50 protein-coding genes and 1 pseudogene (1 of these 51 running past the window's edge) are annotated in these 57671 nt (G+C 41.7%); 19 read left to right on the top strand and 32 right to left on the bottom strand.

What is annotated here, in order from left to right; all coding sequences use genetic code 11:
* A protein-coding gene (locus tag ACROAE_RS14975) for a DUF1852 domain-containing protein (protein WP_432403138.1) crosses the window boundary here: on the top strand, positions 1 to 211 show its final stretch. The gene continues 764 nt to the left of window position 1, outside the view; only the last 211 of its 975 coding nucleotides appear in the window; its start codon lies off the left edge, out of view; the stop codon is at positions 209 to 211.
* 56 nt (positions 212 to 267) lie between these two features.
* The gene (locus tag ACROAE_RS14970; protein ID WP_432403136.1) at positions 268 to 1320 is read left to right on the top strand and encodes a methionine synthase; all 1053 of its coding nucleotides are present in this window, start codon (positions 268 to 270) and stop codon (positions 1318 to 1320) included.
* Between the two features lie 181 nt (positions 1321 to 1501).
* Here the strand turns inward: ACROAE_RS14970 and ACROAE_RS14965 are convergent, their stop codons facing one another.
* Genes ACROAE_RS14965 through ACROAE_RS14955 form a run of 3 tightly spaced genes read right to left on the bottom strand, consistent with a single transcriptional unit; the run spans position 1502 to position 4326 of the window.
* Entirely contained in the window at positions 1502 to 2308 is an 807-nt protein-coding gene (locus ACROAE_RS14965; protein ID WP_432403134.1) for an alpha/beta fold hydrolase, read from the bottom strand.
* A 16-nt stretch (positions 2309 to 2324) separates the two neighbouring features.
* On the bottom strand, positions 2325 to 2876 hold the full coding sequence (locus ACROAE_RS14960) for a response regulator transcription factor (RefSeq protein ID WP_432403132.1): 552 nt from the start codon (positions 2874 to 2876) through the stop codon (positions 2325 to 2327).
* Between the two features lie 31 nt (positions 2877 to 2907).
* The gene (locus tag ACROAE_RS14955; RefSeq protein ID WP_432403130.1) at positions 2908 to 4326 is read right to left on the bottom strand and encodes a sensor histidine kinase; all 1419 of its coding nucleotides are present in this window, start codon (positions 4324 to 4326) and stop codon (positions 2908 to 2910) included.
* Positions 4327 to 4726: 400 nt separating this feature from the next.
* Between ACROAE_RS14955 and ACROAE_RS14950 the strand changes: the two genes are divergently transcribed.
* Positions 4727 to 6133: an alanine/glycine:cation symporter family protein gene (locus tag ACROAE_RS14950; protein ID WP_432403128.1), complete on the top strand. Its 1407-nt coding sequence runs from the start codon at positions 4727 to 4729 to the stop codon at positions 6131 to 6133.
* A 186-nt stretch (positions 6134 to 6319) separates the two neighbouring features.
* Positions 6320 to 6907 carry a TetR/AcrR family transcriptional regulator gene (locus ACROAE_RS14945; protein WP_432403126.1) on the top strand — a complete coding sequence of 196 codons (588 nt, stop codon included), beginning with the start codon at positions 6320 to 6322 and terminating at the stop codon, positions 6905 to 6907.
* Between the two features lie 44 nt (positions 6908 to 6951).
* Here the strand turns inward: ACROAE_RS14945 and ACROAE_RS14940 are convergent, their stop codons facing one another.
* The 7 genes from ACROAE_RS14940 to ACROAE_RS14910 form a co-directional block, all read right to left on the bottom strand.
* A complete protein-coding gene (locus tag ACROAE_RS14940) occupies positions 6952 to 7725 on the bottom strand; it encodes a fumarylacetoacetate hydrolase family protein (protein ID WP_432403123.1) in 774 nt (257 codons plus the stop codon).
* A gap of 386 nt (positions 7726 to 8111) precedes the next feature.
* Positions 8112 to 8582 (bottom strand): Dps family protein, encoded by a 471-nt coding sequence (locus ACROAE_RS14935; RefSeq protein WP_160052375.1) that lies wholly within the window; start codon positions 8580 to 8582, stop codon positions 8112 to 8114.
* Positions 8583 to 8811: 229 nt separating this feature from the next.
* Entirely contained in the window at positions 8812 to 9261 is a 450-nt protein-coding gene (locus ACROAE_RS14930) for a DUF2127 domain-containing protein (protein ID WP_432403120.1), read from the bottom strand.
* A 131-nt stretch (positions 9262 to 9392) separates the two neighbouring features.
* Positions 9393 to 10448, bottom strand: a complete 1056-nt coding sequence (locus tag ACROAE_RS14925; RefSeq protein WP_432403118.1) for a fatty acid desaturase family protein — start codon at positions 10446 to 10448, stop codon at positions 9393 to 9395.
* Positions 10449 to 10452: 4 nt separating this feature from the next.
* A complete protein-coding gene (locus ACROAE_RS14920) occupies positions 10453 to 11478 on the bottom strand; it encodes a flavin reductase family protein (protein ID WP_432403116.1) in 1026 nt (341 codons plus the stop codon).
* Positions 11479 to 12201: 723 nt separating this feature from the next.
* On the bottom strand, positions 12202 to 12603 hold the full coding sequence (locus tag ACROAE_RS14915) for a hypothetical protein (RefSeq protein ID WP_432403235.1): 402 nt from the start codon (positions 12601 to 12603) through the stop codon (positions 12202 to 12204).
* 216 nt (positions 12604 to 12819) lie between these two features.
* Positions 12820 to 13272 (bottom strand): PACE efflux transporter, encoded by a 453-nt coding sequence (locus ACROAE_RS14910; RefSeq protein ID WP_432403114.1) that lies wholly within the window; start codon positions 13270 to 13272, stop codon positions 12820 to 12822.
* Between the two features lie 85 nt (positions 13273 to 13357).
* Between ACROAE_RS14910 and ACROAE_RS14905 the strand changes: the two genes are divergently transcribed.
* Positions 13358 to 14239 (top strand): LysR family transcriptional regulator, encoded by an 882-nt coding sequence (locus ACROAE_RS14905; RefSeq protein WP_432403112.1) that lies wholly within the window; start codon positions 13358 to 13360, stop codon positions 14237 to 14239.
* A gap of 80 nt (positions 14240 to 14319) precedes the next feature.
* On the opposite strand, the gene ACROAE_RS14900 is transcribed toward ACROAE_RS14905, so the two are convergent.
* Both ACROAE_RS14900 and ACROAE_RS14895 read right to left on the bottom strand, forming a co-directional pair.
* Complete coding sequence (locus tag ACROAE_RS14900) at positions 14320 to 15240, bottom strand: nuclear transport factor 2 family protein (protein ID WP_432403110.1); 921 nt, start codon at positions 15238 to 15240, stop codon at positions 14320 to 14322.
* A gap of 140 nt (positions 15241 to 15380) precedes the next feature.
* A complete protein-coding gene (locus ACROAE_RS14895) occupies positions 15381 to 16250 on the bottom strand; it encodes an AraC family transcriptional regulator (RefSeq protein WP_432403108.1) in 870 nt (289 codons plus the stop codon).
* Positions 16251 to 16552: 302 nt separating this feature from the next.
* Here ACROAE_RS14895 and ACROAE_RS14890 point away from each other — a divergent pair, with 302 nt between their 5' ends.
* From ACROAE_RS14890 to ACROAE_RS14880, 3 genes are all read left to right on the top strand, one after another.
* Positions 16553 to 17560: a zinc-binding alcohol dehydrogenase family protein gene (locus ACROAE_RS14890; RefSeq protein ID WP_124731046.1), complete on the top strand. Its 1008-nt coding sequence runs from the start codon at positions 16553 to 16555 to the stop codon at positions 17558 to 17560.
* A gap of 67 nt (positions 17561 to 17627) precedes the next feature.
* The gene (locus ACROAE_RS14885) at positions 17628 to 18254 is read left to right on the top strand and encodes a putative quinol monooxygenase (RefSeq protein WP_432403106.1); all 627 of its coding nucleotides are present in this window, start codon (positions 17628 to 17630) and stop codon (positions 18252 to 18254) included.
* Between the two features lie 13 nt (positions 18255 to 18267).
* Positions 18268 to 18573, top strand: a complete 306-nt coding sequence (locus tag ACROAE_RS14880; RefSeq protein WP_432403104.1) for a DUF1330 domain-containing protein — start codon at positions 18268 to 18270, stop codon at positions 18571 to 18573.
* Positions 18574 to 18581: 8 nt separating this feature from the next.
* Here ACROAE_RS14880 and ACROAE_RS14875 read toward each other — a convergent pair whose 3' ends face one another.
* The gene (locus ACROAE_RS14875; protein WP_432403102.1) at positions 18582 to 19544 is read right to left on the bottom strand and encodes a LysR family transcriptional regulator; all 963 of its coding nucleotides are present in this window, start codon (positions 19542 to 19544) and stop codon (positions 18582 to 18584) included.
* A gap of 99 nt (positions 19545 to 19643) precedes the next feature.
* Positions 19644 to 20549, bottom strand: coding sequence for a LysR family transcriptional regulator (locus ACROAE_RS14870; protein ID WP_432403100.1), 906 nt, complete (start codon positions 20547 to 20549; stop codon positions 19644 to 19646).
* Between the two features lie 180 nt (positions 20550 to 20729).
* Between ACROAE_RS14870 and ACROAE_RS14865 the strand changes: the two genes are divergently transcribed.
* Both ACROAE_RS14865 and ACROAE_RS14860 read left to right on the top strand, forming a co-directional pair.
* Complete coding sequence (locus ACROAE_RS14865) at positions 20730 to 21512, top strand: DODA-type extradiol aromatic ring-opening family dioxygenase (RefSeq protein WP_432403098.1); 783 nt, start codon at positions 20730 to 20732, stop codon at positions 21510 to 21512.
* A gap of 370 nt (positions 21513 to 21882) precedes the next feature.
* Positions 21883 to 23100: an HD-GYP domain-containing protein gene (locus ACROAE_RS14860; RefSeq protein ID WP_432403096.1), complete on the top strand. Its 1218-nt coding sequence runs from the start codon at positions 21883 to 21885 to the stop codon at positions 23098 to 23100.
* A gap of 38 nt (positions 23101 to 23138) precedes the next feature.
* On the opposite strand, the gene ACROAE_RS14855 is transcribed toward ACROAE_RS14860, so the two are convergent.
* Positions 23139 to 23510: a YybH family protein gene (locus ACROAE_RS14855; RefSeq protein WP_432403094.1), complete on the bottom strand. Its 372-nt coding sequence runs from the start codon at positions 23508 to 23510 to the stop codon at positions 23139 to 23141.
* Between the two features lie 128 nt (positions 23511 to 23638).
* On the opposite strand from ACROAE_RS14855, the gene ACROAE_RS14850 reads away from it, so the two are divergent.
* On the top strand, positions 23639 to 24514 hold the full coding sequence (locus ACROAE_RS14850; protein ID WP_432403092.1) for a LysR family transcriptional regulator: 876 nt from the start codon (positions 23639 to 23641) through the stop codon (positions 24512 to 24514).
* Between the two features lie 15 nt (positions 24515 to 24529).
* Here the strand turns inward: ACROAE_RS14850 and ACROAE_RS14845 are convergent, their stop codons facing one another.
* The 3 genes from ACROAE_RS14845 to ACROAE_RS14835 all read right to left on the bottom strand — a co-directional run bounded on the left by ACROAE_RS14845 (position 24530) and on the right by ACROAE_RS14835 (position 27829).
* Complete coding sequence (locus ACROAE_RS14845) at positions 24530 to 25657, bottom strand: acyltransferase family protein (RefSeq protein WP_432403090.1); 1128 nt, start codon at positions 25655 to 25657, stop codon at positions 24530 to 24532.
* Between the two features lie 131 nt (positions 25658 to 25788).
* Positions 25789 to 26685, bottom strand: coding sequence for a LysR substrate-binding domain-containing protein (locus tag ACROAE_RS14840; protein WP_432403088.1), 897 nt, complete (start codon positions 26683 to 26685; stop codon positions 25789 to 25791).
* A 187-nt stretch (positions 26686 to 26872) separates the two neighbouring features.
* The gene (locus tag ACROAE_RS14835) at positions 26873 to 27829 is read right to left on the bottom strand and encodes a Gfo/Idh/MocA family protein (protein WP_432403086.1); all 957 of its coding nucleotides are present in this window, start codon (positions 27827 to 27829) and stop codon (positions 26873 to 26875) included.
* 340 nt (positions 27830 to 28169) lie between these two features.
* Between ACROAE_RS14835 and ACROAE_RS14830 the strand changes: the two genes are divergently transcribed.
* The 3 genes and pseudogenes from ACROAE_RS14830 (at position 28170) to ACROAE_RS14820 (ending at position 30949) form a co-directional block, all read left to right on the top strand.
* Positions 28170 to 28544, top strand: a complete 375-nt coding sequence (locus tag ACROAE_RS14830) for a hypothetical protein (RefSeq protein WP_432403084.1) — start codon at positions 28170 to 28172, stop codon at positions 28542 to 28544.
* A 258-nt stretch (positions 28545 to 28802) separates the two neighbouring features.
* Positions 28803 to 29810 (top strand): annotated as a pseudogene (gene guaD / locus ACROAE_RS14825) (guanine deaminase); the annotation flags it as partial.
* Between the two features lie 119 nt (positions 29811 to 29929).
* Positions 29930 to 30949, top strand: coding sequence for an NAD(P)H-hydrate dehydratase (locus ACROAE_RS14820; protein WP_432403082.1), 1020 nt, complete (start codon positions 29930 to 29932; stop codon positions 30947 to 30949).
* 502 nt (positions 30950 to 31451) lie between these two features.
* Here ACROAE_RS14820 and ACROAE_RS14815 read toward each other — a convergent pair.
* A complete protein-coding gene (locus ACROAE_RS14815; protein ID WP_432403080.1) occupies positions 31452 to 31628 on the bottom strand; it encodes a hypothetical protein in 177 nt (58 codons plus the stop codon).
* A gap of 677 nt (positions 31629 to 32305) precedes the next feature.
* On the opposite strand from ACROAE_RS14815, the gene ACROAE_RS14810 reads away from it, so the two are divergent.
* Positions 32306 to 33334, top strand: a complete 1029-nt coding sequence (locus tag ACROAE_RS14810; protein WP_432403078.1) for an ABC transporter substrate-binding protein — start codon at positions 32306 to 32308, stop codon at positions 33332 to 33334.
* A gap of 248 nt (positions 33335 to 33582) precedes the next feature.
* Here ACROAE_RS14810 and ACROAE_RS14805 read toward each other — a convergent pair whose 3' ends face one another.
* The 5 genes from ACROAE_RS14805 to ACROAE_RS14785 all read right to left on the bottom strand — a co-directional run bounded on the left by ACROAE_RS14805 (position 33583) and on the right by ACROAE_RS14785 (position 39526).
* Positions 33583 to 35418, bottom strand: a complete 1836-nt coding sequence (locus tag ACROAE_RS14805) for a putative bifunctional diguanylate cyclase/phosphodiesterase (protein WP_432403077.1) — start codon at positions 35416 to 35418, stop codon at positions 33583 to 33585.
* A 1-nt stretch (position 35419) separates the two neighbouring features.
* Complete coding sequence (locus ACROAE_RS14800) at positions 35420 to 36565, bottom strand: FIST signal transduction protein (protein WP_432403075.1); 1146 nt, start codon at positions 36563 to 36565, stop codon at positions 35420 to 35422.
* Between the two features lie 293 nt (positions 36566 to 36858).
* Positions 36859 to 38067, bottom strand: a complete 1209-nt coding sequence (locus ACROAE_RS14795; RefSeq protein WP_432403073.1) for a class I SAM-dependent methyltransferase — start codon at positions 38065 to 38067, stop codon at positions 36859 to 36861.
* Between the two features lie 300 nt (positions 38068 to 38367).
* On the bottom strand, positions 38368 to 39054 hold the full coding sequence (locus tag ACROAE_RS14790; protein ID WP_432403071.1) for an LrgB family protein: 687 nt from the start codon (positions 39052 to 39054) through the stop codon (positions 38368 to 38370).
* Positions 39055 to 39088: 34 nt separating this feature from the next.
* On the bottom strand, positions 39089 to 39526 hold the full coding sequence (locus ACROAE_RS14785) for a CidA/LrgA family protein (protein ID WP_432403069.1): 438 nt from the start codon (positions 39524 to 39526) through the stop codon (positions 39089 to 39091).
* Positions 39527 to 39630: 104 nt separating this feature from the next.
* On the opposite strand from ACROAE_RS14785, the gene ACROAE_RS14780 reads away from it, so the two are divergent.
* The 3 genes from ACROAE_RS14780 to ACROAE_RS14770 all read left to right on the top strand — a co-directional run bounded on the left by ACROAE_RS14780 (position 39631) and on the right by ACROAE_RS14770 (position 43308).
* Positions 39631 to 40533, top strand: a complete 903-nt coding sequence (locus ACROAE_RS14780) for a LysR family transcriptional regulator (RefSeq protein WP_432403067.1) — start codon at positions 39631 to 39633, stop codon at positions 40531 to 40533.
* Between the two features lie 170 nt (positions 40534 to 40703).
* The gene (locus tag ACROAE_RS14775; RefSeq protein WP_432403065.1) at positions 40704 to 42581 is read left to right on the top strand and encodes a putative nucleotidyltransferase substrate binding domain-containing protein; all 1878 of its coding nucleotides are present in this window, start codon (positions 40704 to 40706) and stop codon (positions 42579 to 42581) included.
* 10 nt (positions 42582 to 42591) lie between these two features.
* Complete coding sequence (locus tag ACROAE_RS14770) at positions 42592 to 43308, top strand: 3'-5' exonuclease (protein ID WP_432403063.1); 717 nt, start codon at positions 42592 to 42594, stop codon at positions 43306 to 43308.
* Positions 43309 to 43390: 82 nt separating this feature from the next.
* On the opposite strand, the gene ACROAE_RS14765 is transcribed toward ACROAE_RS14770, so the two are convergent.
* The 5 genes from ACROAE_RS14765 to nhaC form a co-directional block, all read right to left on the bottom strand.
* The gene (locus ACROAE_RS14765) at positions 43391 to 43708 is read right to left on the bottom strand and encodes a chaperone modulator CbpM (protein WP_432403061.1); all 318 of its coding nucleotides are present in this window, start codon (positions 43706 to 43708) and stop codon (positions 43391 to 43393) included.
* A 2-nt stretch (positions 43709 to 43710) separates the two neighbouring features.
* Positions 43711 to 44691 carry a DnaJ C-terminal domain-containing protein gene (locus tag ACROAE_RS14760; protein ID WP_432403059.1) on the bottom strand — a complete coding sequence of 327 codons (981 nt, stop codon included), beginning with the start codon at positions 44689 to 44691 and terminating at the stop codon, positions 43711 to 43713.
* A 247-nt stretch (positions 44692 to 44938) separates the two neighbouring features.
* Positions 44939 to 46027, bottom strand: a complete 1089-nt coding sequence (locus ACROAE_RS14755) for an endonuclease/exonuclease/phosphatase family protein (protein ID WP_432403057.1) — start codon at positions 46025 to 46027, stop codon at positions 44939 to 44941.
* Positions 46028 to 46195: 168 nt separating this feature from the next.
* Positions 46196 to 47779 carry a BCCT family transporter gene (locus ACROAE_RS14750; RefSeq protein WP_432403055.1) on the bottom strand — a complete coding sequence of 528 codons (1584 nt, stop codon included), beginning with the start codon at positions 47777 to 47779 and terminating at the stop codon, positions 46196 to 46198.
* Between the two features lie 531 nt (positions 47780 to 48310).
* The gene (gene nhaC / locus ACROAE_RS14745) at positions 48311 to 49717 is read right to left on the bottom strand and encodes a Na+/H+ antiporter NhaC (protein ID WP_432403053.1); all 1407 of its coding nucleotides are present in this window, start codon (positions 49715 to 49717) and stop codon (positions 48311 to 48313) included.
* Positions 49718 to 50161: 444 nt separating this feature from the next.
* Between nhaC and ACROAE_RS14740 the strand changes: the two genes are divergently transcribed.
* Positions 50162 to 51307, top strand: coding sequence for an ADP-ribosylglycohydrolase family protein (locus ACROAE_RS14740; protein WP_432403051.1), 1146 nt, complete (start codon positions 50162 to 50164; stop codon positions 51305 to 51307).
* Here ACROAE_RS14740 and ovoA read toward each other — a convergent pair.
* The 3 genes from ovoA to ACROAE_RS14725 form a co-directional block, all read right to left on the bottom strand.
* Entirely contained in the window at positions 51279 to 53441 is a 2163-nt protein-coding gene (gene ovoA / locus ACROAE_RS14735; RefSeq protein WP_432403049.1) for a 5-histidylcysteine sulfoxide synthase, read from the bottom strand. The two genes, ACROAE_RS14740 and ovoA, sit on opposite strands and share 29 nt — an antisense overlap.
* Before the next feature lie 126 nt (positions 53442 to 53567).
* Positions 53568 to 54692, bottom strand: coding sequence for a MalY/PatB family protein (locus ACROAE_RS14730; protein ID WP_432403047.1), 1125 nt, complete (start codon positions 54690 to 54692; stop codon positions 53568 to 53570).
* A gap of 391 nt (positions 54693 to 55083) precedes the next feature.
* Positions 55084 to 57309, bottom strand: coding sequence for a bifunctional diguanylate cyclase/phosphodiesterase (locus ACROAE_RS14725; protein WP_432403045.1), 2226 nt, complete (start codon positions 57307 to 57309; stop codon positions 55084 to 55086).
* Positions 57310 to 57671: the final 362 nt, after the last annotated feature.

Here is a 57671-nt window from a genome sequence, read left to right as displayed (position 1 = left end):
AATCTACCGTCCTGAGATTTATAATGCTAATGCCGTGGCAGGAAAATGCTATCAACCGAACTTAAACAACCTCGATCATTCACTCACTCAGATTGTTTACGATCGCGCCGAACGTAGCCAACTGGCTAGTGAGCAAGGCAAATTTGCAGTGGAGCACTTTATTAAGCCCTACCAAGCAGTGCTTGAACAATGGTCTGCTCATTATGCGTAATTGCTAGGCTTAATAACCTGCGTTAAACGTTAACCCCAATTGATGGCATTACTACTATGAAAACATCGCTTAAAAATACGCTGTTACCGACTTCAACGGCTGGCAGTTTGCCTAAACCTTTATGGCTGGCCGAACCTGAAACACTGTGGTCCCCCTGGAAATTACAAGGTGACGAGTTAGTTGTTGGCAAACAAGATGCGCTGCGTTTGTCATTACACGACCAACTGCAAGCAGGCATAAATATTGTTAGCGATGGCGAGCAAACAAGGCAACACTTTGTCACTACCTTTATTGAACACCTCAACGGCGTTGATTTTCAAAAACGTAAAACCGTTAAAATTCGTGATCGCTATGATGCTAGCGTCCCTACCGTTGTAGGGCCTGTGAGTCGGCAAAAATCAGTCTTTGTTGAAGACGCCAAGTTTTTACGCCAACAAACCACGCAACCGATTAAATGGGCGCTACCTGGCCCCATGACCATGATAGATACACTTTTTGATGATCATTATAAAAGTCGCGAAAAACTTGCCTGGGAATTTGCCATCATACTCAATCAAGAAGCCAGAGAGTTAGAGGCTGCGGGAGTGGATATTATTCAATTTGATGAACCAGCATTTAACGTGTTTTTTGATGAGGTGAATGATTGGGGCATCGCATGTTTAGAACGAGCCATAGAAGGCCTTAAATGCGAAACCGCGGTACATATTTGTTATGGCTATGGCATAAAAGCCAATACCGACTGGAAAAAATCCTTAGGTTCAGAGTGGCGTCAATATGAGCAAGCGTTTCCTAAACTGCAACAATCGAGTATCGATATCATCTCTCTCGAATGCCACAACTCTCATGTGCCAATAGAACTGCTTGAGCTCATTCGCGGTAAAAAAGTCATGGTTGGCGCGATTGATGTGGCAAGCAATACCATAGAAACTCCAGAGGAAGTGGCAGACACGTTACGCAAAGCCCTGCAATTTGTTGATGCAGACAAGCTCTACCCTTGCACCAACTGCGGCATGGCGCCGTTATCTCATCAAGTAGCCAGAGACAAACTTAAAGCCTTAACTGCCGGTGCTGACATCGTTAGAAACGAGCTTTTAGCTAAAACACGTTAGCTATACGGTTAATATATTCATTAAAATGAGCCTGCAATCACATTAGTATATTAATGCGTTAATTGTTGCAGGCCGTATATCACCTCATATTATTCAACCATCAACACTATCGATGATCCACCGCGGACTTTTTTAATCACTAGCACAGAAAGCCGCTGAGTTGGTAGGCGGCTTATACATGTTAGCGTTTAATACGTGACAGTAGCTCAGCGATTTCTGCAACAACCATATCAGGTTCATCATTTTGAGGGTAATGATAGCTTTTATCCGTTAAAACAACTTTACCCTGTGGAAAAGCATGAGCCCAATCAGAATGTAGTTGGCCCCACATATCACGAGCTTGATCGGTAAAAAGCAGGAGGTGCGGTTGGTTAAATTTTTTGGTTGATGCGATCACAGTGACGGGAATATCTGCGATTTGTGGGTAATCCGGTAATGGACGTTTTGACCAAAAATCTAAGTATTGATTGGACATGCCATTAGCAAGGTCATCCAACTTCACTTGGGCAATTTGTTTTTCGGCTAACTTTAAATCAATTTTCCTCATTATATCTACATCATGTTCTGAAGCAGGCTCAACTAGCATTAGAGCCGAGACTTTGTCTGGATACAATGCAGAGAATCGTCTTGCGATATACGCGCCATAAGAATGAGCCACATAAACCACAGGTTGTTCGATGTTTAAAGCCGACAGAAGCAGAAAAGCTTCTTGAGCATATTGTTCTGACGAGTAGTTCTTTTTAATATTATCAGAGTGACCATTACCAATTCTCGAGTAGCGAATGACTTTAGTTTCTTTGGCTAGATGTTCAAAAATTGAATCCCAATCCGATAACCCTGCAGAGCCCCCTGCCTCAAGAAAAACAATATGTTGCCCCTTACCCTTAACTTCGTATTCGACGTTATAACCATTCACTTTAATAAAACTGATTTCAGCGAAAACATTAAAAGCAAACAAAGACAATAAAAGCAGTAATGCGAATTTCATAAACTTTCCTTAAACACTATCGATTATCCGCCGTGGGCTTTTTTAATAACTTGCGCTGCAAAGTACGGCGATGCATGCCGAGTTGGCGGGCGGTTTCTGATATGTTGCCATTATTATTGGCGAGCACTTGTTGAATGTGCTCCCATTCTACACGTTTGGGATTGAGGGGTTGCTCGGCGATGGCTTCAAATTCATCGGGTTCTGCACTAAAAGTCGTGCTGGATGAATGTAGCGCATTGAGCAGTGTTTGGGTGTCGACAGGTTTAGCAAGATAGTTATCGGCGCCTAAACGTATCGCCTCTACCGCAGTGGCAATGCTGGCAAAGCCGGTAAGCAATACCATATACACATGGGGCAATTGCAGCCTTAACGGTTTGATTAACGACAACCCATTGCTTTGTGCCAACTTCATGTCGAGTACAATGTGCGTTGGCACAAATTGTCTGGCCATTAGTAAGCTGTCGCTGGCATTGTCACAGGTTTTACATTCAAAACCGTGGCGAGTAAGACGACGCGCTAAAATAGTCGCTAACGCGCTATCATCTTCAATTATGAGTAATTTATTCATCTACGTCTCAATGTACCCTTAACGATAACCGTTAAACCCCTGTGTGATCCGCTTTGGTTTCTAATGGTAAGGTCACGATGGCTTCTGTGCCGCCCTGTGGATGCGCTTTAAGGTATAACTTGCCCCCTAAACGCTCAAAACTGGTGTGGCTTAATAATACCGCAATCCCCATGCCTTTAGGGCTATTAACCATCTTACGGCCTAATGTGGATAATAAATGTGTCGCAATACCCACGCCATAGTCGCGAATAATAATGCTGATCTCTTGAGGCATTATCTGACTAGATGGCGAACGAGATGGAGAACGAGATAGCGATTGCGATTGCGATACGCTGATATTAATGTCGACTTTGGCACCTTGTTGATTGTCTTCGCTAGCCTGGGCGCCATTTTGAATGAGCGCCAATAACGCCGGCAGTAAACTCATGTCGGTATGCAAAATGGCGGTTTCTGCTTCAGGGGAAATATGCAGGCTTAATTGTGTTTCGGGCATTAATAAACTGACCTGCTCTGACAGCAAGGCCACTAGCTTAGCAACCGATTGTTGCAACAGTTTTTGCTCGCGAATGGACTCAGTCGCTAAGCGTAAGTCGCTTAAGGTCACTTCACAGCGGTTGAGTGCTTGCTGCATATCTGCCAGTAATTCAGTTTGCTCGGCATCATGGGCTGTGTCTGATATTTCATCCACTAATAAGCGTAACGTTGCCAATGGCGTGGCGAGTTGGTGCGCCATTTGCGCTGATGCGGTACCCAAAGCAAGGATCTTTTCTTGCCTTAATTGCGCTTCACGTAAATAACGTAACTCAACATTTTTTTGCCGAATACGTTTAGCAATAAAGCCCACGGTAATGGTTAACACTAACGCTGAAATAACAAAATTGAACCACATGCCTAAATAATGTGAGCCCATGTCCATGCTCATATTCATGCCGTGACTCATATTGGGATTGGCAGGCATGTCCATTGCCATTTGGCTCATATCATGGCCCGCATGCATATCAGCGGCAGTGTTAACTGTATCATCAGCGCTATGATCAGGAATATTGATAATCATCAAACTATAAACCGCAGTCGACAACGCCGTTAACGACCAGGGCGCCCAACGAGGTAAGGTAATTGCTGAAATGGCTATCGGCAGCAGTAATAATGAAACAAACGCGTTGGTGGCACCGCCGGTGAAATACAACCAGGTGGCCCAAAATAAGGTGTCGAGTAATAAGGTTAAAAACAATAAACCGTGATTGTCGATACTCAGGCGATGAAATCGATAACTAAACCCCACATAACACGCTTCGATAATCAATACATAACTTAAGGTTGTTGGCGGTGTGGTTAAGCCAAATAAATCAGCCGCAAACACAATAAGGCCTATTTTTAGGCCCCAGTTAACCAATCGTAACAATGCTAATTGTTGTTGATTTGCACTAAAAGGCAGATTCAGATTTGCCATATTTATCATCCTAACTTATTCACGCAACCCTATAATCTCACAGCAAACAATAATCAACCTAACGACACTTATCAATTGCGTAAATATCACCCGAAAAAACCAATCGATATTGTCGCCTCCCCACAAGCCTACCGTGAAATAAACCGCTAAGTGACTTTTTATCGATATGTTGTTAACGCCGCTTCAAATTCAAAGCCTTTAGTGTTATTAATGTACTTTAATTGCATAACCATTCTATCGAGCTGTTTGACTCAATTCTATTTCAGTCTATTTATTAAGCGGTTGCCGATAAAAAATGCTTACCCACTTTTGAGTTCATGGACTGACGATATAAACGTCAGGCTGCTTAAGACGGCTAATAAAAAACTCAAAAAATGAGATAAACCAAGGGATTTGTTCAATGATTAATGAAATTGTGTCGTTCGCTAATAATGTTTTATGGGGCGAATACCAAGTACTGATCTACATATTAGTATTTGCAGGAGTGTGGTTTTCATTGAAGTTACGGTTTATTCAACTGCGCCACTTTGTTTACATGTTTAAAGTCATGAAAGGCAGTACCCAGGGCGATAAATCTGGGATCAGTTCTTATCAAGCCTTATGTACCGGCTTATCTGCCCGGGTAGGTACCGGGAATTTAGCTGGCGTTGCCATGGCAATATCCTTGGGCGGAAGCGGCGCTGTATTTTGGATGTGGGTGATTGCGCTACTGGGTATGGCGACCGGGTTTGCCGAAAGTATCTTAGGCCAGCTGTATAAAGTCCGTGACGATCATAAAGAATACCGTGGTGGACCGGCTTATTATATTCAAGCGGGGCTTAATAAACCCTGGCTAGCGATATTGTTCGCCCTGTGCTTATTTTTAGGTTACGGCATTAGCTTTAGTGCTATGCAAGCAAACACGATTACTGATGCCCTTAATCACACCTTCGAGATTTCTAGTGTGTATTCAGGTGCTGTTATCACTTTTATTGCCGGCATTATTGTGATGGGCGGCCTGCGCAGTATCGCCCGCTTTGCAGAATTAATTGTGCCGTTTATGGGGCTCGCCTTTATTTTGGCTGCAGTATCGGTGACCTTAATCAATATTCAGCAAGTACCCGCTGTGCTAATGGATATCTTTAACTCGGCCTTTGGCTTAACCGAAGCTGGCGCTGGCGCATTAGGCGCGGCGATAAAAAATGGTATTCAGCGTGGTTTATATTCAAACGAAGCCGGTGCCGGTAGCGTTCCGCATGCGGCGGCAGGTGCGACGCCTGTGCCTAACCATCCGGTTGCGCAAGGTTACGTGCAAATGCTGGGGGTGTTTATCGACACTATGGTGTTGTGTAGCTGTACCGCGATTGTGATTTTACTGGCGCAAGGTAATATCGGCAGCGAAATGGAGGGCATTCGTATTACTCAAAATGCCATGACGCACCACATGGGCATCAGCGGCGATATGTTTGTGGCCATTATTATCACCCTATTCTCTTTTACTTCTGTGGTGGCCAATTACGCCTATGCCGAAAGTAATTTACACCTGTTTAAGCTGGATAATATTTATGGCCGTACCGGTTACACCCTGTTGTATTTAGGCATGGTGTATTGGGGCGCAAACGCCAGCTTAAAAGAAGTGTGGAACATGGCCGACATGGCACTGGGCTTAATGACGGTGGTGAATATCAGTGCATTGATGCTGTTAACGCCAACCATCGTAAATTTAACCCGCGACTATCAAGTTAAGCTTAAAACCACTAACAAACCAGAGTTCAAACTGGCTGATGTAAAAATCCAAGGTAAAACTGAAGACGGTGTGTGGTCGTAATCCTATATAGCTAACTCTCCCTTGTTAATAACGCACAGTAGAGCAAAAGCACTACTTTGCGTTTTTTTAGCGTTATGTAGAGTCAAATAGACATGGGCTATAACCATTCGTGATTAAAAATTAATGCAATAAACTGGCCTTACCTCCTTGGTATATCGTAAAATGAGAGTAACTAAAGAGGGGCTCATGGCTAATATTTCTAAATTTGATCGCGAAGATGTACTTGAAAAAGCAAAGAATCTGTTTTGGCAAAAAGGTTTTTTGGCCACTTCTACGCGAGAAATCCAAACCATTATGGATATGCGACCAGGCAGCATTTATGCCGCATTTGGTAGCAAGGCTGATTTATTTAATCAAACGTTAATACATTATGCTGAAACTTCAACGCAGGCTCTTAATGAGCAATTAGCTCAAGATGATCGCGCCTGGGTTGGATTGAAACAGTATCTTCGCAGCCTGATAGTACCTTGCTGTGCACAAGTGCCAAGTGAATTGTGCATGGTAATGCGCACACTTGCTGAACTTGATGAATCACATCAAGAAACCCTAGATATCGCAAAGGATCTTCTCACTCAGGTTGAACATCGGTTCGCTAATATTGTGGAACAAGCACAACAACAAGGTGATTTGCCCGCACAACTTGATAAACACAAAATAGCTAAAAAACTCCAGGTACACATTATTGGCTTACGTTCGTACTTAAAAGCCACTGGCGATACCGACACGGTTAACCAAGAACTTGAAGAGTTTTTTACTCAATTAGAATCCAAATAAAAAAAGCGCCTAAGGCGCTTTTTTTGTCTAAATCCGCAGCAGATTTACGCTAATGCATCAACAAAGCTGACGCTAAATTGGCCAATGTCTTTATATTCAATACTGACTTCTGTCGCCATCGGCACTTTTACCACTCCGCAATAGGAACCGGTAATGATCGCCTGTCCTGCACTGAGTTTTATGCCCTTTTGTGCTAAGTAGTTAATCATCCAATACACAGGTAATTGCGGCAGTTCACACGGATGCTTACCGTTAAATGCCTGCTGGTGATTATTTGCCGTTACCACAACATCAACATGGCTTGCTTGATAAGCAACCGACTTAGGTATTTCAGGGCCAATATACACCCCCTGGTTACTTAAACCGTCAGCCAATTTTTGCAAATAGCTTGGTTGACTGTCGCGGCTAAAACGATTTTGAATTAACTCTAAGGCCATGTGAGTCGCGCTAATAGCACTGTCAATCTCATCATCAGTGTAGTGTTGATAAGGCTCAATATCTTTGCCTAATATAAAGGCTATTTCTGGCTCAATAAGTGCTAAAGCCGTCTCATCTTTTATCGTTGGGATAATGCCACACTGCTGGCCATGTTCAGCCGCTTGTAAAATCGGCGCCACAATAAGTTGATCGTTTGCTTGCGGAACAAGGCATTTCCAGCCGGCAATATGACCATTTAATGCAGCCATTTTTTGTTGCACTATGATGGCCTGGTCAATATTTTGTGCAGTAAAAGCGTCAAAATCGGCGTTAGGATTAGCGTGATTTCGTTGTGCAAATAAGTGTTTAGCAAGTTCAGTAAGCAGTGTATTTTCGGTCACGGTAGCATCATCATAAAATAAAAAACATACATTAACGGGTTTGGTTGGCTTTTTCTAGCAGCAAATAATACCATTCCGCATTAATAAGTGACCACTCAGAATGCGTCCAGCGGTTTTTGATTAAGGTGTGCTATGTAGTAATGGGTGTTCCCTTCCAAATAACGAGAACGCAGAGCAAAAAGCGGCTGGGGCATTCCTTTCAGGCGAGTTTTAAAAGGGCTTACACTGCGTTGCATGACTTCGAAAGAGAACAACTATTCATTCAGTCATACGTCTTGTTTAAGCCCTTTTAAATTCTCGCTGAGAGAGCATTTACTAACGCGTAATGGTATAAAACCGCTGGCTAAAGCCAGCGGTTTATAACGATATATGTTGTTAAAGCACGCTTACTTGCGGGTTGCGCGTAACATCCATGCGGTTTTTTCATGTATACGCATACGGTCAGACACTAACGCTGACGTTGACTCATCATCAGCGGCTTGGGCTAATTTAAGCACTGCGCGTGAAGTTTTAACCACTTGTTCATGGCCTTTTGTCAGTAAATCAACCATATCTGCTGAAGAAGGTACACCTTCGACTTCTTTGATCGAGCTTAAACGAGCAAATTCTTTGTATGTGCCTGGCGCTGCGACGTCAAGTGTCCGAATGCGCTCTGCGATATCATCGACGGCGACTGCAAGCTCTGTGTAATGCTCTTCAAACATTAAATGTAACTCACGGAAATGAATTCCGGTGACATTCCAATGGAAGTTATGGGTCTGCAAGTAAAGTGTATATGAATCAGCTAATAAGCTCTTTAAACCCTCAGCAATTTTAAGGCGGTCATCTTTGTTGATACCAATATCGATGTCTGTCATGTTAACTCCTTATGTTGATGAATGAATCACTATAACAATACAACGTCTATTACTTTGGTAATATTGATCTTGCTCTGCTTTGACGCAGTATTGTTGAAATCTGAGTTTATTTATACTCTATGCAATTGATATTAGATCATTTTAAATCATAAAAACTATTAGATTTATAATTTTTAATCTATTTAACCTCAGCGCAACATTTCAGACCAATACGTAAAATCTTCGGTAATCACACTCGAGCAAACAATACCCGAAACATATACAGCACTATCGCAAGATTAATGAGCAACACAATGACACTGAGTAAACTAAAGTGATGAACCATTTCGTACAGCTCAAAAGGAAGGTAAATGGCCCCACTGACTAATGCAAACCATTGGGTCCAGCGCAAGTTATGCCACAAACCGTAGGCTTCGATAAACCGCACTAAAGTATAAGCTGCAGCCCCTAACGCCATTAATGTTAAGCTCGTTTGTGAGATAGAACCGATAGCGGCAATAAAAATACTGGGGTAATGACTGGCAGGATTTAAATGTAAATGGGTCACCAGATCAATGGCGAGTAACGATAGATTTTGCCCCGCATAGGCATGTAAGCCAATGGCGACGAGCAATGCTAATAAACCTTTACTGGCCTCAAGTACTGCGACCGCTCTTACACCGTTATCTGTATGTGCCATGGGATATCTTGTTAATCAAACAATTTCTGCGATGTTATCAAACATGACGACCAATAAGCACGTCAAATCACATGCTTATTGACTAATCTCTAATACTTAATCTTTAACCCAAACAAGAGGCCTAACACGCTTCAAGGGAACGAGTATCGCACTATACGCTTAACCACTTGGCTATATTGACGTAAAAAAGGCCCGGTGTGATACGCAATACCGTGACGGGAAAGTATCGCCTGCACTTGGGGCGCAACTTGCTGGTAACGTGACGACGGTAAATCAGGAAACAAATGATGTTCAATTTGAAAACTTAAGTGGCCCGTTAAAATGTGAAACAGCTTACCACCTTTGATGTTCGACGAGCCTAATACCTGGCGATAATACCATTGCCCTTGCGTTTCATTTTCACACTCAGCCTGGCTAAAGGTGTGAACATCGGAAGTGAAATGGCCACAAAAAATAATGGTTGAAGTCCACAGGTTGCGCAGTAAGTTAGCGATTAAATTTCCCACCAACACCCACAGAAATAGCGGCCCAGCAAGCAATGGAAATACCACATAATCTTTTACTAGTTGCTTACCGCCTTTACTAAAGAAACGACGCTTGAGCTCCGTCGCATCAACTTTAGATGCCCTACCTTGTTTCTTTTTGCCCATAAACACACGCTCAGCGGCAAGCTCGTGATATGACACCCCCCATTGAAATAACACACTTAAATATATGTAAGTGATAAATTGCCACAGGTTTTTAAGCCGCCATGTAAAGTCATTCGACAAGCGCAGTAAGCCATAACCAAAATCACGATCTTTACCAATCACATTGGTATAAGTGTGATGTTCATAGTTATGAATACGCTGCCAACTTTTACCGTCGCAGGCTATATCCCAGTCAAACTGGCGCGAGTTAATATGAGGATCGTTCATCCAATCATATTGACCGTGTAACACGTTGTGACCAATTTCCATGTTATCGAGAATTTTAGCGCTGGCTAAACTCAATACACCAATAATCCACCATACGGGATGCAGAAAACCCAGCATTAATAATGCACGACCGCCCCACTCTAACGACCGTTGCCATACAATAACCTTGCGGATATAAGCTGCGTCGCTTGCGCCAACTTGAGCAAGTGTTTGACGCTTTAACTCATCAAGCTCAGTGGCTAACTGCTCAAAATTAATATTTTTATTCATCGAACTACAGCTCCAGCTCAAGCGGCGTTACCGCCTGAGAAATACATAATTGAATTAATTGCTCGCCCGGCTGCGATAATTCGCCCGTACGCAGATTTCTGACAACACCCGATTTTTTAACACACTGGCATTGATGGCATACACCGATGCGGCAGCCAAAATTAGCACTAATGCCTTGTTGCTCTAAGCCACTGAGCAAGGTGTCTTTTGCTGCTAACACAAGCTGAGAAGTTTGCCCACGTTGGCTTAAATGGACGTGTTGCTCGCCTGCTGCGGTTTGCGCAAACGTTGGCGCCTGAAAACACTCTGCCTGGCGCTGCGCTTTAGGGTGTTTCATTACATCTAACTGCCGATCAACATCATCCTTAAACTGGCTTGGACCGCATATCAACACCTGGCTTTGCACGTTGCAGGTACTCAGTGCGTCAGTTAAGTTGTGACCATTTTTACGAATAAGTAATTGCACTTGAAACTGGCTTAATTGCTGCTGCAATGCCATGAGTTCATCGACATACAAATGCTCACCGGCCTTGGCAAAGTAAACCAATTGAATGGGATTTTTTGGTTGTTGTGGTAGTAACGCCAGCTGGTTGAACATAGCCATAAAGGGCGTAATGCCACTGCCTGCCGCCACAAACCACAATGGTGTTGACGGTTGAGTAAGGACACTCTCACTTAATATAAACTCACCTTGTGGCGCGCTTAAATTGACATATCCACCCGTGGCAATGTTCGCCAACAATGTTGCCGTAAAAGCTCCATCAGCATTCGTTTTAATGGTTAAACGAATCACACGCTTTTTTAGGTATTGGCTATGAGATTGTTCGGGCGCTGACGATATTGAAAAAGGTCGGGTCATTAAACGGCCATTAATTTCTACCGTCAGTAACACATGTTGGCCAGCTTTCGCTTGCGGCCAGGCTTTTTCTGGAGACAAGTCTAACTGCAAAACATCGGCACCAAGCAACTCATGCCCCAACACTTTTGCCCGAAACCAATGAGTGCGCCAAGCGGGTTTAATACGTTGCATAATAGGCTCAAAATAACTGCCTATCGAATCTGTGTGAAATAAGGTTTTCGCAGTGATATTGTTCAGTCGAGATAATACATTCATTTTAGCGTACAGGTGTTAGCTTAATTTCAGCGCACGATTGTATGCTGAACAACATTAGCTGTGCAAGTCATGATGATAAACAAATGCACCAACTTAGTCATTGATTGTGTATGAGTTGATGATCAAAATTAATCGCCAACACAAAAAATTATATACAATACAATAACTTAACAGTAAAACGCTAAGAAGATGGCTATTACTTTATAGCAAAACCTGCTGGGTGATGGGGTTACCATCCATGATACAGACTGTGTAAATCACCAGAGCTATCGGATAAAACATGTTCACGCGTAAGCTTAATCAAACATTATCGATTAAATAAACGCCTGCAACGTGGAAAAGTAGCTTGGATGGTATCGTTAAAGATGTTTTTAGAAGTGCTGTTATGAATACTGTTATGAATGCTGTTATGAGTGTTGTTAAAAGTGCTGTTGATCTATGTCAGGAGTTGACAGATAAGCATGTTCTTTGATGTGAGAGGATGCAACTGAAACGGCTAATAGCACATCGACAAGTGTCTATACTCACGATGTAAAGTTCGTCGTGGAGTGTTAAGTATTAAGGATATAGATTAACTGATAGCTTTGAGCGTATAGCTTTGAGCTTAATGTGATGAAATTGACGTTAACATAACTGAGTTTATTTTGGCTCCACTAACGGGGCGATCAACAACTCGACTTGCTGATCCTCATCTGGCGTTAATGCACCGTAATCCCTTGGATACGGCCAGCCATAACCCCAACGAAATTGAGTCGGCAAGTAAGGCGAACCACCCACTCGTACGCCAGCTAACATCAATAACGCAATCTGCGGTTGGCCAACATTAGCGACGCAAACACGTAACGCTTTATCTGATGCTAAGCGGTCATCAAATGTGCCGCCTTTCCAATAATCAAAGTCGTGTTTTTGACAACATGCCAACCATAATTCACTTTGCTCAAAGGTCCCATTAGGAAACGAGCTGCAGCCATCACTGGTAAAGGGCGCCAATGTATCTGCACAGACTGAATAAGCAAATAGAGATATGTAGGCAAATGATATCCAGACAAATACCGAGCCGACCCGAAACTGATGGTAATATTTCACGCTTTGGGTCCTTCTTAATGGCAATATCGACTGGCTAATTCTAGCGACATGACGGCGTAATAATATCAGTAATGATGCCACAGTCATCGTAACAGTGATAGAACCGAACCTTTCATAAACACTCAATCAAAGCGTGACGGCCGAATAAAAGCTTAGCAATACTCAAACACCTTAACGATTTGGCTCTGTCAGGTTACGACGGATAGACGTTTTACCAAACCAGCGCTGATAAGGTTGATAATTATCATAAAGCCAATTGAATACGCCGGTATAAACAAAGAAAAACACCAACACGCCGCCTTCAAGCATTAAGGTATCAACTAGGTTTAAACTTAAATACCACGAAACCACTGGAAGGGTTACCACTAGCAAGCCGCCTTCAAAACACATTGCATGGACAATACGAGTGGATAAATTACGCGTCACTCTGTCACTGCCTAATAATTTATCGAACCAAATATTATAAATATAATTCCAAGTGACTGCGCATAACGATATGCCGATACTCACCACCAACATATCGATGGTGCTTTTCTCCATGAGCATGGCACTCACAGGGACTATGATGGCTGCAGCCAATATCTCAAAAGACACCGCGTGGAATATTCTCTCTTTTGTTTGCATAATAAACTCAATTATTGGTGACGTTTGCCTTATTCTCATCCAATATAAGGATACTTAATAGTTAGATACTATCTGGAAAAGCGATATGTATAGCATTGATCAACTCGAGGCGTTTGTTGCAACGGCTAAAACGGGTTCTTTTTCATCGGCGGCGCGTTCACTCAATAAAGCGCAATCTGTGGTAAGCCAACATGTCATCAACCTTGAGATAGACTGCAATGCTGCGCTATTTGACCGCAGCGGCCGTTACCCACAACTTACCCAGGCGGGACATACGTTGTTATCACATGCGCAAGTGTTATTAGCGCAGCATCAACGCTTACGTTCTTGCGCTCAACATCTTGATAAACCTTTTATTTCCGAGCTCACCATCGGCTTAGATGAAGGCATACCCTTCCAAAAACTCTCTAGTATGGTTAATCAGTTAGAAATTGACTTCCCCAATACCACACTGGAATTTTTTACCGCATCTAGCATTGATATTGTCGACTTGATTGACACAGATAGAGCCGTCACCGGGATTATTTTTAGTGAGCTGTCGATCCCCTCTCACATTGATTATGAATCCATTGGTTCAATTAAGTTTGATATTTATGTTGCGGGCACTCACCCGCTAGCTCAACAACAAGTCAATAATCTGGCCAACCTTAAGCTGCATAGGCAATTGCTAATGCGCTCGCGTAATAACAAATCCAGTGACTTTCAGCTCGCCTTAAGCCCAGACATTTGGTATGCCGATAACTATTATGTGTTACTTGAACTGACATTACAGGGCAATGGCTGGTGTTTATTACCCAACCATATCGCCAATGAGTACGTTAACAGTGGCCGATTGGTGTTATTACCCAGTGAGTTTAAAGATATGGGTTGGCATGCCAATGTTGATGTCATTCAGCATCATCGCTATAGCCTGGAGCCGATGTTTAAGCAATTTAGGCATTCGTTAAGGCAATTACTGACGCCATAAAAAGTGTGCATACGTAAAAAAACACAGGCCGCGATAAGCGGCCTGTGTTTTATAAAATGTAGTACACAACTCATTGGCGATTAAAAACCAAATTTACCATTACTGTTTTTCCAATCAGCCTGAGCAGGAATGGTTTCAATGGTGTCCCAATGTTCTACAATTTTACCTTCTTGCACACGGAACAAGTCATAAAATGACACATGTTGCTGCATGAATGTGCCTTCGCTAATCGATAACACAAAGTTACCTTGGCCCAATATTTTATGGTTCGTTTTTACCACCATTGGCATGTCCATTTTAGCGAGCTCACCTAAGGCTTTGCCTAGGCCACTTAAACCGTCGCCAATATTCGGGTTATGCTGAATATAATCAGTATCTTCACTACCAATAAATTGACCTATTTTTGCCATATCACCTTTGATCAAAATGGTGTTTACAAAATCGGCCACTAAGGTTTTATTTTGCTCGGTTTTGTCTAAGTCGGTCACTGTAGTTGCACCGTCAAACTGGCTGTGACCACTTGGGTTTGCAGCGGCGATGGTTTGCAGGTTATCCCAATGTTCAACAATTTTACCGTCTTCAAAGCGGAAAATATCAAAGCCGGCTTTAGGGCCAAAGAAGTTATATTCCGTGTGCGTAACTACATAATTACCGTCTTGGAATGCACGCTTAACCTGAGCTTTTGCGCTGCCTTTAGGTAACTGCTGCATTACCGCACCAAAACCGGCTAAACCGTCGGCAACGGCTAAGTTATGTTGAATGTATTTGTTAGGGTTGATATAGCCAATTGGCGCTGGGTTGCCCGTTTCAATACTGTTCACTAACTCAACAACCTGTTGCTTGTAGCTCATTTCAGCTTGTGATTTTTCGGTTGCCGCAACGCTGTTGCCAGACATTAAGGCTCCACCCAATAGTGCACTGGTAACAAGTGCACTGACGATTGATTTACGCGCTGCTGATGTGCTGTTAACTGCGATGATTTTGTTAGTAATGGTATTCATGGGTAAGCCCTCTGGTTTCAATGAGGACATTGTATCGCGCAACAAAATAGCCCAGTAGAGTGTAAATGAGCACAAAAATGGTCAAAGTCGAACCGTATCGTTCACCACGACTTATTCAACTCTTTATTAACGGTTATCAATTAATGTGTATTGAGTTTACTAAATTGGCTTGGGGTTAATTGTGTTTGGTTTTTAAAGTACTTCACAAAATTACTGGTATCGTCAAAACCAAAATCATTAGCCAACTGTTGCGTCGTTGCATTGCTCACCACCAAGCGCCGTTTAATCTCGATTATCGTATAAGCATCGATCATCTGTTTTGCGGTTAAGCCCGTTGCTAATTTACAAATGTTATTGAGGGTTTTATAGGTGGTGTGTATTTGCCCCGCAAACCAATTAGCATCTCGTACTTTATGAGCATGTTGTTGCATTGAACTAAAGAATTTCGATAACTTAAGGCTTTGGTCTGTTGACAAGTTATCGTGGCTTAACGCGGGACGTAAGCGGTGTAATAACAAGGCGAGCGCTGAAAATAAATACATGACAATTAACGGCTCAGACGGTTCTATTGTGCTTTCGGTGAGTATTTCGTTAATTAACGTTTCAGTGCGGGCGTGGTTAACATTGTCGAGTTGCAATAGCGGATTATGTTGTTGATTTAAATGTGTTGGGGTGTAATTAGGTAGCCGCATATTGGCATGTACTTTATCTAAAAAGGCTTGGGTAAACAGTAATACTTTACCTTGAGGCTGATGCGAAAAATCGAAACTATGCACCTGATCTGGTTGCACAAAGATTAATGAACCGGCCTTAAAGTCATAACCGGTAAAGTCCACATAATGCTTGCCCTCACCTTGTTTAATGTAGATCAACATAAAAAATGACACGCGATGAGGTGCTTGAGGGTCGTGTTCCATGTTAGGTCGACAATACAAATTAGACAGTTCAATAATCTCTAATTCAGCTTGCTTGGTTTTTTCATGGTTGAAGCCAATATTAGGGATAGTCATGTCATGCTCGAATGTTATTAAGTGATTGGGCGAGTAAATGTAACCAAAGTGATAATTAAATCATTATCAAGCAATTAATACCAATCTGCATTAATAAGTGACCTCTCACTTATTAATACGGAACACCATAACGGCCACTTATTATGGTCATATATATCCATAATGATTGGCTTTAGTTGCTCTTTTTACCGCTAACTAAAAACGGCACAATGACGCTATTAACTCATGGGCAACACATTTTACGTATACGTATTGCCACATGTATTCATTCATCATCACGATATTATTAAGAGGCTACTGCCATGAAAGCCATTGGTTATCAGCAAAATCTACCGGTACACGATCCATTATCATTACAAGATATTCAGTTAGATATGCCTGTTGCGAAAGACCGTGACATTCTAGTTGAAGTCAAAGCGGTGTCTGTTAATCCTGCCGACTTTAAAATTCGTCAAGATATGCCGGCACCTGAAGGTGAATGGAAAATATTAGGTTTTGATGCTGCTGGTATCGTTAAATCAGTGGGTGAAAATGTCAGCTTGTTTAAGCCTGGCGACAAAGTATGGTATGCAGGTGATGTGACTCGTTCAGGTAGTAATGCACAATACCAACTGGTCGACGAGCGTATCGTAGGCCATATGCCAAAAAACTTATCTTTTGATGAAGCCGCAGCATTGCCATTGACCGCCATTACCGCATGGGAATTATTGTTCGACCGCCTAAAAGTGGATAAAGACAACGCCAACAAACGTATTTTGGTTATCGGCGCAGCCGGTGGTGTGGGCTCAATTATGGTGCAATTACTAAAACAGCTCACCCAACTTGAAATTATTGCTACGGCATCACGAGCAGAAACCGTGTCATGGTTACAAGACTTAGGCGCTGACCATATTATTAATCATCGTTATAAATTGAGTGAACAGTTTGCCGAAAAACAGTTGCCGTTAGTCGACTATGTTGTGAGTTTAAACAATACCTCTGAACACTTAATGGAAATAGAAAAGGTGATTAAGCCACAAGGTCAATTTGCGTTAATTGACGATCCACAAAGCTTAGACATTATGCCGTTTAAAATGAAGAGCATTTCAATTCACTGGGAGCTGATGTTCACTCGCTCTTTGTTTAAGACCGACGACATGCAAGCTCAACATCAACTGCTTAACGATGTCGCTAAACTAATCGACAGCGGCCAGATTAAAACCACTGTGGGTGAACATTATGGTGTGATTAATGCGACGAACTTACGCCGAGCTCACGAGCGCTTAGAAACTCAGCAAGCTAAAGGCAAAATTGTTTTAGCGGGTTTTTAAGCCGTCTTAAGGGGCTATGCCCCTTATTGAATATTTTATCCTCGTATCATTGATTTTGGAGCACTGCATGCTAACCCAACTCATTAAGTTTACAGTAAAACCCCAGCATCAACAGGCGGTTAAAGACGCGCTTGTTGACAGTAAAAAAGGCACTCGTCACGAGCTTGGTAACATCAATATGAATATTTTTGTTGATAATGCCAATCCCAATGTATTTTATGCCTATGAACGTTGGCAAGATGCAGCGGCGCTGGCCTTTCATCAACAGCAATCGTATACCCAGAATCTACTTAGGTTGTTAAGTAATGCTCTTGTGTGCACGCCTGAAGTGTTTAATTTACAGGACACAAAACCTGAACCGGTAGTGATTAAAGCCGCAGACCACGAAGATGCACTATTTACCATTATATTTATTTTCCCTATTCATTCGGAATTTCGCCAACCTCTTTTGACACAGTTTGAAGACCATATTCAACACTCTCGTCAAGAAGAGGGTAATTTATTATTTGATCTTTACACCGTTCAAGATGATGACAACACCTTAGTGGTTTATGAACATTGGCGTAAAGAGTCTGACGTATGGGATATCCATTTCAACCAACCTTATGCCAAAATCACAGGGGCAATAATGGAACAGGCGGTTGTGGGTGACATGCAACAATATATGCACTTTGTCAGTGAAATAAACGAATAATAAGGAAGAATAAATGAGCGCATTTTTTATCATTAATTATGATGTTACCGAACCTGAAATGTATGCGAAATACAATCCAGGCTCAAATTCAATCACAGCCGGAACGGTTGCTAAACATGGCGGTACTATCCTTGCTGCTAGCGGTTCAGGTATCGATTTAATGGGCCAACAAGGCCAAATAAAAGTGATCATTGAGTTTCCAAATTCTCAAGCTGCAAAGGCGTGGTTAGACGACCCTGAATACGCCCCAGCTAAAGCGATTCGTTTAGCCGCAACTGACAATATTAACCAATATATCGTCGACGGTTTAATGCCGTAATAGCAATATTACTCATTGATAGAACCGTTATAAAGTTGCTTATAATTAGGTATATGCGCTAACCAAAATGGCGGTGTGCCAATATACTCTTGCACCGCTTTAATAAACTCGCTGACCAATAACGTTTGTTTGCGATGAGGATACACGGCGTAAATGCCAGTATCCATCGTCGACAAACCATAATTGGTTAACAGCGGCACTAAGTTAAATTCCGCAATCGGTTTTTCTAAGTTAAACAAATCAATCACGGTATAGCCCAAACCATCTGCCACCGCGGCAATCATCGAACTGACATCACTGACTTTTAAATTGCCTTGCATCTTATAATTTTTAAACTGCTCACCATGAGGATGCGTACTTAATCGCATCACATCTATGGATGATTCACCATTACTGTATATCACTGCTGGCAGGGTTATCAGTTGCTCTGGCGTCGTTGGCATACCATAACGCTCGATAAAATCTTTGGAGGCCACTATCGCAAAGTGGGTTTTGGCGATTTTTTTTGCAATTAAATTCGACTCCGCTAAGCGCCCCATTCTAAAAGCCACATCAAAATGATCGGAAATAATATCAGCTTTACGGTCATCTAAAGACAACGTCACTTTGACGTGAGGATAACGTTTCATAAACTGGCTAATCACCGGCTGCAAATAATGTTGACCAAAAAAAATGGACGAGGTTATTCGAATTATCCCTTTAGGTTCAGACTGGTAAGAGTCAGCAATGTTTTGAATATCATCTAAGGTATTTTGTAGAATATGCGCTTGGGTGAGAATTTCTTCGCCCGCAGAGGTTAACGCAAATGAACGTGTAGAGCGGTTAAGCAGCTGCACGCCTAATGTCGACTCTAACTTTTTAATTTGTTTGGAGAGTGACGAATTATCCATATCATGTAACGCCGCCGCTTTAGCAAACGAGCCTTGTTGAACTACATCTACAAATAATCTTAATTGCGCGGTTACAGACATAAAACCCATCCTTAGCGTAAAATTTAACTCATCACTTAACATAACGGTTTAACAGAAATAACAACAATACTAGGGTAACAAATCTTCAGACTTAGCGGTTTACGCTTTCTCGTCCCAATAAGGGATTTGAGGATAATACTGACTCACAAAATCAACAAAACAAGCCACCTTTGCCGCCAAATATTGCCGATTAGCATACATCATATACAAGCCTACAGGCTTAGGCTCATAATCCTTGAGTATTTGGACGAGTTTACCTTCAGCCAATGCTTTACCCGCTATAAAAGTGGGCTGAATAATAATCCCACCCCCTAAAATAGCGGTATTCACTAATAACTCACCATTATTGGCCACCAGACGTTGTTTAAATTGAAGCGAGTGAGCCGCATCGTCGAAACCTGAAAACAACATCGCATCGTCTGAATATGCATATTTAAGGTAAGTATGGTGTTGTAACTCTGCTGGCGTTTTAGGAGTACCGCAACGCGCTAAATATTCTGCAGAAGCCATAATAGCGATACGGATCGGTGCCACTTTTTTACCGATATAAGATGAGTCAGCTAACTGACCAATACGCATTGCCACATCGATGCCCTCATTTACAATATCGATTTTAATGTCAGATAATTTAATGTTGAGGGTGATTTCGGGGTGGATACGCTGGAAATCCATTAACAATTGCGGTAAGTGCAAGGTACCAAATGACATGGGCGCGCTCACGGTTAAGGTACCCGATACCACTTGAGTATGCAGAGTTAAGCGCGTTTCCATATCATCAATATCAGCAATAATTTGCACACAGCGTTGGTAATATTCACTGCCCGCTTGGGTCAAACTCAATCGACGAGTGGTGCGCTGCAATAACCGCGTTTGTAAACTTTGCTCTAAAGCCGAAATGTACTTACTCACGAGTTGTGGTGATAAATCTAGCTTGTCAGCGGCTTTAGTAAATGCGCCTTCTTGCACGACAGTCAAAAAGGTTCGCATAGTCTCAAGCTTATCCATAAATTAACAACGCCCTGTTGATTGTTTATCAATTTTTAGCACATTTATCTTCATAATGACTCGTAATATAGTGATTAGCAAGCCAGGTTAAGCCACTCGGTCACACATTATATAATCCTGCATTGATCAATAATAACCATTGTGACTGCATATAACACATACATTAAATAGGTAGCCAACATGACATCACAACGTCCATTATTTATTTCTCACGGTTCCCCAATGATGGCCGTCGAAAACAGTACAACATCGCGTTTTTTGCAACACTTGGGGCGCACAATAACGACACCTAAAGCGATTGTGGTGTTTTCAGCACATTTTGATGTGAGTCACGATGTCGTGATTACTGCAGGGCAACATCCCGCGACGGTTCATGACTTTTATCGTTTTCCCGATAAGTTATATCAAATTCGTTACCCAGCTCCCGGGGAGCCCTTACTCGCTAAGCATATAGCAGCGCTATTTGAGCAGGCCAATATCAAGGTAATGTTAGACACCCAACAGGGCTGGGATCATGGTGTATGGATCCCACTGAGGTTAATGTACCCACAAGCCAACATCCCTATTGTGCAGATATCCATCAACACGAGACTTGGAGCTGCACAAAACTATCGATATGGCCAATTATTAGCCTCACTAAAGCATGACAATATTCTTATTATTGGCTCCGGCGGGATAAGCCATAATTTAGCCGAGGTATTTAAGCGCACTAAAACCGTTAATGGGGTCGACATGATGAACCAATTTAGGTATTGGGTTGAAGACAAGCTGGTAAATAATGATATTGAGTCTTTACTGAACTACCAACAACTTGCTCCGCATGCTCAATTTAACCACCCAACTCAGGAGCATTTTTTACCGTTAATGTCGGTACTTGGTGCAAGTGGCAACACTCAAGCTCAAAAAATACACCAAGATGTTGAGTATGAATTGTTAGCACTTGATGCTTATTCGTTCAATTAAAGCCAAGAGGTTTGCACCAGGGTCGATTGAAGGTGACAGCGATCAATGCCTGCTGTTTCATCATTTAAAAACTTGAACTGACGGTATATATTGGCTAGGGCGTACAAAAATAATACAAACAAATATTCATCTCTCAAAGCTGTTGGACCTTAAATAAAATTCAGCATAAACTGCAATTTATTACGGTTAATACATCATTGATTAACAACACGAAAAAATGTATGTCACTTTTGCAGTAAAGCTTGAACTCGGTAGTGTTATTTCGCTTATATTACCTTATTAAATAAGCTATCTTGTAACATGACGTACACATTAAGTACGCTGTGGTTGATAACAATAATGCGACTCAATAGCCTCAAGGAACCGATTTATGCTGATTGAACATGACATTACTGACGTACAAGTTGGAATGTATGTGGTCGAAATCACCGAACCTAAAGACACGTTTTCGCTCACAAAGCCTGGCGTGCTTAAAAGTGAACGTGTTATTGAGGCATTAAAACGCAAATCGGTTACCAAGTTATTAATCGACACCAGCAAAACAGAAGTGATTACTAAAGAAACGGTCACCAAAGACCATGCGCCAAAGTCAGAGCCACCTCGTCAAGTTGCGCCTGCTCGCCCTATAACAAAACCGAATTTCTTTAATCAAGAAATCGTTAGAGCGCGCCAGGTGTTTAACGAATCAAAAGATATTCAAAAAAAGCTGTTTCATAATGCCCAGCATGGTTTGCCATTAGACATGGATCCGGTGCAAAAAATTACCACTGAGTCTACCGACCTTATTTTTAATAATCCTAATGCCCTTTCGTGCGTGATTAACATCCGTAATAAAGATGAATATTTATTAGAACATTCGGTATCGGTGTCGGTATTGATGACCATGTTTGCTGTGTATAAAAAAATCGACAAAGCCATTGTAAATCAATTAGCGATTGGCGCATTTTTACATGATGTCGGCAAAATCATGATCCCCGATCGGATTTTGAACAAACCCGACAGATTAACCGATGAAGAGTTTCATATTATGAAAACTCACGCCAGTTATTCCATTGAGATCATGAAGAACACCCCTGGCATCAGCTCGTTAAGTTTAGAGGTGGCCAGCTTGCACCATGAAAAGCTCAACGGTGAAGGCTATCCCTTCGGCGTACCAGCTGAAAAAATCACCCTGTATGGACGGATGATCAGCATTTGCGATATCTTCGATGCATTGACGTCAAACCGCTGTTATAAAGAAGGTTATGCTCAGGTAAAAGCCTTCAGTATATTGCGAGCGTTGGCAGACAAAAATGAGCTCGACAAAGATTTAGTCGACGAATTTATTCGCTGCATGGGGGTTTACCCTGTCGGCGCAGTGGTGCAGTTAGAATCCAACAGATTGGCCATTGTTGAAGGTCACAACCCTAAAGATCCTATCCGCCCACTAGTCAAACCGTTTTATCATTTAAAACCGGATCACTTTGAAGTTGGCCAAAAGATCGACCTGGCTACCGTCACCGACGATTTAATTGTCAAATGCGTTCGAGCTGACGACTACAATCTCAATATGGAACAAATTATCGAGTTTCTGGCACATGAAGGTTAACCTTTCGATACGCAAGTGGAATTAATTAAATTTTCGGTTTATCGTTCGCCTTGCACCTCAAATTCATCATAAGCTAAACGCGCTTTACCATCAGCTTGTATCTGCCAATGCTCATGATGTACCACACCAAATGCGCTATTCATGGTCCAATGAGCAGTTAAGATATAGCCGTCATCACCCATAGCCTCCCAAGTAACGTGTGTGTAATCAACATCTTTAAACCCTTTATCCATTATTCCTTGCCAAAATGATTCAATGGCTTGACGACCTTTGAATTCACCAAAAGGTTTAGCGAGCATGATGGTATTTTCAGCATACTGTGCCGCGCAACCTGCTGCATCTTGACGATTAAACGCCTTTTGCCAATCACTAATACCCTGCTGACATATTTCTAAAATAGTTGAAGACATCTTTATACTCCACAGATTGAATAAGCCATTAGCATATCGAACTAATTGCAACTGAAAAACTAAACCAATAGAATTGATTGTTAATAAAAACCATACAATCAACAATAATGATTAGCGAGGAAATAACGATGAATAAATTACGGCAAATGGCTATTTTTGCTCATATCGTCGATCTCGGTTCGATAACCGCTGCCGCAGAATCATTACAACTCTCTAAGTCGGTTATCAGCCAACACCTAAAAGCACTGGAGCAGGATATTGGGGTGACTTTACTTAAACGTACCACCCGCAGACAAATACTCACCAGTGCAGGTTCGAGTTTTTATCAACATTGCCAAGTCCTTAACCAAACTGCTGATGTTGCTTGGCAACAAGCACAACAACATTTAGCCATCCCTCAAGGTATTGTAAGAATAACGGCACCCAATGCATTAATGGAAACACTTGTGGCTCCCGCTATCGCCCTCGTGATGCAGCAATATCCATTAATTGAACCGAATTTAATCAGTAGTGATATTCACTTAGATTTGAATCGAGATAATATTGATTTAGCAATCCGTGTTGGCGAGTCGAAAGACAGCAATATAAAGCAGCGAAGAATAGGTTCATTTAGAGATGTATTGTGCTCAGTTAACACATTGCATCAACCAGCCCAACAAATGCAGGCCTGTTATATTGCCAACTCTTGGCAGAGTAAACAAATAGCACATCACTTTATGTCAGATAATCATGACGATATACACTATAACGTGACAGCATCGTGTCAAACCAATTCATTTCATACTTGTCTTTCATTAATAAAAGCAGGTGTCGGTATCGGGTTAGTTCCTGATTTTCATCTACCTCATTATCCAGAGTTAACCGCGGTATTCAGTCAGCATAAATTACCACTGAATGCTGTCTATTCAATGCATCCTTTTACCTCTGGTTTACCTTTACACGTCTCGGTATGTTTGCAAGCAATTGAAGAAAAACTGGCTCTAATAACAAAAACGCCTGTGTAATATCACGTTGTCATGTTAATCCTTAGACAATATTTTTAGACCAAATAAATAGCGCATCAGGTTAAAAGGTTTTATGACCCAATAACACAGCGCTGCACAAATAATAAAGGCGCTAACAAGTAAACTGAGCGATTTAACCATTATTCCCGCCTGCCACTGCACAATATAAAACGCCAACATCACAATGACGGTTTGATGCAAAATATAAAACGGGTAAATGAGTTCATTAGTTTGCTGTAGCCAGGTAGGTGTCCTGTTAATATAAGCACTGGCAAACCCTACCATGGTTAACAAACCCGACCATGACACCAAGCTGCATACCAACCACCAAATTTGCCACCGAGCCGTTAATGACAAATATGGGCTTAAATCTGGTGAATAGTAATATGCATAAAAAAGTAACGAGCTAATGAGTAGACTGATTAAATAGGTGCGACGATGCAAAGCCAATGTTTGCCAAATCTGTCCGCTGTATATAAAACTCATACCCGCAAAAAAGAACAACACATAAAACAAACTTAATGACAGGTTTTCAATATGATGACTGTCATCGGGCATTAGGTATTTTGCCAAACCTCTCACTATGACCAACACCAGCCCTAAAGACAATAATCCATATTGCGACTGGCTCAGGCGTTCAAGCCATTTAAGCCACACCGTCCCCGTTGCGCCATCTAAAAAGCGTTTAAACGGTATAGCCAGTAACATAAAAATCAACAGAAACTCAATAAACCATAAATGATTGTTATCAAACGACCACATAAGTTGGCTATAGGCTGATAACAATGACTCATAATCGGCGATATTTTCGATATAGTTTTGAGGCGGTACTATCAATATCATCCCCACCAGCAATGGTATAAATAACCGATGAAATTTACTGATCATAAATGATTTTGCCGACATTTTTTGCAGTAACAATAAACTACCAGCCCCTGCAATAAAAAATAACGTTTGCAGCCTCAGCTGCTCAAAATAAACCATAATGTCGTCAAGCACTTTGCTGGACTCATTATTCATAACATGCCAGCCATCACCATTGAATGGCATAAAAATATGATGCAAAAAAACAGCAAATATCAATATCACCCGCAACCAATCAAGCTCAGAATAACGTCTACTTTGGGGTAAAACTTTGTCCATAATCAATGCCTTCCTCTGGCTTATTCGTGTGATGTTTTGCCGTGATGGCATACTGATATATCAGCAGTAAAAATAATATTAAGGCTATTTTAGGGCATAAGTAGCATACAGCAACATAACCTCAGTTTTTATTAGGCCATACTTTTTGCAATGCTTGGTTGATTAGCGATGACTAGCGCCACAAAGGCATTGACCGTAGCACTGTGATTAGTTGACTTGACATGCAACTGCGTCGCAATGGATTTGTGCGCATCAGTAAGCGTTAAAAAATGGCAACTTTGGCTGTATAATTTACTAATACAATACGGCGCAATGGCGACACCTAAGCCCGCTGCCACCTCGGTTAATAAGGTTTGCATATGCCGAGGCTGACTCACGATATTGGCTGAAAACCCTGCTTGTTTGCACAACATAATAGTGTCATCAAACAAGCCGACGGCTTCATCTCGATGGAATATGATTAATTTTTGTTGCTGTAGCTGGCTCAACGCAATCTGAGTATGTTGTGCTAAAGGATGATGTGCTCCCACAACGGCAACAAGCTTGTCGATATAGATATCTGTACTGCTAAATTCATCTTGAATGCCTGTGGGTAATGGCCGAGAAAAACCCACATCAATAGTATTTCGCTTAAATGCTTCTATTTGTTCTGTCGCGGTCATTTCAAATAAGCTGACATGTACATCAGGGTATAACTGCGAGTAACTGCGAATTAGGTCCGCCATAAAACTTAAGCAGGCAGAACTTAAATAGGCAATGTTTAACTCGCCCACCTGCCCTTGCTCTGCTCGCTTTACCTGGCTTTTAGCTTTTTCTGCCAAGGCAATAATCAGTTTGGCATCGTGCAGTAACTGCTCACCTGCTGTCGTGATCATCACCTCTCGCGAGTTACGAATAAACAACAATACTCCAAGCTCATCTTCCAGCATCGCAATATGTCGGCTAATGGCGGGTTGCACAGTATTGAGCTCGCGCGCCGCGCCAGAAAAGCTTTGATGTGCTGCCACACTGATAAAGCTATTAAGCAATTTAATATCTCTTTTGTTGAGTTTATTCCAGGTGGAGTCGCGGCGAGTTTTTATAGCAGCATGTTATTAGCCAGCCTAGTAACGCTGGCATTAGTTATCATGCAATACAGCAACAATAAACGCATTAATCAGTTCACAACGGGCAATACATAAACAATGTGCGGCAGCCGTTTTGCCCGTAATCATCTTAAATTAGCGCTTTGACTCGTGCCAGTTGCGACTGAAACAACACACTATCTTGATGCGACACGATGTCGCTTTGGGTTATCCCTAAAGCGACTAATCGACAGGCTTCATCTGCTTCAAAGTGATAACCCAACGAATGGCGATTATCGGTATATGAGTCAACTAAATCATCGAGATGATATAAGTGACACTCTGATGCTCTAAATGCATCTGGAATAACGATGTAGCCTTTATCGCCAATCAAATAAGCATTATTACTTAATCGACATTGAAATGAACTTGCGAGGCTTACCGCAACCTGTTCACTTTTGCCGATGATAATCACATCATCTTCAACACCCGTCTCACATAGCTGGGCTTGCACATATAAATCATCGATATCGGCGGCTAAAAAGTAGTCAGCAATGGCTAACGGGTAAATGCCCATATCAAGTAAACAACCACCAGCCAATTGTCGATTATATTCACGGCCATTTGGGCTGAAGGGAATGGGGTAACCAAAGTCGACTTTGACATGTTTAAGCTGGCCGATTTTACCGTCTTCGAGCCACTGTTTGGCCTGCTTCATTGCCGGTAAAAAATAGGTCCATAAGGCTTCCATTAACAGTAAACCCTTTTGTTGTGCCAATTGGCACAACTGTTGGCACTCTTCAACTGACACTGTCATTGGTTTTTCGCACAATACATGCATACCCGCCATTAAGGCATCATAAGCTTGTTGAAAATGAAAGTTATGTGGGGTGGCGATATACACAATATCGACATTAGGATCGTCAAATAACGCTTGATAACCCTGGTATGATTTATCAACCCCATATTGTTTAGCAAACGTATCGGCATCCGCTTGCTGACGAGCGGCAACAGCATACAAATGGCTTTGCGGTGAGAAAGCCAGATCCTGACAAAATAACGCAGCAATTCGTCCTGTACTGACAATGCCCCAATTTATTATTTTCATGAACACTCCATTTCAATGTCGGTTAATCCGCGTTACGTTAATGTCGAAATAAGCTTCATATTAGCACGTCGCGATATAGATAATATGCCAAGCTCACACCTTAAACACATGATTCACTTTGACGCGCACCTGCACTGTTTTGGTGAGAATGTTGCTAAGAGCAAGTGCAATATCGCCCATTTTTAGCCAGTTAACGCCGTAAAATGCCTACTGATACCTTGGCACAGTTCTGGCTTTAGTCTGGATGCTTTTAATGGTTTTCGGTTGGAATACTCTGTTGACAAGGGCTTGAATACTCAAGTCAAAAACCATTTATACCTGTCAATTAAATGGAGTATTTATGTCTAAAAACACCGCTTCTGCGGCGCTTGTTAGTGCTGCACTTTTATCTTCATCATCATCTATAGCTGATACCACCGTCATTCGCTCAAGCTTTATTCATTTCCTGCAAGACCCCGCACAAGCAGACAATATTAACGACACGTATCAATACTTTGAAGATGGCTTATTAGTGATTGAAAATGGTCACATTAAAACGTTAACGGCGTTTGACGCTCAAACCGCGCAGCAATACTCATCGATTATCGACAAACGAGGTAAATTAATCATTCCGGGGTTTATCGACACTCACACCCATTACGCTCAAACTCAAATGATTGCCGCATACGGCGAACAGTTATTGACCTGGCTTAATGCCAATACCCAAACAACCTGAAGATACTCGATTTCAGCAAGAATTTACACGCGTTTAGACAAGGCATTGATTGCGGGGAATGGTTGTTCCCTTTCCAAAATCAATAACGCAGCATAAACGCGTGTAAAACTTGCCCTTTGGGAGTTTCACCGTGTTCCCACTACGTTGTTGCGCTAATTTATAAGGTACCTACATTACCGCATTAACGCGCCTAGTATTGAAAACACGGTGAAGCTCTGAAACACGTATCTTCAAGTTGATTGGGTATATTTTCCTACTGAAGAACAATTTAGCGACATTGAACATGCGCGTAAAATTTCGCAGTTTTTTATTCACCAATTACTCAAAAATGGCACCACTTCGGCGCTGGTGTTTGGCACGGTTCATCCGCAGTCTGTTGATGCGTTATTTGAAACTGCGTTAACAAAAAACATGCGCCTTATTGCCGGTAAAGTCATGATGGATCGCAATGCTCCAGCGGAATTACTCGACACGCCAGAGTCAAGTTACCAAGACTCAAAAAACCTCATTGAAAAATGGCACAATAAAGGCCGTTTGCAATACGCCATCACCCCGCGTTTTGCGCCTACATCTACCCCGGCACAATTACAACTCGCGGGTCAGTTAAAAGCCCAATACCCAGATGTGTATGTGCATACTCATTTGTCTGAAAACAAAGACGAAATAGCCTGGGTAAAATCATTATTTCCTGAACGTGAAGGCTACTTTGATGTGTATGATCATTATGGCTTAACCGGTAAAAAATCCATTTTTGCCCATGCGATCCATTTAACCGACAAAGAATGGGACAGCTTTCAACAAACTGATTCAGTGATTGCTTTTTGCCCTACTTCTAACTTGTTTTTAGGCAGTGGTTTATTTGATTTAACCACCACAGACAGTAGGCATATTCGTGTAGGTTTAGGCACAGATGTAGGTGCAGGAACCAGTTTTTCACCACTACAAACCTTAAACGAAGCATATAAAGTCATGCAGTTACAAGGTAAAAAACTGTCGCCATTTAAAGGTCTGTACATGGCAACCTTAGGCGGAGCAACATCATTAAGTATCGACGACAAAGTCGGTAACTTTATGCCCGGCAAAGAAGCCGATTTTGTGGTGTTAGACTGGGCCGCTACCGATTTACAACAGCTGCGCTTTAGCTATTCAAGTGGCATTGAAGACAAACTGTTTGCACTTATTATGCTGGGCGATGACCGTAACATTTTTGAAACCTACGTCGCAGGTAAATCGGTGTACCAACGCGATACGCTTAACCCTAAATAAAAATTAAGACTCATTAATGACAACAATTTACCTTGTTGTCATTTTATGCGTTAGTGCACAAAAATTAACCATGTTTATGGTAAGGTTAATACCGGATGTTAGTTTTAGGGGTGCTAAATATGCAAACTCTCACCAAAGAATACATCACCTCACTGTTACCTGAGCGCCCTGATAACAGCCATAAAGCGACCTTTGGCCATGTGCTAAATATTGCAGGCTCAATGCATTATCGCGGTGCAGCATATTTATCGAGTTTATCAGCACTGAGAACAGGTGCTGGTTACGTGACACTGGCCAGCAGCCCTGGTGTTTGTCAGAGCGTAAGCGCATTAACGCCCAACATTGTCATGCGCCCGTTACCGACTCGGCCCATTATTTACGCCGAACTCAGTACGCAAATGACCGATTCTGTGTGTATCGAATTACAATCAATCGACACTGAATCTATTGATGAAAAAGCAGTAGCACAGTTACATGATTTATTAGAGCAAGCCTCGGTTATCACGGTGGGCAGCGGTCTGAGTATTGGCCAAAGTAAAGATGAGTTTAACGCCTCTACTGCACCATTAAGCACCACGGCGATTGCTGAGGGAAATCATGGGTTTTTCTTTGCCTTGCTCGGCGCACTGCAAACTCGCCCCCAAAGTATGGTATTTGACGCTGATGCGCTCAATTTTATCAGCCATTTTTTATATCATTTACAACCTCAAACACCCTTACGTTTACCTCAAAACAGTATTATTACCCCGCACCCTAAAGAGCTGGCACGCTTACTTAATATTGATGTTGAAGAAATTCAGTCTGATCGCGCTCATTACGCGACATTAGCAGCAAAACAGTTACACACGATCGTGGTATTAAAAGGTCACAATAGCGTGATAAGCAATGGAGAATATGCCTTTATTAACCCTACAGGTAACAGTGCACTCGCCAAAGCAGGCACGGGGGATGTGTTAACGGGGATGATTGGCGGGTTTTGTGCTCAAGGCATGAGCCCATTAAATGCAGCTTGCTTAGGAGTCTATTTGCACGGATTAGCGGGTGATTTAGCCGCACAGGCATTAAGCGAATATTCAGTGCTAGCCAGTGACTTACTTGACTATATCCCGCAAGCCATTAAACACATAATGGCAGACTAAAACCAGTCCACATTAGAATGTGCACTTTTAGCAAAAATGATCAGTGCGCTTCGCAGCAAGCTTTGAGGGCATAATACTCTCGGTAACGGCTCCAGAGCTGTTCTACTTCATCCATGCTGTAGTTCGTTAAGACAGGCCAACAAAGAAAGGCGCGCTGATTAATTCGCCCTTCGGGGGGATCACAAACCCTATTATGGTTTTAAATGACTTTGATGTGGATGAGTTTGATGTAAATGACTTTGATGTAGATGTCTTTGATGTAGATGACTTTGATGTAGATGACTTTGATGTAGATGACTACACCTACATTCATCTTCATTGTTCTTAGCCTCGTGACACAGCCTAAAATAGATCACTTTCTCATCAGGATTCGCATAACATCTGCACCGATAAAAGATGACTCCATATGGAAGAAGCACCGCAGCAGAGGATGAGCTTAGGTTAATGCATAAAACAATGTACGTTAGTGATTGATGATTTTATAAGCCACTATATCTAGCGATTATGATGTTTGTCTGCGCGATCGCGTAGACTTAAAAATGCCAAGCCAAAACGCGATTTCAAGCAAGATGCCCATGACAATAAACGCCACTGCACCAGTTGCACTGCCAACAAAATAACAAACTAAGGCTAAGCAAATTAATGCTGCTAACAATAAATATTGGGTCACTGCTGTCATGTAAACTCCGTAAATTATATGGCCATTTAATCAAAAATACTTAATCAACAGCACTAGATCAACGAGACTGTATCAATGAGACTGCATCAACGAGAGTGCATCATTGATGCTAAGAATCATCAATGAGGCTAAGAATCTAATCCATCAATGTAAAACATTACCATGTCACATAAGCGACACGATATTCACATTAACACGATTTAATCGATGACATTCGCAAAAAGTGACCATCTAAACAACCGTTTAACCGTATGGTATCGACTTGCTTTGATGAGTGATCTTTCATCCTAAATTGTAAAATTACTGCATTTCACAACGAATCATTTAAGCATCACACTAAATAAGAACTAAGCGAGTTTCTTCATGGTAAGTTCGCATTGCACACATTAGTTTAGGGCTAACTAATATCATGTACGCCATCAAGAGAGTACACAATGACAGTTTATTTACCGAAAAGCTGACATTGTTAACAAACCAGCAATCATGCTAAGTTAATGAGTCAATTAGGCGTATTTTTGCACAACTGTGTTGTTATGTTTTTTCGTCAAACCCATTTGTTACCACTCAAGATTACATAGAATACTAACGATTAAGTCTCATGGTTACAGACAATGGTTATAGAAAATGGTGACAAACATTAATGACAGACTACTCTACCCTCAGGTACGGAGCTCTATATGAAAAACAGATTTTTAATTGCTGGATTACTACTCAGTGCCTCTGCATTTCAAACCTCTGCACAAGAACATTGCGGCACAGTGACTATCGCCGACATGAATTGGAGCTCCGCGTCGTTAATTGCCAATGTCGATCAGTTTATTTTAGAGCACGGCTACGGCTGCGACGCCATGCTAACACCAGGTGATACCATACCAACGAGCACCTCTATGGTTGAAAAAGGTCAACCCGATATTGCCCCAGAAATTTGGTGGAACAACGTCAAAGACCTAATGGATCGAGGGATCAGTGAAAATCGTCTTGCTGTTGCGGGTCATTCACTCACCAACGGTGGCGAGGAAGGGTTTTGGGTACCTAAGTACATGGTTGATAAAGATCCGAGTCTGCAAACCATTAAAGGTATTATTGCCAACGCAGCGCTGTTTACCAATCCGGATAACCCAGAACGCAGCGCTTTTTACGGTTGTCCTGTCGGTTGGGGTTGCCAAATTACCGCAACCAATCAATATCGCGCGTTAAAACTCAATGCTGCAGGCTTTGATTTAATCACCCCTGGTTTTGGTGCGGGATTGTCAGGCTCTATCGCGCATGCTTATCAACGTAAACAACCTTGGTTTGGATATTATTGGGCACCAACGGCCATATTGGGAAAATATGACATGGTAAAAGTTGAGTTTGCGAACGAAAGCGATATCGCACATTTTCGCGACTGTATTTCAAAAGGAGAGTGTGCAGAGCCTAAAGCAACAATGTATCCAGCGGCATTAGTACAAACAGTGACTACGGCTAAATTTGCGCAGCAATCGCCCCTCGCATTCAGCTATCTTGGTAAACGTGCTTTTACTAATGCTCAAATGAATCAGTTGTTAGCCTGGATGGAAGAAAATCAAGCTGATAGTCAGGCGGCAGCTGAAGCATTTTTCATTAACCATAAAGACATTTGGGTTAACTGGGTACCCGCAGATATCGCTGCCAACATTCAACACGCAGTCGATACATTAGTAAAACCAATCCGCATGAATAAGTGACCACTCAGAATGCGTCCAGCGTTTTTTGATTAAGGCGTCGTTATGAGGTAATAGTTATTCCCTTTCACATAGCGAGAGTGCAGAGTAACAGCCGCGGCGGTTAAGCGTGAAAGAGGAGCACCAATTGATAACGTTATATTATAAAATCAGCCACCTATTCCACCAGATACTCGACTTAACGTTATTGTTTCAGCCACCCCGTTTGATTTCCTATCCCTATAATGTCCACTTATTAATGCAGATTGGTATTACTCACAAAGCAAGCTGAAAAAGTCTTTAATCGCCATAGGTTTATGGAAAAAATACCCTTGAAATGCACAACATCCCATTGCTGTTAACGTGTCCACTTCAGCTTCTGTCTCTACGCCTTCTGCAATTAACTCTAACTTAAAGGTTCTGGCAATTAGCATCGTCGCTTCAACGATGGCGCGGCTATCATCACGTTTATCGATAAGCGATACAAAGCTCCTATCAATTTTAATTTTATCGACAGGTAAATGCTTAAGATAACTTAGTGAGGAATACCCGGTCCCAAAATCATCAATAGACAATTCAAAACCGATTTGTTTTAACGCTGTAATTTTAGATACCGCCAAATCAATATCTTCGAGCATGGCGCTTTCAGTCAATTCAAGTTCGATATCACTCACTTTTATGTGATGTTGACTAATCAGTGTGCTGATGCGGTCAATAAACTCTGCTTGGTAAAACTGTTTTGCGCTGACATTGATGGCTAATTTGATAGGCATTTTTAATGGCAGTGTTTGCAATGTTTGAATGCATAAACACGCTTGTTCAAATATCCACTCGCCCAGCGGAATAATAAACCCGGTTTTTTCTGCAATCGTTATAAACTCATCTGGAGGGATAAAACCGAGCTCTGCATGTTGCCAACGGATCAATAGCTCTGCACCTATAATCTCACCATATTGATTAACTTGGGGTTGTGCCACCATAAAAAAATCATTTTGAATTAGCGCTTGTCGCATTTCTGTGTCGAGTAAATAACGACGTCGAGTTTGCTTTTCCATATCTTGCTGGTAGAACACCGAGCTAGTCCCGGTAGAGATTTTAGCCTTCGACATGGCCAAATCGGCTTGCAGATACACCGTATAAGCATCGCAACTAGCAGACGAAAAATAAGTAATCCCTATGCTGGCATTCACGTCAATACGTCGACCATCAATTTGATAATCTAATTCAAAACATTGATGTACTTTTAGCAACAACAGATCAAGGTCTTTTTGTAAGTTCAATTGGTTTGGGCATAAAATAACAAATGCATTACCCGAAAAACGCCCTACCATTTCCTGCTTAAGGCATATTTGTTGTAATCGTTGTGCGACCTGGCAAAGCAGTTCATCACCAACGATATGTCCTAGAGAATCATTAATGTCTCTGAAATGGTCTAAATCAATATAAATTAACGCACCATGGCGATCGTGTTGAACGCATAACTCAATTTGTTGGTTAAGCACATTAATAACTTGAGTGCGGTTAGGTAAACCCGTTAGTTCGTCATGGAATGCAATAAAAGTCAGTTGCTGCTCGGCTAGTTTCCGGCGCTCTACTTCACTCACCACTCGTGAATGCTGTAAAGAAGCACGGCAAACATAGAACAAATCTTTTACTGCTGGTGTAATAGCATTAATCACTTGCGGCGGTAAGGGAATGTCACAGCGTTCAAGTACAAAGAACGTGTGATCGATGAACGCGAACAGATGATAATAAGTCCCATGATGGACGACGTGTTGAGTGATCACATTATCAATGCTTGGCTCGTTCAATAACTTGGTAAAAAAATCTTTAATTTCTGGAACTTGCTCAGGATAACACGCCGTAACATTTGGCATACAAATCCGCCCTAAATGATTGCACGTCATCTCATTGGGAGTAAACAAGTCACCTGTCATTTTAGTCGGCATATACAAATAAGCCGCTCTAACGGATAAACGACGAATACACGTTTCCATGTAGCGCCGGCACAATGACCTTATATCAGTATTCGCATTTAAGCTGCGAGTGATTTCATACTGTATCGACACAAGTTCTAATGTGGCTAAGTTGGCGATAGAATTAATCACACTAAAGCCCCCCTAGCACGATGGTTTTATTAAGAAATTGAATGGCACCTTGGTCAGTATTTTTTATCTCACCAATAGATAATACTCCAGCCAATTTTTTCCCCACTGGCATCTGTGCATTAATGGCATTGAGTTCTAACTGATATTCATCATTTAAAAATAATGCTCGTGAAATACAATCAATCAGCACCACATAATGCATTTGCTCAGCCGTGTTTGGCTGTAGTTTTTGCGCAAATTGTTTACCTGCATCGCTGGCTGCCGTAATTAAAATATCTTTAGTGGCATTAAGAATATACACCAAACTGTTTTCAGCAACATTACCCACACACACAAGACTATTACCGTTAACTGCAATAATATCTCTAACTAAATACTCTTCATTTAATTGTTTTAAACCAAAAGGATAACTGTGTATGTGTTGGGCAATTTCATCTTGTGTGATGTCCATACCACTCACTTTGGATATTGCGTCACTATAAATATCTGCGGCAGGTTGGTAATTTAGACTATAGATTATGTTGTCTTTGGCTTCGGTGACTAAATAAGGACCTGCAACTTGAGGTAAGTCATGCTTGCCTTCTACTTGCAATTTAACGGTATTGGACAAACAAAAGATAATTGCGGCATTGCTAAAGCAGCCCTGTTCATTAGCCACACACATATTGAAGCGATTATTAAGATCTCCAACACCTGCGCCAATCAATATCCTGTCACTGCCAAGGTTTTCATAAACTGTTGCAATAAAGGGCTCTACTGCAGGACTTAATCCATCAACAAAAATACCTGCAGAACCCAAGGTGCCATTTGAGGCAACAAACTGTTGAAGTTGTTGGCATAAAACATCGTGACTTGCGGCAATATCTGGGATTAATAAACTGCATATTTTATCTTTAAAGCCAAGCACCAATACGCCTTTATAACTGTAATGATCTTCAAATATCACGCCAGGAATAATACAAGCATTGAGCGGCACAGGTGTGGCAACAGCAATAGCAGGAATAGATTCAATACGCAGTGTGGACTGAGAACCCATTAACACTAAAATATATTGTGCTTTTTGACTAACGGTGTGAGCGATTAATGAAACAACATCATCCTCAGTTGCCTCATCTAAAAATTCGATATTGGTGAATATAATTGTCATTACTTATCTGAAATTCCCTATCATCAAATGGCTTCATTATCATAGCTGATAATGGCATATTCTTAGCACGACAAATAGTGAATTGTGGTTTTCATCACATCATCTAATGAGCATAATTCACACTACCCTCTAATGACCTGCTTCATTTCAAATTTTGGATCAAGTACTTAAGTGACGTGAGTGAGTTCAATGCTTGTATGAGAAACAAACGAAAAGAGTAAAACATAACACGTCACCTACTGACTATAGGTGACGTTATTGTCACTTTTGGAATAAATTATAATCGCGTTTATCTACCCTAGTAACGTTTCTAAGCATTGCTCGTTGATGCCGTAAAACGCTTTAATATCGGCAATTTGCTGTAAAATTGCACTGTTGTCACGGGGTTGCTTACGTTTTTGCGCCAAGATCATTTTGTTTTTGCTGGTGTGTTCAAGGGAAATAAACTCAAACACTTGCGTGTCGTAACCGTGAGCTTCTAACAATAATGCGCGTAGGCCGTCGGTGATCATTTCAGCTTCTTGACCTAAATGGATCCCATGTTGTAATAATGGTGCCAGTAACTGCGGGCTTTGCATTTGTGGGCGAATTTGTTTATGACAACATGGCGAACACATAATAATTTCCGCACCAGTTTGGATGCCCATGTGCAGCGCATAATCAGTAGCGATGTCACAAGCATGTAAGGCAATCATGATATTAATGCCCTGCGCTTTAAAGTGTTGCACATCGCCCTGTTCAAACTTAATCCCAGTTAATGCTAGCTTCGCAGCCGTTTGATTACACAAATCAACTAAGCCCTGGCGTAACTCTACTCCAGTTACCTGGGTTTTCACCTGTAACTTATCGATAAAATAGTCATGCACGGCAAAGGTTAAATAGGCCTTACCTGAGCCAAAGTCGGCAATATGCACTTCATTTTTATCGGCTAAGCCGGTGTTATCAATGGCACGTGATAACACTTCAATAAACTTATTGATTTGCTTCCACTTTCGTGACATCGACGGAATAATCTCGCCCTTAGCATCGGTAATACCAAGTTCACGTAAATACGGACGATGTTGTTCTACAAAACGCTTTTTAGCTCTGTTGTGTGACATTGCATCATCATCGACGCTAATCTTTTTTTCGCTGGCTTTAGGGGCATTTTTATTGCGATATTTATTGATAAGCACTTTACCCTTTTTACTGATGCTCAACTGCACTTCCCACTCATTAGTCATTAAATGAGCGCTTTGAAAATCACTCTCTAACCATTGCTGGCAAAGGTTAGAGACATCGGCAAGTTCAACATTTTTGGTAATATGATTGGTACGGTATTCATATAAACAAGATGCAAGCCGCTGACCTTTAAGTTCAACACTGCGCACAGCAATGCGAGTCAGCTCTTTATCGTCGCCACGGTATTTTGAAAACACTAAGCGTTGTAACGTGTTGTCAGTTAACGCGTTAACACATTCTTGTACAAAGCCATTCAGTTCGAGGGGGGTTACGTTTGACATTAAAATCTCGTTTACATTAAAAAATTAAAGCGGTATAGCACAAATGATCCTAGCGCATCTAATCTAAGTGCTTCTCATCTTAGTGTCTCTCACCTAAGTGCATTTCATCTTAGTGCATTTCATCTAAGTGCATCACCTGCGGCTAATGCTGATGTCCTATTCTACACCATCTAGCCGATACAACTCTCCTATTGATATCATTTCTCTGTACAGAATGAGCCATGGTTTATGCACAAAAGAAAATGGTTGGAACAGATAAGTAAAATGCCAAATACTTGCCTGCGCGCAATACCATCTATATTAAAATAGCAATGCAAATACTGGTGCAGTAATGACCATCGCAATGCCGGTAAAAATCATGGTTAAACTGGCAATAACTCCCTCTTCTCGGCCAATTTGATTCGCTTTAGCCGCACCTGCGCCATGGGCTGATGCGCCTAAAGAAATCCCTCTTGCCAAGCTACTTTGTATTCTGGCAGCTTTAAATAACGGTTCACAAATTAGCATGCCCATAATTCCGGTCACTAACACCAACATCGCGGTGAGCTCAGGTATACCACCAAAAGCACTCGTGGCTTCAATAGCAAATGGCGTTGAAACAGAACGCACAATTAAGCTTTTAGATAACTCCGATGGCATATGAGTAAAGTGGACAATCATCCATGAAGAGCCAACACCTAAACATAAACCAACGAGTACACCCACACTGATGGTGAGTGGATAACGTTTAATCAACGCCCTTTCTCGATAAATCGGCACTGCAAATGCAATAGTTGCTGGCGCTAATAATGCTGGCAACCAATGGGTAAACTGAAAATAATCTTCGAGTGGGATCTTAAAAATCACAACTGTGAGTAATATTAATGTAGGTGCCATGATAATGGGCGCAAACCATATCCGTTGTTGACGTAAATAAAGCTGCTTACTGATGTAATAGCCAGCCAAGGTGAGTAATAAACACAATACACCTAACGATGAACCACTCATAACACCCCCTATATCCATTGCATTAACTCACAGACTATCTAAGCTGAAAACGCAGTGATGTGATGTGGTTTAAACGTTGTTGACGTTCAAATTTAAATAACTTGTCGACGACAAATGCGGTACCCAATAACACGCTGGTGCTAGCAAGTAACATGCACACAATTAGCTCAACACCGTAGCTTTCGAGTATTAATTGATATTTAGTCATCGCAACTACGGGAGGAATAAAAAATAATAGTAAATCGCCGATTAACCATGCGGAGCCTTTATTCACTGCTTTTTCAGGCACCCAGTGACAGGACAACAGTAATAATAACAAGCCCAAACCAATCACACTGCCCGGAATAATCGAGTGCACAGATTGCGCAAACCATTGGCATATCCATGCAAATAAACACAAGCCGACAACTTGAAAAAATAAGGTCGTTTTGCACTTTAACAAGCTTAGATGGGCGTTTAATGAAAATGTCATGTTGAATTACACTGTGGTTTTAATTAATAACTGAAGTTTACTCTTGCTTAATTTATAAAAAAAATGAATATTAATAATCAAATACATCACCTTTGGTTATACAAATGAATCTTAAAGCACTGCATTATTTCACTGAAGTGGTTAACGCTGGCGGTTTTGCTAAAGCGTGTAACCGTGCATTTGTCACCCAACCTGCGCTTTCTAAAGCCATTCGTTTGCTAGAGGAAGAGCTTGACATGATGTTGTTAGAGCGAGGAAAACGCGGAACGCAAATCAGGTTAACAGAAGCCGGTCACGTCGTTTATCGTCATGCCTCAAGATTAATAGAAGGACGCCAACTCATGTTAAATGATTTAGACAGTTTACGTAACTTGAATGGCGGCGTACTTAAACTAGGCTTAGCTCCGCTAGGGAGCGCTGAGCTATTTGCCCCTGTCATAGCAAAGTTTAGGCAGTTACACCCTCATATTGAATTACAACTTTTGGTACGTGGTGGTGTAGAACAAACTGTTGCACTACATAAAGACGAAATTGAATTAGCGACAGGTATTATTGATTTTGATGATGAATTTGATGGCATTCGAGTGCGCGATGAATCAATGGTTGTTGTGCTGCCCGCGGCCCATGCATTAGCAAGTAAACAAACACTACAACTGAGTGATCTCAATACATTAGCTCAAGTCATGTTTGAACCAGAATATGCATTATATGAATTAGTATTAGGCGCTTGTGCCAAAGCCGGTTTTACACCAAAAAATATCACCCGAGTCAGCCATGCTGACTTTGGTATTGCCCTCGTTGCCGCTGGCACTGGCGTAATGATACTGCCTAAAATTATTGCAGAGCGTTATCGGGTTAATGAGGTGGTTAATATTCCATTAGCCAGTGCCGACTTACGCTGGGAGTTATCATTATTTTGGCGTAAACAAAAACACTTATCATTTGCTGCAAAAGCCATGCTTCAGCTCGTTAAACAACATTTGAGCCAATTAGAAAATACCTATTAAACCAAAGAACAGTAACCATGCTTGTATCTAAATGGTGTAGTGACGCACTGAGCTTCATTCGACTAGCTATATATTCAATAGCAACGATATATCACCATATTGTGTCTTTTGCTCGTATAATATCGACATAACGATAAAGCGCTAGTCATCACATATTAACAGGTCTATTTATGTCAGCCGAAGTACTCGAAATCCAGAGCTTTATTGCTCAGCACGCTCCCTTTGATCAGCTTCCAGAACACGTTTTGATTGACGTTGCCAAAAGTGTTGAGATTTCTTATTACCGTACCGACAGTATGATTGTTAACTTTAATGACAGGATTACCGAACTTTATATGATCCGCAGTGGCGTCGTAGAGTTATATCGCCGTAAAGGAGAGCTCTATAATCGTCTTGATCAAGGGCAATTATTTGGCCAAATGGGATTACTGACTAATAATAAAGTGCGTTTTCCAGCCAAAGCGGTAAAAGATACCCTCGTATACTGTATTCCTGAATCAGTGTTCAATGATTTATGCGAAAATTATGATGATTTTGCAGATTTTGTTGAGGCTGAGGATACCACTCGGTTAAAACAAGCCGTAAAGGGTAAAACCGTTGAGGCTAATGCGCTTACCACCTCTAAAGTGAAAACCTTACTGACGAGAGAACCTGTTATTCTTCCTTGTAACAGCACGATACAAACCGTAGCCCAAATTATGGCTGAACAAAATATTTCTGCGGTATTAATTAATGACCCCAATATAGATGATCAACAAGATAGCAGTTTTGTCGGTATTATTACTGAACATGATCTTTGCGCTAAGGTGATTGCCGTGGGTGTCAATGTTGATAGCCCTATTTCACAAGTCATGTCGACCGATTTAATTTCACTGGATCATAACGCATATATATTTGAAGCGATGCTACTGATGCTTCGTAATAATATTGACCATCTGCCCATTCTTAAAAATAAAATCCCCATTGGCTTAATTGAAGTTGCCGATATTATTCGGTACGAGTCGCAAAATAGTTTGTTATTTGTCAGTAGTATCTTCCAGCAGAATAGTTGCGAGGATTTAGTATCGTTATCTTCGCAGTTAAAAAGTTGTTTTGTACGCATGGTTAATGAAGATGCTAACTCGCATATGGTCGGGCGGGCAATGTCTGAAATCGGCCGTAACTTTAAACAACGTTTATTAGAACTTGCTGAAGAAAAGTTCGGCCCACCACCAGTTCCTTACTGCTTTTTAGCGCTGGGTTCAATGGCTCGTGATGAGCAACTGATGGTAACCGATCAAGACAATGCCATTATTTTAGATAATAGTTATAACGTCACGGTGCATGGTGAATATTTTGCAAAGTTAGCAGATTTTGTGTGTGATGGTTTAGCGGCTTGTGGTTACAGTTATTGTACTGGCGATATTATGGCCAGTAATCCTGAGCATCGTAAAACTCGCTCAGAGTGGGAAGCATGTTTTGCTGACTGGATAGAAAACCCAAACCCAAAAGCTTTATTAAACAGCTCTATATTCTTCGATCTTACTGGGGTTTATGGTCGGGTTAAATGGGCAGAACAATTAAATACATTTATCTTGAGTAAAGCCAAGAAAAACAACCGTTTTTTAGCTTGCCTGGCGCACAACGCCCTTAACCGTAAACCTCCGCTGGGGTTTTTTAAAGACTTTGTGATGGAAAAAGATGGTCGTCATAATAACGCCATTAATTTAAAACGTCGTGGTACTGCGCCATTGGCAGACTTAATCCGAGTACATGCGCTAGCCATTGGCTCACAAGCACAAAATTCATTTGAACGCTTAGAAGATATTATCGACGCGGGCATTTTGCCCAACTCAAAGGGGGAAGACTTACAGCATGCGATGGAACTTATCTCTTTGGTGCGCCTGCGCCACCAATCATCCGATATTGAATCTGGGATAGAACCTGATAACAATATTGAACCAGAAAGTATGTCTGATTTTGAACGTCGTAATCTTAAAGATGCTTTTTTAGTGCTAAGCAATGCGCAGAACTTTTTGAAATTTCGCTACAGTTCCAACAAACTTTAAAGGCTAACTCATGACAAATTTCAGTAAACAGGAGATTGTAAACTGGCAAGCCTTTCTCGAATTAAAAATGCAAAAAAGTAAAGATAGACGCTTGTTTGATTTTTACCACGCTGGAACATATCAAAATGAAACACCATTAAGTGATATTGAGTTTGTTGCGCTGGATTTTGAAACAACAGGCTTAGACTCAGAGAAAAATAGCATCATTAGCATTGGTTTAGTGCCATTTAATTTGCAACGTATATTCTGCAGTAAAGCAAAACAATGGTATCTCAACCCAAAAGATAAACTCCAAGAAAACTCTATTATTATTCACGGTATCACCCATTCAGACTTACAAGGTGCACCCGATCTTTTGTTGATTTTAGAGCAGCTTTTAAATGAATTAGCCGGAAAAGTCGTCGTGGTACATTATCGGCATATTGAACGCGATTTTCTCGATCACACATTACGCATGTTGATTAACGAAGGCATTGTTTTTCCGGTAATCGATACGATGCAAATTGAAGCCAATTTGCATCGGGCGAAATCTCAGGGGTTATTTAATTTCTTTAAGCGAAAGCGTCCACATTCCATTCGGCTTGCTAATAGTCGTGAACGTTATCACTTGCCTGCTTATGCTCCTCATGATGCATTAACTGATGCGATAGCCACTGCTGAATTATTGCAGGCTCAAATTAAATATCATTTTAGCCCCGATACAGCGATTAAAAATTTATGGGTATAACTGAACCACTATATGAATAAAAAAGCCGATGAATGAATCATCGGCATCGGTTGCAATACCCAGCTGTAGCCATGCTGGTTAACTATATTTTAAAGCGACTTAACTGTAGTTTAAGCCTATGCACTTCATGCTCTAGTTGATCTCTTTCATCGAGTAATTGCAAAATTAAACCAATTCCACTCCAGTCGAGCGCCAAATCACGTTGAATGCGCGTGGCTTTTTTAACTTGATGTAAATTCTCAACACTAAATTGCCATTGCTCTATTACCTCGCCCTGCAGCGGAATCGCAATACTGTGCTCTACAAGCTCAAGTAATAATGCTGAGCTAATGTCGCTGCATTCACACAGTTCATCACTACTCAACCAACAATCTTGTTCGCTTATATTAATCTGCAGCATCGTTATTTACTCCAACTGGCACGAGGGTCGAATGTATTTTTTTCAGCTAATTCAGTCCACAAAGGTTTGCTTGTATCGTCTGATACCGTCGGCACCACGATTTTAAGCACCGCAAATAAATCACCCTGCTCTTTTTTACTCAACAACCCTTTACCTTTTATGCGTAATCGCTGCCCTGATTGACTATTGGCTGGAATACTCAATTGAATATGCCCGGTTAAGGTCGGCAGTTTAACCTTGGTTCCTAACACGGCTTCCCAGGGTGCCAGTGGCACGACTATAGTCAAATTTCGACCATCAACATCGAATAAAGGATGAGGCGCATAACGAATTTTTAAATACAAATCGCCATTATCGGCTTTGGTTTGCCCAGGTCCGCCTTGGCCTTTTAGGCGAATGCGCTCGCCATTACTCACACCGGCTGGAATGTTCACTTTTAAGGATTTAGGATGTTCAACAACCTGACCATGAGCATCGCGTTGTTGTAGGGTAAACGAGACAGGCTTAAGGGTGTCGACCAATGTTTCTTCAAGAAACATCGGAAACTCCATTTCGATATCCTGGCCTTTAGCGTGTTGAGATTGACGACCATGATGTTGTTGGTTAGGGTCAAAGCCTGAATGACGAGAGTCAAAACCTGAATGGCGAGCCCCAAAAATTGAATTAAAAAAATCAGCAAACTCTTGATCGCTTTGAGGATCGCTTTGCTGTTGTCCCCAATTTTGCCCACCAGCTTGATCGGCATCGTTGTTGTGTGGCCTATTTAAATGATGATGACGTACTTCATCATATTCAGCACGCTTTTTAGTATTATTTAATACCGCATAAGCTTCACCAATTTCTTTAAATTTCGCTTCTGCATCAGCATGTTTACTGACATCGGGATGATATTTTACCGCCAGCTTTTTATATGCGGCTTTTACCGCTTTAACATCCGCTTGCGGATCGATGCCCAATACCGTGTAATAGTCTTTAAAATTCATGTTATCCCCTAACAAAAACACGTTTGCAACGGAACGTCAGACAGCTTAATACTTAATACTAATGAGTTTAGGCCCACAGAGAAACAATACGCTTGATCTTGATCAACTCTATTACTGTACGCCTCGTTTAATTAATCACCAATCATTAATCACCATCACTCATTAAGAATCACCATGAATCAATCAGGCATAATCACTTACTGAGATAATATCTTGAATATAGGCTAACCATTGCCGCTATCGATGCTTATGGTGCCTCACCAGGTTCTGGCACATCATGCTTATTCACTTTTTGCTCTGCGGCTATCTCTTTGGCCCACTCATGCTCAGACACTCCCGCGTCAATACCTTGTTGTTGGGTACTTTGCACTGGAGTAAAAGACAACCTAGTCAATAAAGGAAAATGATCCGAACCAATCGATGGTAAACGTTGAATGTGCTGCAAGGTAAAATGTTGGCTGTGAAATAAATGATCTAATGGCCAGCGCATAAATAAGTAATCGGCATGAAAAGTGTTAAATGCTCCACGGCCAACACGCGGATCAAGCAATCCACTCATTTTACGAAAAAGTCGAGTGGTGGCAGACCAGGCGACATCATTAAGATCGCCGGTGACTATCACGGGCAGATCGCTGTCTGCGACACTTCTCGCTATGATGACTAATTCAGCATCTCGCTCTGCTGATTCAACATTTTCGGTTGGGCTTGGCGGTGCGGGGTGAAGAAAGTGCATCCGAATATGGTCTGTGGTGCGTAAGGTTAATGTGGCATGTATTGATGGCACATCCTTCTCAACCAAATAACATATTTGTTGCTCGCCTAAAGGCAATCGTGAATAAACGTGCATGCCATAAAGGTTATCAAGCGGACATTTAATGCTGTAAGGCATGTCCGTTTCTAATACCTTAAGCTTGTCTTGCCACCATTGGTCTGATTCAAGTGTGACTAGTACATCGGGCTTATGCTCGTTGACCAATGTAATCAATGCGTCGGCATTACGATTGGGCGTGAGTACATTAGCAGTGATAATACTGAGTTGCTTATCAACATCAAATTCAGTGGACGTTTTAACCTCTTTGGGAAATAAAAAGGTATAAGGGAATATCCAGCTAAGCTGCCACATTAAGCATAACGTGGTGGCCACAACCAATAGCTGCGTACTTAACAGGTGAATGTCGAGAAAAACAATATTAGCGATTAATAGTATTGCGGCGAATATCGACAATTGAAATCGGGGAAAATCCATACTCCTGACAATCCAATGCGGATGCCGTGAAAGAGGCAGTAAAGTCGCCAGTAACATTAACACAGTAAAAAATGTCAGTATCGTAAACATAGAAAACCTAGTTTTGTATGGTGAATCTTAATATCACTCTCACTGCCACTGCCACTGCCACATTATTTAAATAGTGGCCTACATTCAAGACTAAAAAAAGGGCTTATCAATAATGTATCTTGATAAGCCCCCCTTCACAGTAGAGTCGTTAAGTGGATTGATTACGACTTAACTGCGGCGCTTTACCTCAGTAAACATGCCGAGTACTAAGCTAATACAAGCGAGTATTAAAATAATAGCAAACGGAAGTGCTGCGATAATAGTCACTGACTGAAGTGCTTGAATAGAGTCAGTACCGCCAATCCACAACATCACCATAGCGATTACCGCAGAGATTACCGCCCACACTATCTTTTGCTTCATCGGTAATTCCAACTTACCACCTGCAGTCATACTATCGACCACAATGGAGCCTGAATCTAAGGTCGTCACAAAGAACACAATAATCAGTATAACCGCAATAATGGATAAGATATCACCCATTGGATACGCATCAAGCATGTAGAACAAACTCAATGAAACGTCGGTAATACCTTGCTCGGTCCCTAGCTGGCCAACCTTATCAATGATTTGTTGAATCGCGATGCCACCAAAAAAAGACATCCAAGCAGTCGTCACTAAAGTAGGGATAATCAACACACATGCCAGAAACTCACGTACGGTGCGGCCACGTGAAATTCGCGCAACAAACATACCAAAGAAAGGTGCATACGCTATCCACCAGGCCCAATAGAATACTGTCCAACCGTGTAACCAGGTGGTGTCTTCACGGCCAGAATTCTGGCTCAGTGGTATGATGTTTTTGACGTAACCGACAACGCCTGTTACCAATGAATCAAGCACAGTCGTGAAATTAAGAATGCTGATAAAGCCAAGGAATATAAAGGCAATAATCATGTTGATGTTACTCAACAGTTTAACCCCGCCATCCATGCCACGCACCACTGAGAGAATAGCCAGCCCCATAATGAGCAGAATAATCGTCAGTTGCAGATAAATACTATTTTCAAAACCAAACACATGGCTTATACCGCTGGCCGCTTGAGAACCACCTAAGCCCAGTGACGTTGCAAGACCAAACAATATAACCAGTACCGCCATAATGTCGATGACATCACCGGTTTTCCCCCAGACTCTATCACCGAGTATAGGATAGAAAACCGAGCGCATAGACAGAGGTAAGCCCTTGTTATATACAAAATACGCCAATGAGAGCGCGGTCATGCCGTAAATAGCCCAGGCATGAAAACCCCAGTGGAATAACGAGGCGCCGAGCGCTAATTCACGACCTTCAGGTGTAAAAGGTGCCACGCCGAGCGGGGTGCCAAACCAATTCGTGTAAAACGCTGTTGGCTCTGCTACGCCCCAGAAAATAAGGCCAATACCCATACCTGCGGCAAAGAGCATGGATATCCAAGATACTGTCGAGTAATCAGTGGTGGCGCTATCACCGCCCAAGCGAATTTTGCCTAATGGGGAAAAGGCTATCACAAGTGCAAAAATGAGCATTATGTTCGCAGTCCACATGAACACGAAGTCAAAGTGAGATAGCGCGGCAGCCTTGACTGAATCAATGGCAGCTTTGGCATCTGCAGGAGGGAAAACCAGCAGGGCCACAATAAATAAAATGGATAAACCGACAGAAACGGTGAACACGGTGTTGTGGACATCCATGCCCCACTTTAAAATATTATCTTGACCAACTTGATAATCAGTTGAGTCGATACTGTATTTTTTTGATTTAAATTTCATAATTAAAAGGTTTACCTATTCGCAATCACGAATATGAAGACCAACTCCATTTTTGAGTGGTACTAATTAAACTGTAATAAAATACAAGGGGATTTGTACTTCATCATTTGTGCAGCGGTTTGATTTACATTAAAGAAGACGTTCTTAGAGTGTAAATATTTAGCTGACAAAATACGGGTAAAGTATACGTTATTAACAGCCCAACTTATATAAAAATAGGGACATTGCCCCTGTAATAAATTCAGAATCAATTTTTATTAACGTGTCCGTCTAATTCTGCCACAACACTTGTATTGGGTTTTAGTTAAGTACATAAGCGTCAGGTAATTAACTCGAGTATTTCAGCGTAGTTTAGAGATGTAACGATTCGACAAAACGCTGCATTAATACCTCACTCTGCACCAATGAAACGCTTTATGTTATCAATCCTATACATGGCTGAATGGTCAAGCGCAAAAAACGGTGAGTCATTCAGAAAAATAATGACCATCGTCAGCGATGTGACTATCACTCCCTTGAAGTAAACACAGCCTAAGCGGGTTCGGTTTTCGGTTTGAGTAAACCAATGCCAACAGCGGCCATTGCCACTGCAATAATGGCATTGAGGTAATTGAAAAACGCATAAGGTGCGTAATCAAGCACGTCCACTCCTAACGTCGCGGTATAAAAGGCACCAGCCGTGGTCCACGGAATAAGGGCTGTGGTCATCGTGGTCCCTTCTTCCACTGAGCGCGAAAGAATGGCGGGCTCTAAATTTTGTTGTTCATATTTAGGCTTAAACAGTTGGCAACTTAGAATAATCGAAATATAGGCTTCACCCATGGCAATGTTACCTAAAAAGCCCGACATAATCGTCGTTGCAATAAGGGTTGCGGTGCGTTGCACTCTTTTTATGATGCCCGCTAATAGTGCGGTGAGAAATCCCGCCCCGTGCAAAATACCGCCTAGCGCGATAGCCATTAACGCCAGCAATAAGGTCCAGCTCATGCTGCTAATACCACCGCGACCCAGCAAAGCATCTACATTGGCGATACCCGTTGATTCGGGCGTATTTTCCCACAGCGCATTAAGCACGGAGATAGCACTCTCTCCTTGATAAAAAATGGCGATGAGCACGGCAAGTATAATGCTGCATGACATCGTCACTTCTGCAGGCACTTTTCTAATGCTCAATACTGCAAGTAAAATCAGGGGTAATAAGGTAATCAGTGGCGTGAGGCTGTAAGTGTTGGCAAGTGCCGTTTGAATTGAAGTGACTTCTGTTAAATCAAGATTTTGCTCACCATAGTTAAATCCGATCACTAAAAATATGATGAATGTAAGGATAAAAGTAGGCGTAGTGGTGAACAGCATAGAATAAATATGTCGATAAATATCAGTACCAGCACTCATTGCGGCGAGGTTTGTGGTATCTGAAATCGGCGACATTTTATCACCGAACGTTGCACCGCAAACAATCATACCTGCGACTAAAGGCAGCGGGATATTCATCGCTGAGCCGATGCCCATAAAAACCACGCCTAGCGTGCCAACGGTACCCCAGGAGGTTCCGGTTGCGACCGACATCAAGGCGCACAGTAATAAACCGACTGCTAAAAACAAACTCGGACTCAACCAACTAAGGCCATAATAAATAAGCGTCGCGATGGTGCCACTGTGCATAAAACTGGCAATCACCATGCCGATCAATATAAAGATATAGATGGCAGGCATCGCTTTGCTTAGCGCGTTAGTCATTAACTCACGTATGTGTATATAGCCATAGCCAAGACTAAAAGCGTTAAGCCCTACCCATAAAAGACACAAAAACATCAGTATATGCAGGCTGATCCCTAGACCAAAAAGCCCTCCTGCAATGGTGATGATAATCACGCTAAAACAGATAAGAGACTGCAAAAAACTAGGGCTACGGGGTAAGTTAGGAGTGATAACTGGCATTGGCACACATTATGATAACAATTGGGATAAAGCTGAGTATATCAGTACGAGTAATTGGGTAAACTATAAACCAACAAGTTATCAAAATTTATACAGTTCATCTTTAATAAGCGGTGGTTTAGCGACCTGTAAGGCTCTGTAAATAAGCCCCCATAAATAAAAACCTGTAAATAATTTCCGGGGTATGGCCATAAAAAACATCTAAATTGGTATAAATTACGTATTCAGTATGACCACATACGTTTTTAATCAATATTCACATCGTCAAAACTATCGATTTGTTATCGATCCACAATCTTTGCTTCGCAGACTAATGTTGGGTGTCGATGGTTGTTGAGTCGAATGTTACTGAATCTATTGCTGTGAATCGAATGCTTGAGAATCTGTTGTTACAGAGTCAAATGCAGATACAAATTATTTTTACCATGTGAGTGAGGCATTACTATGAATAACCCCCCTTATCAGAAACTTCGTGTAACCTGGGCACTAAAAACAAGTTTTATTGCTGATGCTTTAGCCATGCCAGTGCATTGGTATTATCAACCAATGGAAATAGAGCGAGCTTTTACTGGGGGTATTCAACGTTTTGAAGCTGCACCAGAATTTCATCCTTCATCGATTATGTCGTTGCACTCCAAACACAAAGGAGGGCGACAATCGGCTAAGGGTTTGTCTAAAGGGCATGCGTCTAAGGGACATGCAGTTAAAGAGCCGCCACAAGTAGTCGGCGATATTATTTTAAAAGATAAAGCGCAGTTTTGGGACACACCGAATGTGCATTATCATCAAGGCATGCAGGCAGGTGAAAACACCCTCAATGCCCATTGCGCTCGAGTCTTAATGCGCACCCTCGCAAGCTCGTCACAACCCTATGACCGACAAGCATTTGTTAATGCCTACATTGACTTTATGAAGAAGTCCCCCGCCGCTCATCCTGATACTTATGCAGAATCTTACCATCGAGGATTTTTTGCTAATTTGGCGCAAGGTCGCGAGCCTGAAAATTGTGCCATGATAACGCACGACACCGCATCCATTGGTGCATTAGTAACCATAGCGCCTTTGGTTTTTTCAGCACGGCTTAAGGGCATAAGCGAAGCTGATATAAAGATTGCCTGCCGAGCGCATTTGGCCTTAACCCATCCAGATGAATCCTTAATGCGGGTGTGTGATAGCTATGTGCAACTGTTGTGTGCTCTGATGGAAGGACCTGATGAAGTCAGCACTAAAGCACTTTTACTTGAAGCCAGTAAAGGCTTAACGAGTACCCATTTAGCCGGTCTGTTAAAACGTAATATGCCCGACAGTCAGGTTATCGGCCAGGTGTTTTCAAGGGCGTGTTATATTTCAGATTCCTGGCCTATCGTCTTGTATCTGGCTTATAAATACCAAGATGATCCTTGGCAAGCACTGCGAGTGAATACCAATTTAGGCGGTGACAATGTACATCGCGGCATCGTACTGGGAACCTTGCTTGGACTGCAAGGCGATACTGTGGCCACCAGCTGGTTTGAACAACTGGTAGACCACAAAGAGATTGCTGTAGAAATTGAGGCGCTTATCAGCGTGGCAAACGCTGCCAAATCGTAAGTTCTGACAAGGTATGCTGAAACTTGTGTTGAGTTTCACGGATCACAAACGGGACTTTTTGCGGTTCACCCACTAATGTAAAGTGGCTTGATAATTGATCTTTCAAGCCATCTAATGTGCTGTAGTTTTCGCCATCTTTTTTGAAACCGCCGATCCACTCTTCCTTGGGTGTATGCTCTTCTAACCACGTATAAGGCGATGCAATAATAAGCAAACCGCCATCATTGATACGCTGCGCGATATCCGCTAAAAAACGACTCGGTTGGTAAAGCCTATCAATCAAATTAGCGGCGAGAACTAAATCATAAGCCGTAAATTGAGGTTTAAGGTTACAAGCATCACCTTGATGAAATGCAACACGGTTTGCATATGCGTCCAACCCAAGTTCTTGCAGGGTACGAGTATGATAACTCACCAACTCGCCTTCCTCTGCCCGGGCGTAACGCACTGCGCCTTGTTGCGCCATTTTAGCCGCCAGGTTAGTAAAGTTTGCTGAAAAATCAACACCGTCTACGTCATCAAACTGACGGGCTAGTTCAAAACTGGCTCGACCACACGCACAGCCTAAATCAAGTGCTTTAGCGGTAGGTTTACCCTTCATAGCTTCAAGAGCAATATCGGCTAAAGCTTTAGGAAAGTTCTCTACGCCATACCAGGTGTCACCAAAGTGAAACTCTGCATATTCTGACAACAACTGATCACTTTCGTAGTAAGCCTTAGGCGACTTCGCCTCAACACTCGAGGCGATATAGCGAAACCCGGCATGTTGAAAGAAATGACGCCTAAACGCATAACGTGCACTAAGGCGTGTTTCGTTACCACTTGAAATCCATGAACCGCCTTTGATTAAATTGTGTTTGCCATCAAACGTCGGCGTAGTGAAATCATCATAAAGAGGGTGTACTTTAAAATCATCAAAAGGATATATCGGCGTTTCGGTCCATTGCCACACGTTACCAACCACATCAAACCAATCGCCGTGTTGATGGCGCGTTACCGGGCAACATGATGCAAAATGGTCAAGGTGCAAGTTAGCATCGGCCTTGCTATCACCTAATTCTTCAACGCCGGCTTGTGAACACAGACGATGCCATTCATCTTCAGTTGGCATGCGGATCTGTTGCCCTGTCGCTACTGTTTTCCATTCACAAAACGCTTTTGCTTCATGATAGTTAACTTCAGCAGGCCAATCCCAAGCCATATCAATTTCTTCGGTCATCAGGCGTAAACGCCAGCCATTGTGCCAACGCCAAAAAGTCGGATGTTTCGCCTCAGTAAACTGCCGCCAAGCAAGGCCGTCATCGCTCCAAAAACTATTTTGCTCATAACCCCCGGCCTCAACAAACTCGAGGAACTCTTGGTTACTGACTAAATATTGGCTGGCTTTAAATTCGGCGACCTCTGCCTGATGTTGGCCATATTCGTTGTCCCAGCCATAAACGTCACTGTCAAAGGATTTGCCAAGATTAACCGAGCCAGCAGCCACGCTTATCAGTGTGTTTTTGGGTGCCTGGCCAGTCTCTTTGCAAGCAGGCCATTGAGGCAATGACTGCACTTTAGCCAGTTCATGTTGGCGAATGAGTACCGTGGACGTTTCAAGATGAATACGCTCGTGCTCAATTCCCATCACGATAGGCCACCAGGTATTTTCCCAATCAATGGGTAGCACTAGGTCTAAGCTATCAATTAATCTTAATACTGTGGTGCGCACTTTGGTACGATATTGTTTTACTGCAGCAACACTGGGCCAGTCATAACTGTCTTCCGACAAATCATCCCAGCTCATTTCATCAACACCCACCGCAAAAATTGATTCCATGTAAGGATTAATCCGTTCTGGTATCAGTTTTGCCAATATTAACTTATTGATGAAAAACGTTGCCGTATGCCCAAGATAGAAAATAAGCGGGTGGCGCAAAGGGATAGGTTTTTGATAAAAGCCGCTATCGTCGCGCAAACAATCAAACAGTTGCGAATAGGTATCGAAGGTATTGGTGAAGTAAAGCGCGATTTCCTGGCGCTTATCATCCACGGTGCCATTAATAAGTGAAGGAGTTCGGCGTAATGCTACAGAATCAACAAATGTTGCAGAGCGTTTAGCTATTTCTTGAGCGTTTTGTATTGGTATTGTCATCGTGAAACACGTTCCTTTAATGCTTATTCTATAGTCATACGATTGAATACTGGATAAAGCCTCAACTTTTTACTTTATATTGAATTTTTTGCCCAGAAACTCAGATTTAATTGCTGGTTAAATGGCTCAACCTCGTAGTTTTTCAATCGCTTCGACTAAATAATCTCGTGAGCAACCAAAATTTAAGCGAAAGCAGTCTTTATCACCAAAGTCTCTGCCCGCTGATGGGCCAACACCTTTGGCTTCACACCAGGCTTGCGTATCGGCGACTTGCAAACCGCTGGCATTAACCCACAGTAAAAAGGTCGCTGCGGGTGAAATAGCGGTTAACCCTTCAATTTTGTTAATTTCAGTCACTAAATAATCGCGGTTGGCGATTAAATAAGTCACTTGTTGCTGATGCCAGTCATCGCAATGTCTAAAGGCTGCATTTGTAGCGGTAAGACCAGTAACAGTTACCGAGGGTAATCTGCCACGGGCGGCATGGTTAAAAGCGGCTCTTAATTGTTCGTTTGGAATAATCGCGAAAGAGGTACCTAATCCAGCAATATTAAAGGTTTTACTCGCAGCCATTAATGTAACTGAATGCTCAGCCAACTCTGGGTGAGCACTGGCGGGTAAATGCGGCACGCCATCTAAAATGAGATCGCAATGTATTTCATCCGAACAAACCATGACGCCATGTTTTCTGCATATTGTTGCAATGGTATCTAATTCGTCCTGGTTTAAAACTGAACCAAGCGGATTCATTGGATTACACATAATAAATAAGCTGGCTTTAGGATCTGCGGCCGCCGCTTCTAAGGCATTAAAATCGAGGGTCCAGCGCCCTTCCACTTCTATTGAACCGATACACGTCCGATTAAGATTATTGATTGCCGGTGCCGCCAATATCGGAGGATAATTGGGTGTTTGCACAATAATCGTATCACCTGCTTGGCAATATGCTGCAATAGCCACATTGAATGCGGGCACCACGCCTGGAGTCCAAACTAGCCAACTAGGTTCAATCTTCCAGTTATACCGACGTTGACACCATTCAACTACAGCCTCACTGGCATCGGTATCGTGTGCCGGTAACGTATAACCAAATAAGCCGTCATCAATACGTTTGTGTAATGCAGATAAAATAGGCTCTGCACAGCGAAACTCAGTATCCGCAATCCACATAGGCAATATATCTGTGCCTTTGTATTTTTCCCATTTATGGGCTTTGGACGATGTGCGATCGGGTTTATCACTGAAATTCATTACGGGACCTTCGATTGTTAATGTAGCCGTTTGCATAAAACAGTTAATGTGGTTTGTTACTGGCAACTTAGGTTTAGATTAAAGCACAAGTCAACATAACCCAAGAACTTGTCTGGAATATTACCGGCTTTGTTTGTCTGAGGAAGACGATAAAAGAGCATTATTGGTGGGCATATCTTTGTGTAAATGACAAAATCTGTATAAGGATCAAAATGAAAAAACTTGCAACGTAGCGAATCGAAAGCTTGCTGGTCACACAGAAAACCATCGATTCGACATCCTCTATTACCGAGATAACTTACAACGTTACCAGCGCTGCAGACGGTAAAGTTGTTAAAAATCCGCCTAAAGGTTTTCACACCAAAACAGACTAAAGATTAACTCACAAACCTCACTTACAAATCCAAGGGGGAGACGCCTGCCATAAATTAATCCACTCAGGGATAGCGCTTGCAGGCATTGGCCTTGCGATACCGAAACCTTGTGCTAAATGGCATCCCATCTTGAGTAATTGCCGACCATGTTCTTGGGTTTCAACCCCCTCTGCTATCACCGAACGACCGAATGCCTTCGATAATTCAATGACACCTTTAACAATGGCCTGGTCATCCATGTCATCTAACATGTCGATGACAAAGGATTGATCTATTTTGATAACATCGGTCGAGAGCTTCCTTAAATAACTTAAAGATGAAAACCCCGTACCAAAATCATCTAGCGAAAAACGTATCCCTAACTTTTTACATTGACTAATAACCTCAGCGATATGCTGAGTATCTTTAATAATACTGGATTCTAGAATTTCAAATTCAAGCTGGCCCGCTTGAAAACTATTGTTGAGAAATAGCACTTCATTTAATTGATTAATAAAATCTTCATGCTGAAGTTGTAATGGACTGACATTCACACTGATGGGTATGACTATGCCTAAGCGTCGCCATTCATTATGCTGCTTGATGGCCTGGTCAATGACCCATTTACCAAGCTCAATCCCTAATGGTTCTTCTTCAATGTAAGGCAAAAAACGAAATGGTGATAACAGACCTTCTGTCGGATGTTGCCAACGGATAAGGGCCTCTAAACCTATAATTTCATTAGTTTCCATATTAATTTTTGGTTGATAAAATAACAAAAATTCATTGTTACTCAATCCATTGCTTATATGTTCTAACTCTCGATACTGGAGTTTTATCGCGACATCATTTTCAAAGTCAAATTCATGAATGCAATTCTTTCCCAGCTCTTTAGCCCTATACATGGCTTGATCAGCATGTCGAATAAGTATGTCTGAGTAACTATTGTCCTGTGGGAAAAATGTCACTCCAATGCTCACAGTGACAAAAAGACGCTTATTTTCAATAATAAAATCCTCTGCGATAGAAGAAAGTATTCGCTGTAAAATCTCTATTGCTTGATGATGACTGTCTAAATCATCCAGAATCAAAACAAACTCATCGCCACCAAATCGGGCAAGTGTATCCCCATCACGTATGACGGTTTTAAATCTATTTGCGACAAGGCAAAGAAACTCATCGCCTATATCATGACCGTAAACATCATTGACCTCTTTAAAACCATCCAAGTCTAAGAAGGCAATCGCTATTTGTTTGTTGTTACGCTGCGCTTTGATAAGCGCTTGCTGCATTCGATCCGCTAACAAATTCCTGTTTGGCAAATGTGTGAGTGGGTCATAATTTGCGGCAAACTTTAACTTATCGTTTAATTCTTTTAATACCTGATTACTTTTTTCAAGTTTGCGTTGATCATTTTTTGCGTCAGTAATATCTTGAAATATACCACTTAACTTTTCAGCGACACCCTCAACATACGTGACATGACAGGTCGTTCTAACGTCAATTTTTCGACCTTTAATAGTATAAGTTTCAAGCTCTAAGTCATACTCTTCACCATGTTGAATAGCAGCATCAAGCGCTGCTAAGAATATTTCTTTTGAGTCGGGTAATAAATAACTAGCGCCAAGATCAACGGTGGGATTAAATTCTTGCGGGGTTGCTTCATAAATGCGGTACGTTTCATCTGTCCAAATCAAATTATTGTCATGCAAATTGAGTTGCCAGCCACCTAGTTTGCCTATTTCTTGAGATTCTCTCAATAACTCGGTGGTGGTAGCCAGCAGCTCTTCTTGTTTCTTTCGGAAGGTAATTTCTTGGTGCATACCAATCATTCGTGTCGGTTTGCCTTCAGCATCCCATGTAATCGCTTTGCCTGTAGACAACACCCACACATAATGACCATTTTTGTGTTTTAAACGAACTTCTAATTCACAAAGTTCACTTTGGCCTTGGCAATGGTAATCATAATTTTTAATCGCTTTAGGCAAATCATCTGGGTGTAATACATCGAGCCAGGTTTGGTAATTAACAGGCATTAACTCCGATAAGCTATACCCTATCATCTCAGCCCAACGTTCATTACAAACAAGACCATCATTTTCAACACGCCAATCCCAGACGCCAACTTTAGTCGCATCGATAACTAACTCATTAACCTCTTGGCTTATCGTATTCTTGTGCATGGCCTTTATACTGTTTGGGATAAAAATGATGGATTTAATCCGCTTATGTAAATAAGCACTATTTGTTTGTAAATTAGTCACAAAAGTCTATTTATTGCTGTTGTTTTTTTATTTCAATACTAAAACAGTCGTAACGAACAGATAATCTTTAATATTAAGGTAGGCTTGATTGAGCATCAAAGCAAATAGCTTAGTTAATGAGCGAAATCAATGTGTAAAAAATCGACAAACAAGATGAGATTAGCGCTTTTATTCTGTTTACATTATATCCCCGCAATGGAGGCATTGTAATTCGACAATAGTTGAAATAAATACCGTAAGCGTCTAGCGAACCACACCTATTTTTTAAAATTCCAGGGTAACAAGCTATCGATATCCGGTGCTGGTTGGCACAGGTCATTAAGGCAAGCCATGATGTAATCAAATGGGATGAGTCCATTAAC

The sequence above is a fragment of the Shewanella sp. MF05960 genome, from assembly GCF_050849305.1.
In the GTDB taxonomy this organism is placed as follows: domain Bacteria; phylum Pseudomonadota; class Gammaproteobacteria; order Enterobacterales; family Shewanellaceae; genus Shewanella.
The sequence above is the reverse complement of the archived record's forward strand: the minus strand, read 5'-3'. Positions and strand labels throughout refer to the sequence as shown.

Excerpts from the sequence above, each read along its gene's own strand:
- ACROAE_RS14970 (WP_432403136.1), top strand. The coding sequence starts at position 268 with ATGAAAACATCGCTTAAAAATACGCTGTTACCGACTTCAACGGCTGGC.
- ACROAE_RS14965 (WP_432403134.1), bottom strand. The coding sequence starts at position 2,308 with ATGAAATTCGCATTACTGCTTTTATTGTCTTTGTTTGCTTTTAATGTT.
- ACROAE_RS14960 (WP_432403132.1), bottom strand. The coding sequence starts at position 2,876 with ATGAATAAATTACTCATAATTGAAGATGATAGCGCGTTAGCGACTATT.
- ACROAE_RS14955 (WP_432403130.1), bottom strand. The coding sequence starts at position 4,326 with ATGGCAAATCTGAATCTGCCTTTTAGTGCAAATCAACAACAATTAGCA.
- ACROAE_RS14950 (WP_432403128.1), top strand. The coding sequence starts at position 4,727 with ATGATTAATGAAATTGTGTCGTTCGCTAATAATGTTTTATGGGGCGAA.
- ACROAE_RS14945 (WP_432403126.1), top strand. The coding sequence starts at position 6,320 with ATGGCTAATATTTCTAAATTTGATCGCGAAGATGTACTTGAAAAAGCA.
- ACROAE_RS14935 (WP_160052375.1), bottom strand. The coding sequence starts at position 8,582 with ATGACAGACATCGATATTGGTATCAACAAAGATGACCGCCTTAAAATT.
- ACROAE_RS14930 (WP_432403120.1), bottom strand. The coding sequence starts at position 9,261 with ATGGCACATACAGATAACGGTGTAAGAGCGGTCGCAGTACTTGAGGCC.
- ACROAE_RS14925 (WP_432403118.1), bottom strand. The coding sequence starts at position 10,448 with ATGAATAAAAATATTAATTTTGAGCAGTTAGCCACTGAGCTTGATGAG.
- ACROAE_RS14920 (WP_432403116.1), bottom strand. The coding sequence starts at position 11,478 with ATGCAACGTATTAAACCCGCTTGGCGCACTCATTGGTTTCGGGCAAAA.
- ACROAE_RS14910 (WP_432403114.1), bottom strand. The coding sequence starts at position 13,272 with ATGCAAACAAAAGAGAGAATATTCCACGCGGTGTCTTTTGAGATATTG.
- ACROAE_RS14905 (WP_432403112.1), top strand. The coding sequence starts at position 13,358 with ATGTATAGCATTGATCAACTCGAGGCGTTTGTTGCAACGGCTAAAACG.
- ACROAE_RS14900 (WP_432403110.1), bottom strand. The coding sequence starts at position 15,240 with ATGAATACCATTACTAACAAAATCATCGCAGTTAACAGCACATCAGCA.
- ACROAE_RS14895 (WP_432403108.1), bottom strand. The coding sequence starts at position 16,250 with ATGACTATCCCTAATATTGGCTTCAACCATGAAAAAACCAAGCAAGCT.
- ACROAE_RS14890 (WP_124731046.1), top strand. The coding sequence starts at position 16,553 with ATGAAAGCCATTGGTTATCAGCAAAATCTACCGGTACACGATCCATTA.
- ACROAE_RS14885 (WP_432403106.1), top strand. The coding sequence starts at position 17,628 with ATGCTAACCCAACTCATTAAGTTTACAGTAAAACCCCAGCATCAACAG.
- ACROAE_RS14880 (WP_432403104.1), top strand. The coding sequence starts at position 18,268 with ATGAGCGCATTTTTTATCATTAATTATGATGTTACCGAACCTGAAATG.
- ACROAE_RS14875 (WP_432403102.1), bottom strand. The coding sequence starts at position 19,544 with ATGTCTGTAACCGCGCAATTAAGATTATTTGTAGATGTAGTTCAACAA.
- ACROAE_RS14870 (WP_432403100.1), bottom strand. The coding sequence starts at position 20,549 with ATGGATAAGCTTGAGACTATGCGAACCTTTTTGACTGTCGTGCAAGAA.
- ACROAE_RS14865 (WP_432403098.1), top strand. The coding sequence starts at position 20,730 with ATGACATCACAACGTCCATTATTTATTTCTCACGGTTCCCCAATGATG.
- ACROAE_RS14860 (WP_432403096.1), top strand. The coding sequence starts at position 21,883 with ATGCTGATTGAACATGACATTACTGACGTACAAGTTGGAATGTATGTG.
- ACROAE_RS14855 (WP_432403094.1), bottom strand. The coding sequence starts at position 23,510 with ATGTCTTCAACTATTTTAGAAATATGTCAGCAGGGTATTAGTGATTGG.
- ACROAE_RS14850 (WP_432403092.1), top strand. The coding sequence starts at position 23,639 with ATGAATAAATTACGGCAAATGGCTATTTTTGCTCATATCGTCGATCTC.
- ACROAE_RS14845 (WP_432403090.1), bottom strand. The coding sequence starts at position 25,657 with ATGGACAAAGTTTTACCCCAAAGTAGACGTTATTCTGAGCTTGATTGG.
- ACROAE_RS14835 (WP_432403086.1), bottom strand. The coding sequence starts at position 27,829 with ATGAAAATAATAAATTGGGGCATTGTCAGTACAGGACGAATTGCTGCG.
- ACROAE_RS14830 (WP_432403084.1), top strand. The coding sequence starts at position 28,170 with ATGTCTAAAAACACCGCTTCTGCGGCGCTTGTTAGTGCTGCACTTTTA.
- ACROAE_RS14820 (WP_432403082.1), top strand. The coding sequence starts at position 29,930 with ATGCAAACTCTCACCAAAGAATACATCACCTCACTGTTACCTGAGCGC.
- ACROAE_RS14815 (WP_432403080.1), bottom strand. The coding sequence starts at position 31,628 with ATGACAGCAGTGACCCAATATTTATTGTTAGCAGCATTAATTTGCTTA.
- ACROAE_RS14810 (WP_432403078.1), top strand. The coding sequence starts at position 32,306 with ATGAAAAACAGATTTTTAATTGCTGGATTACTACTCAGTGCCTCTGCA.
- ACROAE_RS14800 (WP_432403075.1), bottom strand. The coding sequence starts at position 36,565 with ATGACAATTATATTCACCAATATCGAATTTTTAGATGAGGCAACTGAG.
- ACROAE_RS14795 (WP_432403073.1), bottom strand. The coding sequence starts at position 38,067 with ATGTCAAACGTAACCCCCCTCGAACTGAATGGCTTTGTACAAGAATGT.
- ACROAE_RS14790 (WP_432403071.1), bottom strand. The coding sequence starts at position 39,054 with ATGAGTGGTTCATCGTTAGGTGTATTGTGTTTATTACTCACCTTGGCT.
- ACROAE_RS14785 (WP_432403069.1), bottom strand. The coding sequence starts at position 39,526 with ATGACATTTTCATTAAACGCCCATCTAAGCTTGTTAAAGTGCAAAACG.
- ACROAE_RS14780 (WP_432403067.1), top strand. The coding sequence starts at position 39,631 with ATGAATCTTAAAGCACTGCATTATTTCACTGAAGTGGTTAACGCTGGC.
- ACROAE_RS14775 (WP_432403065.1), top strand. The coding sequence starts at position 40,704 with ATGTCAGCCGAAGTACTCGAAATCCAGAGCTTTATTGCTCAGCACGCT.
- ACROAE_RS14770 (WP_432403063.1), top strand. The coding sequence starts at position 42,592 with ATGACAAATTTCAGTAAACAGGAGATTGTAAACTGGCAAGCCTTTCTC.
- ACROAE_RS14765 (WP_432403061.1), bottom strand. The coding sequence starts at position 43,708 with ATGCTGCAGATTAATATAAGCGAACAAGATTGTTGGTTGAGTAGTGAT.
- ACROAE_RS14760 (WP_432403059.1), bottom strand. The coding sequence starts at position 44,691 with ATGAATTTTAAAGACTATTACACGGTATTGGGCATCGATCCGCAAGCG.
- ACROAE_RS14755 (WP_432403057.1), bottom strand. The coding sequence starts at position 46,027 with ATGTTTACGATACTGACATTTTTTACTGTGTTAATGTTACTGGCGACT.
- ACROAE_RS14750 (WP_432403055.1), bottom strand. The coding sequence starts at position 47,779 with ATGAAATTTAAATCAAAAAAATACAGTATCGACTCAACTGATTATCAA.
- nhaC (WP_432403053.1), bottom strand. The coding sequence starts at position 49,717 with ATGCCAGTTATCACTCCTAACTTACCCCGTAGCCCTAGTTTTTTGCAG.
- ACROAE_RS14740 (WP_432403051.1), top strand. The coding sequence starts at position 50,162 with ATGAATAACCCCCCTTATCAGAAACTTCGTGTAACCTGGGCACTAAAA.
- ovoA (WP_432403049.1), bottom strand. The coding sequence starts at position 53,441 with ATGACAATACCAATACAAAACGCTCAAGAAATAGCTAAACGCTCTGCA.
- ACROAE_RS14730 (WP_432403047.1), bottom strand. The coding sequence starts at position 54,692 with ATGAATTTCAGTGATAAACCCGATCGCACATCGTCCAAAGCCCATAAA.